The organism is Tissierella simiarum, assembly GCF_018917865.1.
Lineage (GTDB): Bacteria > Bacillota > Clostridia > Tissierellales > Tissierellaceae > Tissierella_C > Tissierella_C simiarum.
Genome location: NZ_JAHLPM010000009.1, coordinates 1 through 57671, shown reverse-complemented (window position 1 = coordinate 57671; position 57671 = coordinate 1). Strand labels below are relative to the sequence as shown.

Annotated in this window: 60 protein-coding genes, 1 pseudogene and 1 riboswitch (1 of these 62 running past the window's edge); of the genes and pseudogenes, 48 read left to right on the top strand and 13 right to left on the bottom strand. The window is 29.8% G+C overall.

Annotated elements, in window-relative coordinates; all coding sequences use genetic code 11:
- From KQI42_RS11265 to KQI42_RS11190, 17 genes and pseudogenes are all read left to right on the top strand, one after another.
- On the top strand, positions 1 to 185 hold the 3' end of the coding sequence (locus KQI42_RS11265) for a metal ABC transporter ATP-binding protein (RefSeq protein ID WP_216519825.1). The gene continues 553 nt to the left of window position 1, outside the view; only the last 185 of its 738 coding nucleotides appear in the window; its start codon lies off the left edge, out of view; its stop codon occupies positions 183 to 185.
- Entirely contained in the window at positions 186 to 1013 is an 828-nt protein-coding gene (locus KQI42_RS11260; protein ID WP_216519823.1) for a metal ABC transporter permease, read from the top strand. It abuts the gene before it with no gap.
- Between the two features lie 59 nt (positions 1014 to 1072).
- Positions 1073 to 1501: a Fur family transcriptional regulator gene (locus KQI42_RS11255; protein WP_216519821.1), complete on the top strand. Its 429-nt coding sequence runs from the start codon at positions 1073 to 1075 to the stop codon at positions 1499 to 1501.
- Positions 1502 to 1514: 13 nt separating this feature from the next.
- Positions 1515 to 2483, top strand: coding sequence for a CobW family GTP-binding protein (locus KQI42_RS11250; protein WP_216519819.1), 969 nt, complete (start codon positions 1515 to 1517; stop codon positions 2481 to 2483).
- A gap of 12 nt (positions 2484 to 2495) precedes the next feature.
- On the top strand, positions 2496 to 4100 hold the full coding sequence (locus KQI42_RS11245; RefSeq protein ID WP_216519817.1) for a permease: 1605 nt from the start codon (positions 2496 to 2498) through the stop codon (positions 4098 to 4100).
- 11 nt (positions 4101 to 4111) lie between these two features.
- Positions 4112 to 4945, top strand: coding sequence for a TIGR03943 family putative permease subunit (locus KQI42_RS11240; protein ID WP_216519815.1), 834 nt, complete (start codon positions 4112 to 4114; stop codon positions 4943 to 4945).
- Positions 4946 to 4962: 17 nt separating this feature from the next.
- A pseudogene (locus KQI42_RS20965) lies at positions 4963 to 5312 on the top strand (IS1595 family transposase); the annotation flags it as partial.
- Positions 5313 to 5346: 34 nt separating this feature from the next.
- Positions 5347 to 6126, top strand: a complete 780-nt coding sequence (locus tag KQI42_RS11235; protein WP_216519813.1) for an alpha/beta fold hydrolase — start codon at positions 5347 to 5349, stop codon at positions 6124 to 6126.
- Positions 6127 to 6364: 238 nt separating this feature from the next.
- The gene (locus KQI42_RS11230) at positions 6365 to 7357 is read left to right on the top strand and encodes a helix-turn-helix domain-containing protein (RefSeq protein WP_216519810.1); all 993 of its coding nucleotides are present in this window, start codon (positions 6365 to 6367) and stop codon (positions 7355 to 7357) included.
- A gap of 140 nt (positions 7358 to 7497) precedes the next feature.
- Positions 7498 to 7683, top strand: a riboswitch (cobalamin riboswitch).
- A 152-nt stretch (positions 7684 to 7835) separates the two neighbouring features.
- Positions 7836 to 8687: a YitT family protein gene (locus KQI42_RS11225; RefSeq protein ID WP_246566416.1), complete on the top strand. Its 852-nt coding sequence runs from the start codon at positions 7836 to 7838 to the stop codon at positions 8685 to 8687.
- Between the two features lie 12 nt (positions 8688 to 8699).
- Positions 8700 to 9527 (top strand): sigma-54 interaction domain-containing protein, encoded by an 828-nt coding sequence (locus KQI42_RS11220; RefSeq protein WP_216519807.1) that lies wholly within the window; start codon positions 8700 to 8702, stop codon positions 9525 to 9527.
- A gap of 356 nt (positions 9528 to 9883) precedes the next feature.
- Positions 9884 to 11248: an MATE family efflux transporter gene (locus tag KQI42_RS11215; RefSeq protein ID WP_216519805.1), complete on the top strand. Its 1365-nt coding sequence runs from the start codon at positions 9884 to 9886 to the stop codon at positions 11246 to 11248.
- Positions 11249 to 11460: 212 nt separating this feature from the next.
- Complete coding sequence (locus KQI42_RS11210; RefSeq protein WP_216519803.1) at positions 11461 to 12492, top strand: M42 family metallopeptidase; 1032 nt, start codon at positions 11461 to 11463, stop codon at positions 12490 to 12492.
- 35 nt (positions 12493 to 12527) lie between these two features.
- Positions 12528 to 13142 (top strand): phosphatase PAP2 family protein, encoded by a 615-nt coding sequence (locus KQI42_RS11205; protein WP_216519802.1) that lies wholly within the window; start codon positions 12528 to 12530, stop codon positions 13140 to 13142.
- A 177-nt stretch (positions 13143 to 13319) separates the two neighbouring features.
- Positions 13320 to 13784 (top strand): pyridoxamine 5'-phosphate oxidase family protein, encoded by a 465-nt coding sequence (locus tag KQI42_RS11200; protein ID WP_216519800.1) that lies wholly within the window; start codon positions 13320 to 13322, stop codon positions 13782 to 13784.
- A gap of 102 nt (positions 13785 to 13886) precedes the next feature.
- Positions 13887 to 14651: a serine hydrolase gene (locus KQI42_RS11195; RefSeq protein WP_216519798.1), complete on the top strand. Its 765-nt coding sequence runs from the start codon at positions 13887 to 13889 to the stop codon at positions 14649 to 14651.
- A 77-nt stretch (positions 14652 to 14728) separates the two neighbouring features.
- Positions 14729 to 16123, top strand: a complete 1395-nt coding sequence (locus KQI42_RS11190) for a hypothetical protein (protein WP_216519796.1) — start codon at positions 14729 to 14731, stop codon at positions 16121 to 16123.
- A 56-nt stretch (positions 16124 to 16179) separates the two neighbouring features.
- On the opposite strand, the gene KQI42_RS11185 is transcribed toward KQI42_RS11190, so the two are convergent.
- The 6 genes from KQI42_RS11185 to yedE all read right to left on the bottom strand — a co-directional run bounded on the left by KQI42_RS11185 (position 16180) and on the right by yedE (position 23292).
- Positions 16180 to 17997 carry an ABC transporter ATP-binding protein gene (locus tag KQI42_RS11185; RefSeq protein ID WP_246566414.1) on the bottom strand — a complete coding sequence of 606 codons (1818 nt, stop codon included), beginning with the start codon at positions 17995 to 17997 and terminating at the stop codon, positions 16180 to 16182.
- A 12-nt stretch (positions 17998 to 18009) separates the two neighbouring features.
- Complete coding sequence (locus KQI42_RS11180) at positions 18010 to 19815, bottom strand: ABC transporter ATP-binding protein (RefSeq protein ID WP_216519794.1); 1806 nt, start codon at positions 19813 to 19815, stop codon at positions 18010 to 18012.
- Between the two features lie 388 nt (positions 19816 to 20203).
- Positions 20204 to 21586 (bottom strand): NAD(P)/FAD-dependent oxidoreductase, encoded by a 1383-nt coding sequence (locus KQI42_RS11175; RefSeq protein ID WP_216519793.1) that lies wholly within the window; start codon positions 21584 to 21586, stop codon positions 20204 to 20206.
- Between the two features lie 128 nt (positions 21587 to 21714).
- Positions 21715 to 21984 carry a putative Se/S carrier protein gene (locus KQI42_RS11170; RefSeq protein WP_216519792.1) on the bottom strand — a complete coding sequence of 90 codons (270 nt, stop codon included), beginning with the start codon at positions 21982 to 21984 and terminating at the stop codon, positions 21715 to 21717.
- 8 nt (positions 21985 to 21992) lie between these two features.
- Positions 21993 to 22205: a sulfurtransferase TusA family protein gene (locus KQI42_RS11165; RefSeq protein ID WP_216519791.1), complete on the bottom strand. Its 213-nt coding sequence runs from the start codon at positions 22203 to 22205 to the stop codon at positions 21993 to 21995.
- Positions 22198 to 23292 carry a YedE family putative selenium transporter gene (gene yedE / locus KQI42_RS11160; RefSeq protein ID WP_216519790.1) on the bottom strand — a complete coding sequence of 365 codons (1095 nt, stop codon included), beginning with the start codon at positions 23290 to 23292 and terminating at the stop codon, positions 22198 to 22200. The genes KQI42_RS11165 and yedE overlap by 8 nt, the downstream gene beginning before the upstream one ends.
- A gap of 206 nt (positions 23293 to 23498) precedes the next feature.
- Between yedE and KQI42_RS11155 the strand changes: the two genes are divergently transcribed.
- Positions 23499 to 24185: a YetF domain-containing protein gene (locus KQI42_RS11155; protein ID WP_246566409.1), complete on the top strand. Its 687-nt coding sequence runs from the start codon at positions 23499 to 23501 to the stop codon at positions 24183 to 24185.
- Position 24186: 1 nt separating this feature from the next.
- Here KQI42_RS11155 and KQI42_RS11150 read toward each other — a convergent pair whose 3' ends face one another.
- Entirely contained in the window at positions 24187 to 24867 is a 681-nt protein-coding gene (locus KQI42_RS11150; RefSeq protein ID WP_216519787.1) for a Crp/Fnr family transcriptional regulator, read from the bottom strand.
- A 215-nt stretch (positions 24868 to 25082) separates the two neighbouring features.
- Between KQI42_RS11150 and KQI42_RS11145 the strand changes: the two genes are divergently transcribed.
- The 3 genes from KQI42_RS11145 (at position 25083) to KQI42_RS11135 (ending at position 27491) form a co-directional block, all read left to right on the top strand.
- Positions 25083 to 26339, top strand: a complete 1257-nt coding sequence (locus tag KQI42_RS11145) for a dicarboxylate/amino acid:cation symporter (protein WP_216519785.1) — start codon at positions 25083 to 25085, stop codon at positions 26337 to 26339.
- 209 nt (positions 26340 to 26548) lie between these two features.
- On the top strand, positions 26549 to 26833 hold the full coding sequence (locus tag KQI42_RS11140; RefSeq protein WP_216519783.1) for a hypothetical protein: 285 nt from the start codon (positions 26549 to 26551) through the stop codon (positions 26831 to 26833).
- A gap of 79 nt (positions 26834 to 26912) precedes the next feature.
- Positions 26913 to 27491 carry a DUF4230 domain-containing protein gene (locus KQI42_RS11135; RefSeq protein ID WP_216519780.1) on the top strand — a complete coding sequence of 193 codons (579 nt, stop codon included), beginning with the start codon at positions 26913 to 26915 and terminating at the stop codon, positions 27489 to 27491.
- Positions 27492 to 27762: 271 nt separating this feature from the next.
- Here KQI42_RS11135 and KQI42_RS11130 read toward each other — a convergent pair whose 3' ends face one another.
- Entirely contained in the window at positions 27763 to 28269 is a 507-nt protein-coding gene (locus tag KQI42_RS11130) for a flavin reductase family protein (protein WP_246566404.1), read from the bottom strand.
- 121 nt (positions 28270 to 28390) lie between these two features.
- Here KQI42_RS11130 and KQI42_RS11125 point away from each other — a divergent pair, with 121 nt between their 5' ends.
- Positions 28391 to 29116, top strand: a complete 726-nt coding sequence (locus KQI42_RS11125; protein WP_216519778.1) for a L,D-transpeptidase family protein — start codon at positions 28391 to 28393, stop codon at positions 29114 to 29116.
- A gap of 290 nt (positions 29117 to 29406) precedes the next feature.
- Positions 29407 to 29913 carry a ferritin gene (locus tag KQI42_RS11120; RefSeq protein WP_216519776.1) on the top strand — a complete coding sequence of 169 codons (507 nt, stop codon included), beginning with the start codon at positions 29407 to 29409 and terminating at the stop codon, positions 29911 to 29913.
- 43 nt (positions 29914 to 29956) lie between these two features.
- On the opposite strand, the gene KQI42_RS11115 is transcribed toward KQI42_RS11120, so the two are convergent.
- On the bottom strand, positions 29957 to 30187 hold the full coding sequence (locus KQI42_RS11115) for an alpha/beta-type small acid-soluble spore protein (protein WP_216519774.1): 231 nt from the start codon (positions 30185 to 30187) through the stop codon (positions 29957 to 29959).
- Positions 30188 to 30634: 447 nt separating this feature from the next.
- Between KQI42_RS11115 and lysA the strand changes: the two genes are divergently transcribed.
- The 4 genes from lysA to KQI42_RS11095 all read left to right on the top strand — a co-directional run bounded on the left by lysA (position 30635) and on the right by KQI42_RS11095 (position 34130).
- Positions 30635 to 31897 (top strand): diaminopimelate decarboxylase, encoded by a 1263-nt coding sequence (gene lysA / locus KQI42_RS11110; RefSeq protein ID WP_216519772.1) that lies wholly within the window; start codon positions 30635 to 30637, stop codon positions 31895 to 31897.
- A 19-nt stretch (positions 31898 to 31916) separates the two neighbouring features.
- Positions 31917 to 32753 (top strand): diaminopimelate epimerase, encoded by an 837-nt coding sequence (gene dapF, locus KQI42_RS11105; protein ID WP_216519771.1) that lies wholly within the window; start codon positions 31917 to 31919, stop codon positions 32751 to 32753.
- Positions 32754 to 32902: 149 nt separating this feature from the next.
- Positions 32903 to 34015, top strand: a complete 1113-nt coding sequence (locus KQI42_RS11100; RefSeq protein WP_216519770.1) for a sodium ion-translocating decarboxylase subunit beta — start codon at positions 32903 to 32905, stop codon at positions 34013 to 34015.
- A gap of 10 nt (positions 34016 to 34025) precedes the next feature.
- Positions 34026 to 34130, top strand: coding sequence for an OadG family protein (locus KQI42_RS11095; RefSeq protein WP_216519769.1), 105 nt, complete (start codon positions 34026 to 34028; stop codon positions 34128 to 34130).
- Positions 34131 to 34232: 102 nt separating this feature from the next.
- Here KQI42_RS11095 and feoB read toward each other — a convergent pair whose 3' ends face one another.
- A complete protein-coding gene (gene feoB / locus KQI42_RS11090) occupies positions 34233 to 36332 on the bottom strand; it encodes a ferrous iron transport protein B (protein WP_216519768.1) in 2100 nt (699 codons plus the stop codon).
- A 12-nt stretch (positions 36333 to 36344) separates the two neighbouring features.
- Positions 36345 to 36587: a FeoA family protein gene (locus tag KQI42_RS11085; protein WP_216519767.1), complete on the bottom strand. Its 243-nt coding sequence runs from the start codon at positions 36585 to 36587 to the stop codon at positions 36345 to 36347.
- 151 nt (positions 36588 to 36738) lie between these two features.
- Here KQI42_RS11085 and KQI42_RS11080 point away from each other — a divergent pair, with 151 nt between their 5' ends.
- The 21 genes from KQI42_RS11080 (at position 36739) to KQI42_RS10980 (ending at position 54921) form a co-directional block, all read left to right on the top strand.
- On the top strand, positions 36739 to 36927 hold the full coding sequence (locus KQI42_RS11080) for a spore coat associated protein CotJA (protein WP_216519765.1): 189 nt from the start codon (positions 36739 to 36741) through the stop codon (positions 36925 to 36927).
- Positions 36920 to 37180 carry a spore coat protein CotJB gene (locus KQI42_RS11075; protein ID WP_216519763.1) on the top strand — a complete coding sequence of 87 codons (261 nt, stop codon included), beginning with the start codon at positions 36920 to 36922 and terminating at the stop codon, positions 37178 to 37180. The genes KQI42_RS11080 and KQI42_RS11075 overlap by 8 nt, the downstream gene beginning before the upstream one ends.
- Before the next feature lie 12 nt (positions 37181 to 37192).
- A complete protein-coding gene (locus KQI42_RS11070; protein ID WP_216519761.1) occupies positions 37193 to 37765 on the top strand; it encodes a manganese catalase family protein in 573 nt (190 codons plus the stop codon).
- Positions 37766 to 37848: 83 nt separating this feature from the next.
- On the top strand, positions 37849 to 38124 hold the full coding sequence (locus tag KQI42_RS11065) for an ArsR/SmtB family transcription factor (RefSeq protein ID WP_343231684.1): 276 nt from the start codon (positions 37849 to 37851) through the stop codon (positions 38122 to 38124).
- 116 nt (positions 38125 to 38240) lie between these two features.
- Positions 38241 to 40733 carry an FAD-dependent oxidoreductase gene (locus KQI42_RS11060; protein WP_216519759.1) on the top strand — a complete coding sequence of 831 codons (2493 nt, stop codon included), beginning with the start codon at positions 38241 to 38243 and terminating at the stop codon, positions 40731 to 40733.
- Between the two features lie 61 nt (positions 40734 to 40794).
- Entirely contained in the window at positions 40795 to 41340 is a 546-nt protein-coding gene (locus KQI42_RS11055; protein ID WP_216519757.1) for a rubrerythrin family protein, read from the top strand.
- Between the two features lie 143 nt (positions 41341 to 41483).
- Positions 41484 to 42083, top strand: a complete 600-nt coding sequence (locus KQI42_RS11050; RefSeq protein ID WP_216519756.1) for a DUF5317 domain-containing protein — start codon at positions 41484 to 41486, stop codon at positions 42081 to 42083.
- A gap of 178 nt (positions 42084 to 42261) precedes the next feature.
- Complete coding sequence (locus tag KQI42_RS11045; RefSeq protein ID WP_216519754.1) at positions 42262 to 42525, top strand: HPr family phosphocarrier protein; 264 nt, start codon at positions 42262 to 42264, stop codon at positions 42523 to 42525.
- 11 nt (positions 42526 to 42536) lie between these two features.
- Positions 42537 to 44240, top strand: a complete 1704-nt coding sequence (gene ptsP, locus KQI42_RS11040; RefSeq protein WP_216519752.1) for a phosphoenolpyruvate--protein phosphotransferase — start codon at positions 42537 to 42539, stop codon at positions 44238 to 44240.
- Between the two features lie 81 nt (positions 44241 to 44321).
- Complete coding sequence (locus KQI42_RS11035; protein WP_216519750.1) at positions 44322 to 45026, top strand: PrsW family intramembrane metalloprotease; 705 nt, start codon at positions 44322 to 44324, stop codon at positions 45024 to 45026.
- Between the two features lie 114 nt (positions 45027 to 45140).
- On the top strand, positions 45141 to 46358 hold the full coding sequence (locus KQI42_RS11030; RefSeq protein ID WP_216519748.1) for a CapA family protein: 1218 nt from the start codon (positions 45141 to 45143) through the stop codon (positions 46356 to 46358).
- A 117-nt stretch (positions 46359 to 46475) separates the two neighbouring features.
- Positions 46476 to 47309: a diadenylate cyclase CdaA gene (cdaA, locus tag KQI42_RS11025; protein ID WP_281420411.1), complete on the top strand. Its 834-nt coding sequence runs from the start codon at positions 46476 to 46478 to the stop codon at positions 47307 to 47309.
- Positions 47290 to 48507 (top strand): CdaR family protein, encoded by a 1218-nt coding sequence (locus KQI42_RS11020; protein ID WP_216519746.1) that lies wholly within the window; start codon positions 47290 to 47292, stop codon positions 48505 to 48507. Before cdaA ends, KQI42_RS11020 begins: the two co-directional genes overlap by 20 nt.
- A 12-nt stretch (positions 48508 to 48519) precedes the next feature.
- Positions 48520 to 49611, top strand: a complete 1092-nt coding sequence (buk, locus tag KQI42_RS11015) for a butyrate kinase (RefSeq protein WP_216519744.1) — start codon at positions 48520 to 48522, stop codon at positions 49609 to 49611.
- The gene (locus KQI42_RS11010) at positions 49604 to 50506 is read left to right on the top strand and encodes a phosphate butyryltransferase (protein ID WP_216519743.1); all 903 of its coding nucleotides are present in this window, start codon (positions 49604 to 49606) and stop codon (positions 50504 to 50506) included. The genes buk (KQI42_RS11015) and KQI42_RS11010 overlap by 8 nt, the downstream gene beginning before the upstream one ends.
- Positions 50507 to 50518: 12 nt before the next feature.
- The gene (gene buk, locus KQI42_RS11005) at positions 50519 to 51592 is read left to right on the top strand and encodes a butyrate kinase (RefSeq protein WP_216519742.1); all 1074 of its coding nucleotides are present in this window, start codon (positions 50519 to 50521) and stop codon (positions 51590 to 51592) included.
- Positions 51593 to 51607: 15 nt separating this feature from the next.
- Complete coding sequence (locus KQI42_RS11000) at positions 51608 to 52282, top strand: nucleotide-binding protein (protein WP_216519741.1); 675 nt, start codon at positions 51608 to 51610, stop codon at positions 52280 to 52282.
- A gap of 24 nt (positions 52283 to 52306) precedes the next feature.
- The gene (locus KQI42_RS10995; protein WP_216519740.1) at positions 52307 to 52528 is read left to right on the top strand and encodes a 4Fe-4S binding protein; all 222 of its coding nucleotides are present in this window, start codon (positions 52307 to 52309) and stop codon (positions 52526 to 52528) included.
- A 27-nt stretch (positions 52529 to 52555) separates the two neighbouring features.
- Positions 52556 to 53617 carry a 3-methyl-2-oxobutanoate dehydrogenase subunit VorB gene (locus KQI42_RS10990; protein WP_216519739.1) on the top strand — a complete coding sequence of 354 codons (1062 nt, stop codon included), beginning with the start codon at positions 52556 to 52558 and terminating at the stop codon, positions 53615 to 53617.
- Positions 53617 to 54363, top strand: a complete 747-nt coding sequence (locus tag KQI42_RS10985; RefSeq protein ID WP_216519737.1) for a thiamine pyrophosphate-dependent enzyme — start codon at positions 53617 to 53619, stop codon at positions 54361 to 54363. The genes KQI42_RS10990 and KQI42_RS10985 overlap by 1 nt, the downstream gene beginning before the upstream one ends.
- Positions 54364 to 54921 carry a 2-oxoacid:ferredoxin oxidoreductase subunit gamma family protein gene (locus KQI42_RS10980; protein WP_216519734.1) on the top strand — a complete coding sequence of 186 codons (558 nt, stop codon included), beginning with the start codon at positions 54364 to 54366 and terminating at the stop codon, positions 54919 to 54921.
- 197 nt (positions 54922 to 55118) lie between these two features.
- Here the strand turns inward: KQI42_RS10980 and KQI42_RS10975 are convergent, their stop codons facing one another.
- Together KQI42_RS10975 and KQI42_RS10970 are read right to left on the bottom strand one after the other, a co-directional pair.
- Entirely contained in the window at positions 55119 to 56924 is a 1806-nt protein-coding gene (locus KQI42_RS10975) for a CsxC family protein (protein WP_216519733.1), read from the bottom strand.
- A 255-nt stretch (positions 56925 to 57179) separates the two neighbouring features.
- On the bottom strand, positions 57180 to 57671 hold a 492-nt coding region (locus KQI42_RS10970), incomplete at its 5' end, for a CsxC family protein (RefSeq protein ID WP_216519730.1).

Here is a 57671-nt window from a genome sequence, read left to right as displayed (position 1 = left end):
AAGATAAAGTTACAATTATGATTGTATCTCATGACCTAAAAACCATAGGGAAGTATATAAATAAAATATTATACTTAGAAGGTAAAGTAATTTTTTATGGAAGCTATGAAGAATTTATTTATTCTAAGGACATGAATAAATATTTAGATTTTTTTATAAGAGATAGATTTAATGGAGGTATATAATTGAAAAATATTATTCTTTTAACTATAGAAGCTTTACAATATGATTTTATATTGAAAGCACTTTTAGTAGGAGTACTGATTGCTATCTGTTGTTCTTTTTTAGGGATTTTTCTTGTATTAAGAAAATATTCTATGATAGGAGATGGATTGGCTCATGTAAGTTTTGCAACAATTGCTATTGCTTTGCTTTTAGATAAATCTCCATTGCTAGTATCTATACCTTTAGTTATACTTTCATCATTTATAATATTGAAACTTACTGAAAAAGGAGGTTTACATGGTGATGCGGCAATAGGTCTTATTTCATCTTCTGCCGTAGCAGTAGGAGTTTTGATTTCTAGTATATCTAAAGGATTCAATATTGATTTATTCAGCTATCTTTTTGGAAGTATATTGGTAATCAGTAATTTAGATGTAATATTTTCTGTAATATTATCTATAGTGGTCATTCTTACTATTTTGTTTTTTTACAACAGCTTATTTGCTATAACTTATGATGAAGAGTTTGCAAAAGTAATAGGATTAAATGTTAAACATATGAACTATTTAATATCAGTACTTACATCTATTACTATTGTTCTTGGAATTCGAGTAGTAGGAACTATGTTAATTTCAAGCATGATTATTTTTCCAACTATAACAGCATTGCAAATATCTAAAAGCTTTAAAAATACGATATTGATATCTCTAGTAGTATCCGTATTATCTGTAGTATTAGGTGTTTTTCTTTCATTTATATTCAATTTTCCTACAGGAGCTACAATAGTGATTTTAAATGCTATTTGTTTTATAATATGCTTATGTATGAAGAAAATAAAATCATATTAATTAAATTCATTTTCTAAATAAAAGATAGTAATTATATTATTTAAGGAGTGATGAATTAAATGAAAGAAACAGATAATAGAGAGATTTTTAATAGGTATGGAATAAAAAATACAAGACAAAGAAATATAATATTTAATATATTGAAAAAGGCTGATTCACCTTTAACAGCAGAACAAATTTTTTTAGGATGTAAAAAATTAGATGATTCTATGAGCTTTTCAACAGTATATAGAATACTTAATACTTTTATCTTGAAAGATATGGTGGTAAAAACAAGTATTACTGAGGACAATAAAAGTATGTTTGAATTGAATTACGAAGAGCATAAACATTACTTGGTATGTGTCTCTTGTAGCAAAATGATAACAATAGGACACTGTCCTATCGAAGACTATGAAAATTCACTTCAGAAAACTACTAATTTTGATATTACAGGGCATAAACTTGAGGTGTATGGTTATTGTCCCCAATGTAAAAATAAAAAATAGGGGGATATTATTTATGAAAACTAAGATTGATATTATTTCTGGTTTTTTAGGGGCAGGTAAGACTACATTAATTAAAAAACTGCTTGAGGAGAATTTTTATGATGACAAGATAGTAATTATAGAGAATGAATTTGGTGAAATAGGAATAGATGGTACTTTAATTAAAAAGTCCGGATTAGAAATTAAAGAAATAAATTCAGGATGTATATGTTGTACACTAATGGGAGATTTTGAAAAGTCTATTAAAGAAGTATTGGAGAAGTTTGTACCCAATAGAATTATAATTGAACCTTCTGGAGTAGGTAAATTGTCTGAGATTATTAAAGCTTGTAAAACAGATAATTTAAAAGAGATTACTCTGGTTAATATGATTATAACTGTAGTAGATGTAGAAAGATTTGATTTATATATTTCAAATTTTGGTCAATTTTTTGAAGATCAAATAAAAAATGCTAAGACAATTTTACTTAGTAGAACACAAAGATCCAATCAAGAAAACATTGAACTAGTGGTTAAGTCAATACAAAAATTAAATAATAAAGCTAATATAGTTACAACTCCATGGGAAAACATTAGTGGAGAGAAGATTGTGACTTTGGCAGAAGGAATTTCTGTTAAAAATCAATTAGTTTCATTAAGCGATATAAAAGGCGTATCTCATATACACAGGAAAGATTATAAAACTAATAAACATAATGCAACAGATGCTTTCCAATCCTGGAGTATTGAAACGCCTAAAGTTTTTATAGAAAGTGAATTAAAGAATATTTTAGAACGATTAAAAAACGATGAAGAGTTTGGTACTATATTGCGAGGTAAAGGAATTATACAAACAGAAAATAGTCAGTGGAGACAATTTGATTATATTCCAGAAGAAATTCAGATTAAAGAAACATTTCCTGATTATACAGGAAGACTTTGTATAATAGGCACAAATCTTAACAGAGAAAATTTATGCAACCTATTTAATCTTATGATCTAAGAGGATATGATTATGAAAACACAGATAGATATATTTACTGGTTTCTTAGGTTCAGGAAAGACATCAATGATTAATGAAATGCTAGAGGAGTATATAGTTTATGAAGAGAAAATAGTAATTATTCAATGTGAAACTGGTGAAGAAGAAATAAAAGATGATTTTATAAATAATAGGAATATTATTGTATATAAATTACCCAAGGAAAAACCTTTAGATAATTTATATATAAAAGAAATAGCTGAAAAATATTCACCTCATAGAATTATAATTGAGCAAAATGGAATGGATTCCCTTGATAAATTGTTAAATAAATTGAATCATAAAGGAATGAGAAAATATTTTGTTACTAATACAATAGTTAATGTTATTGATTGTAGGAAATTTCATATGCTAATGGGAATTGTAGGAGATAACCTTATGACTCAAATTGTATATAGTGACATAGTTATTTTAAATTATGGAGATAAGGTCACAGCTGAAGAGTTAAAAAAGATAAAAAGAAAAGTAAAGATCATAAATAAATCAGGTTCAATAATAGATTTCGAAAGTATTGGAAGCTTTAAAGAGTATATTGATGAGGATAGAAAAGAAAAATGGATTAAAAAATCTTCGGATAAATTGTCTTTGTTGATGTTAACGTGTATTGCTATCTATCTTTTTTTAAATATTTTTAAAGCTATTGACCTAGTTAACCTAAATGTAGATTTTTCTAAATTTCATATTTTGAATACAATATTTATTGGTATATTAATAGAATCATTTCCATTTCTAATTATTGGAGTGCTTATATCATCACTTATACAGATATTCGTAACCAGAGATATGATAGTTAAATATTTTCCCAAAAATAAAGTATTATCATTTTTAATGGCTATTGTAGGAGGAGTATTTTTTCCAGTTTGTGACTGTGCTATAGTTCCTGTTGTATCACGACTAGTAAAAAAAGGAGTCCCATTGTATGCAGCCGTAACTTTTATGTTAGCCGCTCCTATAGTAAACCCTATAGTTATAGCTTCTACTTATTATGCTTTTCCAGGACAACCTTCAATAGTATTGTTTAGACTATTAATAGGAATTGTTGTTGCTGTAGTTTCAGGGCTTATTTTCTTAATCTTTCCTGAGAATGAGGGTATATCTATTAAAAATTTAGACAGCCAATATAACTGTAGCTGTATTTATTGTAATGGTTATAGAATAGATAAAGGAATAAAAGGAAAAATTTCTGTAATATTTAAACATGCTGGAGAAGAATTTTTTGATGTGGGAAAATTTTTAATAATAGGAGCATTATTAGCTAGTATTTTTCAAGTTATGATTCCTAAAAGTATACTGGAGAATGTCAGTAACTTAGAAGTAACTTCTATTCTAATTATGATGATAATTGCATTTCTATTTTCAGTATGCTCATCTTCCGATGCATTCATTGCTAGAAGTTTTTCTAATCAATTTTCTATGAATTCCATAATGGGATTTATGGTACTTGGACCTATGGTGGATATAAAGAATTTACTTATGCTGTCTGAAAGTTTTAATAAAAGGTTTATTGTGAAATTACTTTTTATTGTATTTAATATAGCTTTTTCTGCTATTTGCTTTTTTACTATATTATTCTTTTAAGGTGGTTATTTATGAGATCAAAAAAACGATATGGAATTAATATAGAAGTTATATTTAGATTAATATTCTTATTAGGGTTCACTACTTTTTTTTATGTTGTAATTAAAAATAGAACCGTACAATATTATGTTCATCCCAGAATTATACCTTATATGAAGTTTGGTATCTTTAGTTTTATACTAATGTCTTTATTTTTTATAGAAGAATTATTTAAGACGAGAAGAAAAAATACTAGACTTGTAAACTATATATTCTTTTTTATTCCATTATTTACTTCATTTATTTCACCGCCAAAATCAATAAACCCAGCTTCTATATCATTAAATAATATAAATAAAAATAATATAAGCAGTAATAGTTTTGTAAAGGATTCCAACATAGGTTCGGAGGAAAACGATGATATAATTAGTGATTTGCCTTCAGATAAATCTGTTTTCTATAATAATATTGCTAATGATAAAAAAGATCAACTTGTTTTACAGGGAAATGTTATTGTTATTGATGATGATAATTTTATACCTTGGCTTGATGAACTATATATGAATATGATTGAGTATGAAGGAGAAGAAATAGAGATGATAGGGTTTGTTTTAAAAGATAGTGAATTTAAGCAAAACGAATTTGTAATCGCTAGACTTATGATGGTATGTTGTGCTGCCGATACTCAAGCTGTAGGATTTTTATGTAATTATGATAAAGCTTCTGAATTAAAAGGAGATTCTTGGATAAAAGTAAAGGGATTTTTAAAAACTATAGAGCTTAATAAAGAAAAGATTCCTATTATTGAGATTAAAGATATTGAAAACATAGATAAACCAGAAAATGAATTTATATATCCATATTAAGAAAGTGAGAGAAATAAGCTATTAGTTCTAAATTAACATCGGATAACACACTTTACACTGATGCCTAGAGGGCTCTTTTCTCTTATTCTAAAAGCAAAGGATTAGAACGTTACTGTTTTAAATCAGATGGTAAAGAACGTGTCGGAGGGTTATATCATATTCAAAGTATCAATAAATATCACAATCGATTAAAAGGCTGGATACAACAACTTAATGGTGTAGCTACAAACTCAATAATTATTCAGTTTGGTTTCAATTCTTAGATATTGTTAAACATTGAAGTAATAATTCATTAATAAGTAAAATGATAGTAGAAAGTTGTTTATTTCCAATTAATAAAACTTATTACTCGCTAAGAATGTATTAATTAATCTTGAAAGTTAAAAAAAGAGGTGAAAATTTTGGTTCTACATTATCGAGAATATGGTGATAAAAGTGTTCCTCTAATATTGTTTTTACATGGTGGCGGAGTTAGTAGTTGGATGTGGGATAAACAAATTCAATATTTTACTCATTATCATTGCATTGTTCCAGACTTACCTGAACATGGAGTAAACAATTATAGGGGTAATTTTTCTATAAAAGGTAGTGCAGAAGAATTAATTAAATTAATTGAAGAGATAGCAAATGGAAAGAAAGTAATCTTAATTGGGTTTTCTTTAGGAGCTCAAATAATTATTCAGATATTAAGTATGAAACCAGATTTAATTGATTTTGCGATAATAAATAGTGCTTTGGTCAGACCAATTTTATATGCTAAGAAATTGATTCAACCTTCTATTGGATTGACATTTCCACTAATTAAAAACAGATGGTTTTCCAAACTGCAAGCAAAAACATTATATATAAGTGAAGACTACTTTGAAAAATATTATGAAGAAAGTTGTCAAATGAAACATGATACTCTTGTTAGAGTCTTAGAAGAAAACATGTCATTTAGAATACCTAAAGATTTTAGAAAAGCAAATGGAAAGATATTAGTTACTGTCGGTGAAAGAGAAAAATCTGTTATGAAAAAATCTGCAAAAGATATTGTAGAAGCTAACTCAAATTGTATAGGTGTGATTATACCTAAAATTGGACATGGAGTTCCTTTAGCAACGCCTGAATTCTTTAATCACATGGTAGAAACATGGATACATGAAGGGAATTTACCAAAAGAATGCAAAGAGATAAATTAATATTTGTTATTTCTAATGTAAGTTTTAATTAAATGAAAAACGAAAGGTCTGTATAATGATATGCTCTCCTTAGATTAGACAGGAAAAATAAAAGTCTGTTTATGAAAGGGGAGCTATCTTTATATCTAAAAGAAGCAATCACACATCAGAAAAAAATTAAGATATTATTTTTATTACCATTTTTTATAAGATTCTGGTATAATTATATTGATAATGATTATCAATAGGGCGTGATTATATGGATAAAGAAAATAATGCAATAGATTTATTCTTTCAACAAATGGAAGAGGAATGTTTAAATAAAATATCTGATGAATTGTTGGGAACTAAATATAATATAACTAAAAAAATGGGTATTGGTACTATTTCAAGAATGATAATAGAAAAAGGACTAGAAGTTGCATATTGGAATAGTTCGTCCACTATGAAGTTAGTATACAAAAATCAAATACATGATAATAACACAATAGAAGTCTTATACTGTTATAATGGAGATGTAGAAATTAGCTCTTTTCCTAATGACAAGAGGTATAAAATTAAAAAAGGAGATATATCTTTTTATAAAATGGAAAATAGTATTGAATATTTTAGTTTCTATTATAAAGAATTTGCTGCTATTTCAATACATGTTGATTTAAATGTGGTAAAAAATTCAATAAATCCTTTATTGAGAGAAAGGGTTATAGGTGAATGGAAGAAACATCTAGATAATATTTTTGTTAATGATATTCTAATCATAGAAAAGGCTCCTTTAAATATAAAATCCATAGCAGAAGATATAAGGGAGCTGCCGTTAAATACCATAGTAGATTATATGAGGTTTAAATCTAAAATTACGGAATTCTTGCTGCTATCCCTTCAACATAAATCAGATAGAAACTATAAGATATCTAATTTTACTAAGGATGAAGTGAACACTATATATAAAATTAAAAACCTATTATTAGAAAATTCACAAAGTCCCCCATCAATACAGGAAATCTCCAAAAGGTTTAATATTAGTATTTATAAACTACAAAGAGGATTTAAGGAAATAACAGGAGACACTGTTTACGAGTATATTAGAAAAGCTAGGATAGAGAAAGCAAAGAATCTTCTAAGAAAAACAGATATGCCAATTATCTATATTGCCAATGAAGTAGGCTATGAGAACCCAAGTAAATTTTCCAATGCATTTAAAAGCTACACTCAAATGACTCCTTCAGAATATAGATATAGTCAACTAATTTAGATTAGAAACCTTTGTTTAAGATAGATAGAGATTATAAAATCTTTAAGTAGCTTTTATAAAATATGTAATCTACAGCCTAAAGTTAGTAAATATGCATGATATTGACTATATTGTTATTATGCTATATACTTAAATTGACAACTAAATATGTAGGTGAAGGTGTAGAGAGAACCATTTTCTACTTAAAAGGGAAATAGGTGAAAAGCCTATACGGTCCCGCCGCTGTAATGGGGAAGGATTTAAAATTAATGTCACTGAGTAAATTGGGAAGACCTTAAATCCTTATGAACCAAAGTCAGAAGACCTGCCTTTACTTATACACCAAAAAACTCTACGGTCGATAGGGGGGGTGTTGTAGCGGATTATTTGTTAATATATAGGCGAATTATATTATAATCCGTCTATTTTCCCGTGTCTCCCAAGACTTATGAGTTTGGGAGATTTTTTTATTATCAAAAAGTATAAAGGAGGAGTAAATTTGAAAGGAAAAATAAAAGAATTTGTATTTATAACTATTGGAATGATAATGGTGGCAGTAGGACTATATTTCTTCCTTATGCCAGAAAAATTAGCTATAGGTGGCGCCAATGGACTTGCAATTGTTATTAACCATTGGATTCCGTTTTTATCTATAGGAACTATTATGATAATTATTAATATAGTCTTGTTTATAATTGGTTTTTTAGTTGTTGGAACTAGTTTTGGAATTAAAACTATTTATGCAAGTATAGGAACTTCTGTAATAGTTTCTTTATTTGAAAAAATCCTATCTATTCAAAAGCCTTTAGTAGAAGATATTATACTGCAACTTGTTTTTGGGGTTTTCATATCAGCTATAGGTATGGGGATTGTATTTAATCAAAATGCATCTACAGGCGGAACGGATATAATAGCGAAAATAATGAACAAATTTTTTGGAATAGAGCTTGGAAAAGGAGTACTTTTCTCGGATTTTATTATAACGGTAATGGCTGGATTTGCATTTGGACCTGAACTAGGAATGTATTCCTTATTAGGAGTTATATTAAATGGTATAGTAATTGATTCAACTATGGAAGGAATAAATCTATGCAAAGAAGTAAATATAGTGAGTGAATATAGTAGTGATATTAAGGAGTATATAGTAAATAATTTGAAAAGAGGAGCGACTTTATATAATGCTAAAGGAGCTTATACTGGAGATAAAAAAGATGTGGTAGCAACTGTAATAGATAGAAGGGATTTTATTAAATTAAAAAGCTATATAAAAGCTATAGATAAAAATGCATTTATTACAGTAAGTAATGTTTATGAAGTATTAGGTGATGGATTTAAAAATATTGAAGAATAAAGGAGAACGTTTATGTCAAAATCAAATGCTAATAGGAAACTATGGGAAATAGATAAAAAAGAAATGATAGATAAATATGGAATTGTTGTTGAAGATTATTCAATGCTAGAATTGATGACTATGGTTAAAAAGATATCAAAAGTAGATTCCACAGTACTAATACTTGGTGAAACTGGAGTTGGGAAAGAAGTAGTAGCAAAATTTATTCATAAAAATAGTTCTAGAAATAAAAATAAATTTCGAGCAATAAATTGTGGTACTATTTCACAAAGTTTAATTGAATCGGAATTGTTTGGATATGAAAGTGGAGCTTTTACTGGTGCTAATAAAAATGGGAAGGAGGGATTGTTAGAGGCAGGTAATGGAGGAACGATTTTATTGGATGAAATAGGGGAATTACCATTAAATATACAGGTAAAGCTTTTAAGAGTTCTTCAAGAAAAATGTTTTGAAAGAGTAGGTGGAATAGATAGTATACAAGTAGACGTAAGAATTATTGCTATTGCAAATAGAAATTTAAGTGAACTTGTTAAAAAAGGACTTTTTAGAGAAGATCTTTATTATCGATTAAATGTAATTCCTATAATCGTCCCACCCTTAAGAGAGAGAAGGGAAGACATTATTCCATTGATAAATTATTTTTTACAAGTATTTAATAAAACGTATAATGAAAATAAAAAATTTTCTCAAGAAGCTTTAGAAGTTTTATATAATTATTCTTGGTATGGAAATGTAAGAGAAGTAAGAAACATTGTGGAACAACAGATGATAATAAATGATGAAGATATAATTCAAACAAGGAATCTTCCCCCACATATAAAAATGAGATTAAAACTTTAAATTCAGAAGACAAAGTAGCTCAAGTTATTTCTATTTAAATAAAATTTTTCATTAACAAAGTCTAGATATATATGATTTCATATATATCTTTTGTTTTTTGGATTACAAATAGTATTTTAGGAGTTGAAAGTGATAATCATTATCAATAATATAATTATAGGGGGATTAATATATGTGAAAAATCAAATTTTAAATTTTTATTGGAGGTTTCAGGGAAAGAAAAATATAAATTGTATTTATCTGCCATATCTAGTGTAATAGGTTCTATACTTGCTATTGTTCCATTTGTTTTAACGTACATATGTAATATTCATAATAGAAATATTTTACAAGAGAATAAGTAAGGAGGAATTTTTTTGAGTGAAACTAATATAAATCAGAAAGAAAAACAAAAAGAATTCATTTTATCTAGTAATCTATGGAAGGTAATGTTTGATTTATCGTGGCCAGCAGTAATTGCCATGGTTCTATATGGATTAAACTCTGTTTTCGATGCCATATTTGTAGGACAATTTGTAGGTGAAACTGCCTTAGCAGGAGTATCAGTAGCATATCCTCTAACTCAATTTAGTTTAGGAATAGGTTCTTTAATTGGGGTTGGTGCTGGCTCTATGCTAAGTATCGCCTTAGGAAGAAAGGATAAAAGGACTCAAGAACGTTTATTAGGAAATGTTAATTATATTTCTTTTATTTCAACAGTAATTTATATGATATTAGGGTTGCTATTTTCAACTCAATTAATACAGATTATGGGAGGTAAAGGAGAGGCCTTAATATTTGGAGATCGCTATTTTAGGATTACAATTTTAGGTTCCTTTTTCTGGATATACGGATTAGCTGGAAATATGATTGTACGAGCTGAAGGTAAAATGAAATCGGCAGCAGTGATGATGGGAGCAGGATTGATTGTCAACATAATTGCCAATTATATTCTAATGATAGTTTTTAAACTTGGTGTAGAAGGTGCTGCTTGGGGAACGAATATAGGGATGTTCGTATACTCACTTCTTAACTGGTTTTATTTTGGAAAGGGATATGCATCTTTTAAATCAAAGACATTTTCATTTTATCGAGATAAAGACATTATAAAATCAATTGTAGGATTGGGAATGTCTTCTCTAATTATGAATTTTATGAGTTTAGTACAAGCTGTTATTGTCTTTAATGCTCTATCTAAGTATGGCACAGTTGCAGATGTGGCTTTTTATGGTGCAGTATATCGTGTTTTCACATTTTTGCTTACTCCAATTTTTGGACTAATGCGTGCATTACAACCAGTAATAGGTATAAATTATGGAGCAAAACAAAACGAACGTGTTATAAGTGCTTTTAAAATATTTATATTGGCATCTACAGCGTTGACCTTACCATTCTGGATTGTGTCAATGATATCTCCTAACCTTATATTGGGATTGATACTCCCTGAGCAAATATTTACAGGGGTACAGCTAATGCACTTTAGAATTTTTATGGCAATACTACCTGTGATATCAACAGTTTTCATGTCTATGACCTTTTTTCCAGCAATTGATAAGGGAAAACCAGCGGTTATAATTGGAATTACAAGGCAAATAATTTTTTATATACCAGTAATGATGATTTTACCTAAATTAATAGGAGTCTCAGGTATTTATTATGGATCCTTTGCAATAGACTTAATTATTGTCTTGTTGACAGCAATTATGGTAAAGAAGGAATTTACTTTACTTCGAGCATATTAAATATTTATAAAAATTAATGATAATAAAGACAAAGATTTTGGTAAATTTGCCAGAGTCTTTGTCTTTATATACTTAAACCTCTATATTATATAAGGTAAGGTGGATATTATTGTATGTTATAATGAAATGGATTGCATAAAAGCTTTTTTTATACTCTAAGAAATATTTGTTATAATTGAATTAATAACAAAATTATTTAAGGAGGAATTGATATGGAAATTGATATTGAATTTATCTTAGAGAACATGAAAAAATATTTAGCTATACCTAGTCCAGGAGGATATACGAGGGAATCAGTATTAAAAGCAAAAGAGGATTTTGAAAAATGTGGTTTACATACAAAGATAACTAATAAAGGTGCATTAATTGCTACATTAGAAGGAAAGAACAAAGACGAAGAGGTAGTTATAACTGCTCATATAGACACTTTAGGTGGAATGGTGAAGGGGATAACAAATAATGGTAGACTAAGATATGCTAAAGTTGGTGGAGGAAGCTGGGGAGCTATTGAAGGAGAGAATTGCTACATAATAACAAGAAAAGGGAAGAAAATTCGTGGTTCTATAATTCCAAGTATGGCATCTACTCATATATATGGAGGGGAAGGAGGGAATGCTATAAGAAATGAAACAAATATGCTTGTTAGGATAGATGAAGTTATAAAAAATAAAGAGGATGTTATTAAACTAGGCATTAATGTAGGAGATTTTATAGCTTTAGATACAAGAACAGAAATAACGGAAAGTGGTTTTGTAAAAAGTAGATATTTAGATAATAAGTTAGCAGTAGCTATAGTATTAGAGATATGTAGATATTTTAAAGAAAATAATATTATACCAAAATATACAACTCATTTTTATATAAGTAATTATGAAGAAATGGGACATGGTGTATCTTATATGCCAGAAAAGGCAAAGGAAATCATAGCTATAGATGTAGGCATAGTAGGAGAAGGTCAAGAATCAAATGAGTTTAGTGTAAGTATTGCAGCTAAAGATAAGAGAAGTACTTATGATTTTGAATTTAGAAATAGACTTGTAAATATAGCAGAAGAAAATGGCATAGAATATGCGGTAGATGTATATAATTTTTATAGTTCTGATGCTACCCATGCAGTCATTCAAGGGAAGGATATAAATTTTGCTTCTTTAGGACCTGCTGTAGATGCTTCTCACCATTATGAGAGAACTCATATAAAATCTATAATAAATACAACTAAACTACTGATAAATTATTTAATTTAGTATCCATATAATTTATTTTATAGAGGAAGTGTTGAATGAGAGATAATAGATTTACCATAATTTTAAGCTTATTAGCTATAGTAATTTTTTTATCAATTGGTTTTGCTGTAAGAGGGTCAGATGAAGGAATTCTTTTTGATGTAAAGATAATAGAATATGTTCATAGTAAAACGACTTCTACTGGTGTTTCAATAATGAAAATAGTATCTTATTTTGGATCAGCCAAATTTTTTATACCTATAGGAGTTGTAATATTTTTATTTATGATAAAAGATAAAAATATTTATGGAATTAAATTATTAGTTTTATCTACATTAGGTAGCTACGCCTTTAATGAAGTTTTAAAAAGTATTTTTTTTAGAACAAGACCATTAGAATATTTTTTAATAGAACAGGGAGGATTTAGTTATCCTAGCGGTCATTCTATGGTATCTATGACTTTTTATACTACAATGGCCTATTTATTCTTGAAGAGAACAAAGGATAAAAGAATAAGAAAGATTATATGGGGATTGAATTTTATCATAATAGGTGTAATAGGTTTTAGTAGAATTTATCTAGGAGTTCATTGGCCTACAGACATATTGGCGGGATATATTATAGGATATTTATTTTATTGTATTAGTAAGAGTTTGGTCAGAAGTTCCTAAACTATGTATTGAATTCCAAAATTAGGAATGATTTAAAATTAGGAAATTTAACAGATTGAATCTAGTAAGCTTAAATTTTTTCGTAATTGTGGAAAGAGTTTAATTTGTTTTATGTAAATAAGAGATTTATATAACTGTCATATTAATTGCGTTTTAATTAAAAAAAGGAGGGATTCTATGTTTAAAGAAATGAGACGAATTGAAAAACAACTACCTATGGATAAAGTGGAAGAAATTTTAAATAAAGGTGAATATGGAATGCTATCAACAATGGGAGAAAATGGATATCCTTATGGAGTGCCTGTAAATTATGTTTATATGAAAGATTCCATATACATTCATGGAGCAGTAGAAGGACATAAAATTGACAATATAAATTTTAATCCTAAAACTTCATTTTGTGTTGTAAATTATAGTGAAGTAATACCAAACAAATTTAGTACTCATTATGAAAGTGTAATCGTTTTTGGTAGAGCAGAAGTTATAGAAGGAGAAGAAAAAGAGTTGGCATTAGAAGGTTTTATACATAAGTATTCAAAAGAATTTTTAGAGCCAGGGAAAAAATATATTAGTGGATCAAAGAATAGAACGAAGATCATAAAGATGAAAATTGAACATATGACAGGAAAAAAGGGAAGTTAATAAGTTTACTATGGTTATATTAAGGAAAGCCATATGAACGGAAAAAATAATAGTAGAATCATCTCTGTCATAGGGAAAATCATTAGAAGATAGGAGAAGGAAATGGAAACCAAGCTAATAGATATGTTGAACTCCTTGGAAGGTGAAATAGGATTTTATTATAAAGATTTAAAAACAGGAAAAGAAATTAAATATAAAGAAGATGAACCTTTAATAGCAGCTAGTATAATAAAGATTCCTATACTTATTGAGATTTTAAGACAAATAGAAGAAGGTAGACTTAAGAAGGACCAAAAGGTAAAAGTACAGAGAGAAGACAAAATGCCATCTTGTGGTGCACTAACTTATATGCATAATGGATTGGAAGTAACCATTGAGGATCTATATACCTTAATGATAATCCATAGCGATAATACAGCTACAAATATGCTAATTAAGATTAGTGGTATGGAAAACATAAATAATACCATGAAAAATTTAGGATTAAAAAAATCAAAATTAAATAGACTGTTATTTGATAGTGAAGAACAGAAAAAAGGAAAAGAAAACTATATTACTTCCTTTGAAATGGGAATTTTATTAGAAAAGATGAATAGCTATCGATTAATATCTGAAAATATAAGTAAGGAAATAGATAGAGTCTTAAAACTTCAACGATTAAACCATAAAATTCCTTATTTAATACCCAATAATATAGAAATAGGTCATAAAACAGGAGAAGATTCAGGTATTACCCATGATGTAGGAGTAGTATATTCAAAAAATCCTTTTATTTTCTGTTTTACTTCCAATAAAACCAATGTGATTCAAGCAGAAACTATATTAAGAGAAATGGCATTAATTTGCTATGAAAATTCCACTATTTAAAGTGGAATTTTTTTTAACCATTAATCTCTCTTATGCATATTTTAAGTAGTACTACAAGTTTCATTAGGAGGGATAATATGGAGGCTAATTTAAACTTACTTCATTTAATATATTTGTTATTTACTTTAATCATACTAGGAGTGATGATTAGAAAAAGAGATACTAGTTTAGTTTGTATTATTGGTATATTCTTATTAGGAATTGTTGCTACTAGTTCTTTATCCCAATCTATAATGGCTGTATTCAATAGTTTTATTTATGCTATTATCGAGTTAATGGGAACCATCTTAATTATTTCAATAATAGTAGGTATGAGTACTATTTTAACTAAAACTGGCATTAATGAAGTGATGATCTCACCTTTTTCAAAGCTAATAAAAAATCCTATCTTAGCTTATTGGGTAATAGGAATACTTATGATGATAATATCCTGGTTCTTCTGGCCTTCCCCAGCTGTAGCTTTAATAGGGGCAGTATTATTGCCTGTAGCAGTTAATGCAGGATTGCCTGCTATAGGAGTTGCCGTGGCAATGAACTTATTTGGTCATGGTATAGCATTATCAGGAGACTTTATTATTCAAGGAGCACCAAAATTAACAGCAGATGCGGCAGGAATACCTGTTGGAGAAGTAATTTCAGCCAGTATACCTTTAGTTTTTATAATGGGAGCGGTAACTACTATAATTGCTTTTATAATGATAAAAAGAGATTTAAAGAATGGTAACATTAGGGTAGAGAAAGATGAGAAAAAGTCAAAAGATAAAGAAGAGGATCTGAGCAATATATTATCACCAAGAACAAAAAAGATATTTGCTGTTTTAGTACCAGTTTTATTTGCTATAGATGTAGTAGTTATGTTTATAGAAAAATTACAAGGAGGAGATGCAACAGCTTTAATAGGTGGTACTGCTATATTTATATTGATAATAGTATCTCTTTTAACTTATAAAGAAAAAGCATTAGAAGAAATAACTGCATATTTGGTGAAAGGGTTTAAATTTGGATTTGAAGTATTTGGTCCAGTTATTCCTATAGCAGCTTTTTTCTATTTAGGAGATGAAGGATTTATTAAAGTAATAGGAGATTTTTTACCCCAAGGATCTCAAGGATTGGTTAATGATTTAGGAATAGCTTTAGCCAATGCAGTCCCATTAAATGGAGGGGTTGGAGCGGTAACTTTGACTACAGTGGGAGCTATAACCGGACTTGATGGTTCTGGATTCTCTGGAATATCCTTAGCGGGATCAGTAGCTAGACTTTTTGGTGCAGCTATAGGGAAAGGTATAGCTACTTTAACTGCCCTAGGGCAAGTAGCAGGCATATGGGTAGGAGGTGGAACATTAGTACCTTGGGGTCTTATACCAGCCGCCGCCATATGTGGAGTAGATCCCTTTGAATTATCTAGGAGAAATTTAGTACCTGTGGTTATAGGATTAATAGTTACGACTATAGCAGCAATGTTTTTGATGTAAAGAAAAAACCATATTTCTCTACAAATTATAAAAAACCTGGGATATTATCCCAGGTTTTATCCTAATAAAGATTTACTTTGTTCTTCTATAAATTGATTAGTATAAAGGTTATAATAATATCCTTTGTTTTTAATTAACTCTCTATGGTCTCCATTTTCAATTATTTTTCCATCTTTTATTACAAGGATTCTATCTGCATTTTTTATAGTAGATAATCTATGGGCTATTACAAAGCTAGTTCTACCATCTAATACTTTATTTATAGCATCTTGAATAATTTTTTCTGTTTCTGTATCTATAGAGGAAGTAGCTTCATCCAATACAAAAAGTTGTGGATTTCTAACGATGGCTCTTGCAAAGGAAATAAGTTGTTTTTGACCAGTAGAAAGCAAACTTCCGCCTTCTCCAACTTCTGTTTCATATCCTTTTTCCATTTCCATAATAAATTCATGGGCATTCACTAATTTACTAGCTTTTATTATATCTAGTTCAGTAGCATTTAAATTTCCGTACTGAATATTTTCTTTAATAGTTCCACTAAAAAGATGAGGAGTTTGTAAAACATAACCTAAATTTTCATGAATCCAGTTTTGAGGCATATCCTTATAGTTTATCCCATCTATTAGAACATTTCCTTCTGTAGGCTCATAAAACCTACAGAAAAGATTCACAATAGTGCTTTTGCCTGAACCAGTTTCTCCCACTAAGGCTATAGTTTCCCCTGGATTTACTTTTAAATTAAAGTTTTCTAAAACTTTTTCTCCATCTTTATAGGAAAAAGAAACATTTTTAAATTCTAGATGACCTTCAATTTTAGGCCATGCTTCTTTCTTTGGATTTAATAAATCTCCATATTTTTGTACGACTTCTTCACTATCTGTAATGGCTGGTACTTCATTTAATAGAGAAAAAACTCTTTCTGCAGAAGCTTGAGCAGATTGAACTTCTGCAAATATAACTGCTAATTGCCTAACAGGTTCAAAAAATTGAGCTGTATAAGATATAAAAGCTACTAAAGTACCATAACTTATAAGGCCTAACATAACACTTTTACCTCCATAGTTTACAGCAAAGGCAGTACCGATGCTGCCTAAGGTTAAAACTATAGGAAGATATAATGAAGAAAGTATAGTGGCCCTTATGGAGCTGACCTTCATACTACTAGTTAGTTCAGAAAACTCTTCTAAATTTATTTCTTCTCTTACTAAAGTTTTAGTAGTCTTAGCACCTTGGATATCTTCATTATAAGCAGCCGTAATCTTTGAGTTGATTTTTCTTACATCTCTTTGAGCCTTTAATATTCTTTTTTGGAAATAGGCACTTACTAAGGCTAAGAATGGAACTACAGACAAAGTAATTAAAGCTAATTTAAAATTTAATCTTAACATAGCGATAGTAACAGCTGTCATCATAGTTATTCCCCAGGCAAAGTCCACTAATCCCCAAGATATAGTTTCACTAAGTCTATTTATATCAGAAGTCATCCTGGCCATCAGCCACCCTACAGCTTTTTCATCATAGTAGGATAAAGGTAAAACTTGAAGCTTTTCAAAGCCTAACCTACGAATATCATATGCCATTTGAGTTTCAATTCTTCCTGCAATAGATAAAAACAAATATACTGTAACGGCTAATAAAATAACAGCTCCAAAGAATAAAAAAGCAAACCGTTCTATTCCTAATGTAGTATTCTTATTTACAAAGTTATCAATAGCATGTTTGGTAAGTAGTGGAAATATGGAATCTAAAACCCCAACTATGATCATTAAGCCAATTAAAATTATAAACTGTTTTTTATAAGGTTTTAAATACTTAAAAAAGTCTTTCCAAACATTAAACTGTAGTTTCTCTTTTTTTTCATTTTCTTGTTCCAATATTATCACCCCTTATGCATTTAATCGTAAATCCTTGTCTGAATCGTCTAAGGAATTTTGAATTTCATAAACTCTCTTATATAAACCTTCTTCTTTTATTAAACTATTATGGTTTCCTCTTTGGATTATCCGTCCTTTATCTAAAACAAGAATTAAATCTGCTTCAGCTACTGTCGAAATTCTATGAGATATAATAATAGTAGTAGATTTATTTTTTCTTTTTCTTAAAGCAGTTCTTATTGAAATATCTGTTTCCGTATCTACAGCGGATAAAGAGTCATCAAAAATTACTATGGGACACTGATTTATTATGGTCCTAGCGATTGCCATTCTTTGCTTCTGACCTCCAGATAAAGATACTCCTCTTTCACCGACAAAAGTCTCATATCCTTTTTCAAAAGAAATAATATCTTCGTGAATAGATGCAATTTTTGAAGCTTCAAATACCTTATTATCAATCATAGTAGGATCAGACAATCTTATATTTTCTTTTATAGTTTTAGCATAAAGGAAGGGTTCCTGTAATACTAAACCTACATTTCTTCTTATCCACTTTTTATCTATATTTTTTAGTTCAATATTGTCAATTTTAATAGACCCCTTATTATAATCATAAAGTCTAGGCAATAAGTGGACTAAAGAACTTTTACCAGAACCCGTAGGTCCTATTAAAGCAATAGTTTGCCCAGGTTTTACTTTAAAAGAAACATCTTTTAATACTGGCTTATTTTGCTCATATTCAAAATATACATTCTCAAAAGTAATACTTCCCTTGATATTGGGCTTTTTATGATTTTCTTCAAGAATCTCAATAGGTTCATTAAATATTTCTTCAATTCTTTTAACAGAAACGAATGCTTTCCCCATATCTGTTAAAGTTCTACCCATCTGTCTAATTGGCCAAATAAGCATATTTATATAGCTGGTAAAGGCTACCAATGTACCTAAAGAAATATCACCTTTTACAGTCCAATAGCTGCCCATTGTTATAACCAACCCTACTTGAGACATACTTAAAAAATCTGAAAAAGACCAATATGTAGATAAATTTTTAATTAGTTTGTAGGTTAAATCTCTATACTCTCTATTCTTTTCATCAAATTTATCTACTTCAAATTTTTGTCTTGAAAAAGCTTTTACTACTCTAACTCCTGTCAGATTTTCTTGTAAGGTAGTAGATAATCGAGCCTCAGCTTCGTCTGAAGCCTCAAAATCTTTCTTTACCCTGTTGAAAAATACTACTGAAAATGTAAAGGTAATTGGTAAAATTACCATGGAGATTAATGCCATTTTTACATTTAAATTAAACATTACATAAGATATAAAAATAAGCATAGATATAGAACCAGCTACTTCTACTAGTTGTATTGCTAAAAATCTTTTTATGGTTTCTACATCAGAAGTACATTTTTGAATCAATTCTCCAGTTTCAGATTTAACATGATATTCATAAGGAAGCCTTTGAATATGATCATAAAGATTATCCCTTATATTTTTTGTTGTATTTTCTGCGGATTTACTAGATAAAGTATTTTTTAGATATAAAAATATTCCTCTAAGTAAAGCAACTAAAATTAAGGTTAATCCAATAATCCAAAGATTGTTTTTTAAATACTCCTTACCTCCTAATAAATTTACTCCAGACTGAATTATAGAAGAAGTAATAGGTTCTTCACCGATAATAGAGTCTATAGTGGTTCTAATGAGTAGAGGGGTTACCGTGGTTATTATTTGGGAAATAATAATTGATATCATTCCAAATAAATAAATAATTTTGTACCCTTCCATAAATTTTAACAGTTTTTTAAATTCTTTCACTTCTTTCCCTCCTTTTTGAAACAAAAAAAACCATAGTATTAGACAAAGAGTCTATATAACTATGGTTTCATTTCATAATGACACAGTTAGATTTAAAAGGCTTATGAATAAAAGCATATCTAACTGGTATATTAAAAAACCATAGGCGAACACGCCTATGGCAATTTTTAATCAAGATAAAATGCTACATGACAAGCCTAGGTCGTGCTTTAGATTCTATAGAAATTTGTTTGTTTTGTAGTAATTCTATTATCAATATCATCAGTAATCTTATTGTTAACATCATCTTCACGACCTCCTTCTCTAAATATTTCAATTAATTCTATTATATATGAATTATTATAAAATGCAACTACTATTTTACATTATTATTTTAATATGGTAAAAGTTATTTGCTTAATATTCTTCCAAGAACTACACCATTAACGCTAGCTTGCATTAATCCTCTTGTAATTCCGGCACCATCTCCACCTACATAAAGTCCATCAATATTAGTCTTAAAGTCCTTATTTATTGTTACTTTGTTAGAATAGAATTTTACCTCAACTCCATATAACAAAGTTTCGTCACTGGCAAGACCAGGGGCTACATTATCCAAAGCAATAATCATATCATCAATACTTTTCATAATTCTATGAGGCAACACAAGACTTAAATCTCCTGGAACAGCATCTTTTAAAGTTGGTATAATATTGTTTCTATATAGTCTTTCTTCGGTAGTTCTTCTGCCATGTTTATAGTCACCATATCTTTGAACTAAAACTTTATTTCCAGAAAGCATATTGCCTAGTTTTGCTATATGCATACCGTATTCAATTGGAGAATTAAAAGGTTTAGTAAAATGTTTTGTAACTAAGAGAGCAAAATTAGTGTTATTAGATTTTAAGTTTTCAGATTTATAACTATGTCCATTTACCACAGCTAGATTTCCCTCATAGTATTCAGTAGAAACTTCACCGCCAGGGTTAGCACAAAAAGTCCTAACCTTATCATCAAAAGTTGGAGCATAATAGATTAATTTACTTTCATACATAGCTTCATTTAATTCTTCCATAACTTCATTTCTTGTTTCAACTCTTACACCTATATCTACATCTCCAGTTTCTGTATCTATATTATGTTTTAAGCAAAGGTTTCTTAACCAGTCAGATCCTTCTCTACCTACAGACATAACTACAGTATCGGAGTAATATTCCTTATCTGCAACTACTCCTTTAATATGCTTATTTTCATCTAAGATAATATCTTTAACAGGGTTTCTAAAACTTAAGTCTATACCTATATTTTCTAAATGATCTTCTATTTTAGCATATATTGCATAGCCTTCTTCTGTTCCCATATGTCTAATAGGACACTCTACTAATTTTAAATTACTTCTTATGGCTTTTTTTCTTATTTCATGAATTTCTTTTTCTTTATCGATGCCATAAATCTTTTTATCAGCACCAAAGTCTATATAAATTTTGTCAACATAATCAATTAGTTTTTGAGTTTGCTCATAGCCTAAAAACTCTGGTAAATTTCCTCCTACATCAGGGGATAAAGATAGTTTACCATCAGAATAAGCACCAGCTCCTGCAAAACCTGTGGTTATGTTACATGGTTTACAGTTTATACAATTACCAGTTTTTCTCTTAGGGCAAACCCTCTTTTTTATTGAGTTACCTTTTTCAAGAATTAATATACTCTTATTGGGACTATTTTTTTTCAGTTCCAAAGCTGTAAATATACCGCAAGGGCCAGCCCCAACAATAATTACATCGTAATTCATACTTTTACCTCCTTAGGTAGTCTCCTTTTTTCCATTGTATATGATACACTATTTGAAGAAAAAATACTACTATATTTATTTTAACAATAAAAAGAGTCACCTAAACATTATCTAGGTGACTAAAATATTTATTTTTTTAAATGTTTTAAAAACCAATTATTTCCTTTAGGGTTCTCAACCCTATGAAAGGAATCAACAGGTATGTTTTTATCTTTACAAAGTTGAATAATTTCAGATTTTTTGTTGCAAGAAACTTTAGCTGCTGTGCCGCAACTAGAACTAACTTGCCTTGGTACAGGCATTAGTTTAACATCAAGTCCCTTGTCTATCAATGTTTTTTCAAATATTAGTGCGTGTTGAGTAACGTGAAATGTGATTACACAATAAAAATCTTCCATTAAATCACCTATTTTTTAATATTTAGTGTAAACTCCTCATTAACTTGCTCTACATTTACATTATACCCTTTTCCAGTAACAAATCTAGTTATATTTTCAACAGCTACATGGCTATCGACTAAAACTTGAAGAGAACCCTTAGGATTAGATTCAATAGCAGCTTTTGTCATAATAACAGGTTCAGGGCAAGATCTACCTCTAGCATCTAATATATTAGGCATTCTTTATAACCTCCTTATTTTGACTTTTTATTTTATTATTATTTTTTATGATTCCATAAGCCAGTATTAAGACGAATACTATACCTATAATAACAGCAATTTTGCCATTTGGAGTAGCCCCTTTAGGGCTAGAAGCTAAATCGAAATTGTGAGAAAAGGCAGCGCCAACAATTACTCCTAAAATAGTAACTCCAGCATCAGTATCTCCTTCACTAGCAAGAATGGTTTGTCTAACTGGACAGCCTCCTAAAAGAACAGAGCAAAGACCAGCTAAGGTCATACTTAAGAAGTTCCATAAATGATTACTATGGGCTACAGGTTGATCTGCAAATCCTATATGGAAACTGTCAAAATTTAAGATAAGATTAGCTATTAAATTCACAATGAAAATACCTATAATACCCCATAAGAAATGGTAATCTTTAATGAGCATAGCATCTCTAAACCCACCAGCAGTACAAATTCTACTTCTTTGTAGAACAGCACCAACTACCATACCAAGAACTAAAGATAAAATAACAGGAGCCTTCATTGAACCAGGACCTTCAGTACTGAAGAAGATAAATGCAGGTTTAATAACTAAGAATATTAAAAGAACAACAGCCATAGTGGGAACAATGTATCCTGAAATTTTATTTTGTTCTATACTACGGCCAAGAGTATATCCTTTTTTTAAGAACTGAATTCCTATAAAGATACCTACTAAATATCCAACTAGTCCAATAATAGCATTTAAGTCACCATTAGCTAACCTTAAAATCATTCTTAAAGGACAGCCTAAAAAGACCAATGCACCAATAACTAAAAAGAAACCGAGGAAAAATCTAATTAAGGTTGAAGAACCTCCTCGAGATTTAAAATCTCTCTTAACAATAGAAATAATAAAGGCACCAAAAATAAATCCAATGATTTCAGGTCTTATGTATTGAACAACTTCTGCCCTATGAAGACCTACAGCACCAGCAATATCTCTGTAGAAGCAAGCAACACATATGCCCATATTACCAGGGTTGCCCATTTTCATAAGAATAGCAGCAATAAGACCTATAATTCCTCCATAGATAAACATTTTACGTTTACCACCCATTTGTATAACCCCCTTGTAATTTTTTTATCAATCTCATATATAATTATATAAAATTTGTAAATAGGAATAAAATAGAAAATACTTATAAGAAAAACGTTTTCATAGATAAATTCTATAGAATAGAATAATTTAATTCAAAATATGAATACTATGTTTTAAATTAGGGAAACTAAAAAGAATCATAGCAATGAGAGGGGAAAGTAATTTTGGTCAAAATCCTACAGACAATAATTAGAACCACATTAATTTTTACGGTTTTACTCTTATTGACAAGACTGCTAGGGAAAAAACAGTTAAGCCAGCTTACATATTTTAATTATATAACAGGAACAACTATCGGCTCTATAGCAGCTAATATATCTGATAAAGTAGGAGAACCATTTCTTTATGAACTGATAAATTTAGCTTGGTGGATAGGACTAACATTTTTAATAAGTTTTATAAGCTTGAAGTGGTCTAAAGGTAGAGTAATAATAGACGGGGAACCTACCATAGTAATTAAAAAGGGAAAAATATCTGAGAAGGCTCTTTCTTCTTTAAAGTTAAACATTGATGATTTAATGGTATTACTAAGAAGTAAAAATGTATTTTCTATTAAAGAAGTGGAATATGCTATATTAGAGCCAAATGGAGAAATAAGCATCCTAAAGAATCCTGACGACCAAAATTTAATGAGAAAAGACTTAAATATACAAAATCATAAGCCCAAATATATACCTATGGAAATTATTACTGATGGATATTTAATAGAAAAAAACCTGCAAGAATTAAACCTAAGTAAAGATTGGGTAATACAGCAATTAGCTCAACGAGGAATCTACTCTTTTAAGGATGTATTATTTGCTGAAATTCAAGAAGATGGCACTTTATATATTGAGAAAAAAATTAACTAATTTATTCTAATAGACAGTTTTCAATATAATCTATATCAACTATTTTAATTAAATTTTTATCAAAGTCTATAATACCTTCATCTTTCATATTAACAAGTTCCCTTGAAAGAGAAGGTCTAGGAATATTTAAAAGCTCAGCCATCTTTTTTCTACTATAAGGAAATGTTAGAAAAAGACTTTTCTGTTTTTTATACTCATTTAATAGTAAATTGGCTATTTTTTTTCTTACTGTATCATAAGATAGATTAGTAATTCTTTCATTAAGCATTAAAATTCTATTAGAAAGAACAGAAACAAAATTATTTAAGACGTCATCATTTAATCTCATCATATTAATAATATTCTTTTTATGAATATACATTATTTCTGTATTGTTAGAAGAAATAATAGTAGCGGGGTATATGTGTCTGCCGGAGAATACCAATGCTTCCCCAAATATATTTCCCTCATCAAAGTTATTTATAGTTACTATCTTTCCAGAAGGAAAGGATTTATGAATTTCAACACTTCCTTTTAGTATAATTCCTAAATCATTACATTCATCTTCTTCTATAGCTACCACATCTCCTTTATTATAAAAGCTTATATCATAAGATACTGAGCTTAGTAAAAGTTTTATTTCTTCTTTATTTAATCCTTTAAATAGCACACATTTAGATAAACTAGTTAAATATTTTTCCATAAGAGCCTCCTTACCATAAAATTGTCTATGTCTATAATCTAATATTAACACAATTTATTTATTAAATTAGAAGTTTTTTATATAAATTCGAACAATATAATATAAAGTATATTGTAATTGTATAATTATTTGCTAGAATAAAATAAAAGAATTTTATTTTCTAATAATTATGCGATTAGGATATAAAATGGGAGTATAATTAAGGAGGTTGAAAGATGGATAAAAAGAAAACAAATTTATGGAATTATTATAGGTTTCCTATAATACTATTGTCTTCAATAATTTTGGGAAGTGTTATAGGTTTGATTCTGAAAGAAAAAGCAGTTGTTTTAAAACCCTTTGGTGATATTTTTTTAAACCTTATGTTTACTATAGTAGTTCCCTTAGTGTTTGTTACCATTGCTAGTGCAGTTTCTAGTATGGTGGATATGAAAAGACTAGGAAAGATTATAGGAAATATGCTATTGGTATTTATAGTAACAGGGCTTATAGCTTCTATTATTATGATTGTCGTTGTAAACATATTTCCTCCGGCACAAGGAGTACGTATAGATTTACCTCAAGCTGAAGAGGTAAAACCTTTAAGTACTGGAGATCAAATAGTAGCAGCTCTAACAGTAACGGATTTTCCATTGTTAATTTCAAGAAAAAACATGCTTCCTCTTATAATATTTTCTATATTTTTTGGATTATGCGTTAGTTTAATAGGTGAGAAGGGGCAGAAAATTTCTGAAGGACTTAATCTTTTATCGGAAGTATTTCTAAAAATGGTTTCAATAATAATGTACTATGCACCAATTGGATTAGGGGCTTATTTTGCAGCTTTAATAGGGGATTTTGGGCCTGAACTTCTAGGGTCTTATGCAAGAGCTATGGTAGTTTATTATCCAATTTGTTTTATATATTTCTTTATAGCATTTTTCTCATATTCTTATTTTGCAGGAGGAATAGAGGGTGTAAAGACTTATTTTAAGAATGTATTTCCAGTAGCTATAACATCTTTAGCGACTCAAAGTAGTATTGCCACTTTACCTGTTAATTTAGATGCAACAGAAAAGATGGGAGTACCCAAAGATGTAAGAGACATTGTATTGCCAATAGGGGCTACAGCTCATATGGATGGCTCGTGTTTAAGTGCTATTTTAAAGATATCTTTTATGTTCGGAATATTTAATATGCCTTTCAAAGGAATAGGGACTTATGTCAGTGCTATAATTATTTCTGTACTTAGTGGTGTTGTGATGTCAGGTGTTCCTGGTGGAGGATTAATAGGAGAAATGCTTATAGTTAATTTATACGGATTTCCAGCAGAAGCCTTTCCTATTATTGCAACTATAGGTTACCTGGTAGATCCTCCAGCAACTATGATCAACGTTACAGGAGATACAGTAGCATCTATGATGGTAACGAGAATAATTGAAGGAAAGGGCTGGATGAAGAAAAAAATATATCAAAAATCAAAGGTAGAGTAATAGGAAAGGTAATTACTCTACCTTTTCTTATAGATAAAGATAATAGTAGAAAAATTATTTATAAAATAAATGTGAGTTTTTAAAAAAAGTGGGTAAGTAAGTATATGGTATAATATTTTTGAGGGGGGCGGCATATGACTTAACAAATTTAGATATTTTGTAGTAGTTATAGAATCTATTATACAAAAAATACAAAGGGAGTTTTTAGGATGAACAAAATTTTGTTAATAAATAGATTAAACCCTCAAGACTATTCTGGCGATAAAGTCAAAGTTTTTTTCTTAATAGGTGGGATGAATTTACCATCTGTAGAAAATAGACTTATAGATTTGTTAAACAAATTGGGCATAGATACAGCTAAAAATGCAATTTTAAAATATAATGGTGTTGAGTTAGATATTAATGTACAGCAAATCCCTAGTATAGTTAACATTTTAAGTAGTGAGAAAATTGCCATTTATGGTATATATCAACCATACAATCCGGACTTATAGTTTTAAAGAATTAATTATTTACATAAAAAAATAAGTATGATAGTATTTTTAGTAGTTTTTAATGTAGAGGTGATATAGCATGAAAAAATGGAAAAGATATTTAATACTAGTTTTAGTAACTGTAATATCAGGAGTATTTTTATACTCAAAGCTCTCTATTAAAAAAAATGTAAGTTTACTTTCTAATACCGTCGAAGAAAAGGTATTAAAACTACTAGAAATGTCTACAGTAAAATATAATTATACTAATGTAGTGGCCTATAAGGATAACAAACAGTTAAATGGATTTAATGTGCCTTTTTCTAATAAAAGTTTTTTAATAAAATATAGCGGTTATATAAAAGCTGGAGTAGATCTAAATACTGTTGAAATAAATGTAAAAGATAAAAAAACAGTCGAGCTAATTCTGGACAAGCCTACTGTATTTGATAATGTAATAGTTGAAGAAGACGTCTATATTTATGATGAACGGGATTCGGTTTTTAATAAACTAAGTTTTAAAGATTTATATGAAGTATTGATAGAAGAAAAGAAAAATATGGAGAAAGAAGTAATAGAAAAAGGGCTTTTGAATGATGCGGAAAAAAATGCCCGGGAAATATTGGATTCTTTACTTGAAGGAATGGGTTTTGAAAATATTGAGATAAAATTTAGATAGAATAAAAAGAGATAAGAATATAACCTTAGGTTATATTCTTATCTCTTTTTATTTGAATACTTATTTACAATATATCTTTGATAATTTGAATACATGCTAGCATAATTAATTAAGTAAATATATTTACATTATAAATAAAACATGATATAGTAGAATATGATGAATGTAACTTCTACTTACAATGGGGATTGGGTGGTTATAAAAAATAAGTTAATGAAGAAAGAATATAGCCGAGGCTATATTCTTTCTTTTGTTTAAAAGATTTTAAACTCTATTCTGTCAAATAACAATCTACTATTTCACCAAAATACAATACATGATAGTCGTTATTTACGTAGTATCTATTTTTTATATCTTCATCTAAAGTAGCAGGTTCCATAGCCTGTTTGTATACTATTTTACACTCATAATGAAGCTCACAATCAGAAACTATAGGAGAAACTACTTTTCTTCCTTTTTTAGGAGTTAAGTTACATTCTTTAAATTTGTCAACATCTCTTCCAGAATAAGAGCCACAGTAAGCTAATGCTTTCTTTAAATCCTTTTTTATAGGAATACTAACAGTAAAATCTTTAGCCTTTTCTAAAACTCCATAAGTATATCTAGAATATCTTACAGCTACCATGAACATAGGTCGACTCCAAACAACTCCCACATTACCCCAGCCAATAGTCATAGTATTAGTTCTTTCTCCATCGGTTACTGTTAAAAATGCACCTTTATTGATTTGATCTAGCATTTCCTTCAATTTTTCATTGTAGCCAATTTCTTGTATCATACTAATACCCCCTTTAACTTTTAATAATATTATATCATCAAATCTTATTAATTTTTAATATTTGTATAAGTTTTATTTATTTTTAACCTGCATATAAATATTAGAAGAAGGAGGGAATCGAATGGATAGACGGGCTAATGTAATTTTTTTATTATTTTTTCTTGTGCTTGTTTTGATTATTACAGGAAATTATATACATATTTTTTCTACTAAGAGAGGAATTGATTATGAAAATAAAGATACTTATTCTAAAAATAAAGGCACTAATGTGGCCATATTAATTGAAGTTGATAAAAAGCAACTTCATGTAGTTGATAAAGAAAATGAAAAAATAATAAAGACTTATCCTGTTGCTACTGGAAAACCAGACACACCTACTCCTTTAGGTAGTTTTAAAATCGTAGAAAAAGGTCATTGGGGAGAAGGATTTGGATCTAGATGGATGGGTCTAAATGTACCTTGGGGTAAATATGGAATTCATGGTACCAATAAACCAGGTTCCATTGGATATAATGCTTCAGCAGGCTGTATAAGAATGAGAAACAAAGATGTAGAAGAAGTATACAGTATGGTTAAACATGATACTACCGTAGTAATAATAAATGGATCATACGGACCTTTTGGTAATGGTTTCAGGAATTTGAGGCCTGGTGACAGAGGTGCTGATGTAGCGGAGGTTCAAAAAAGACTTCTTCAAAAAGGGTATTATAATGGGTCTATTGATGGAATTTATGGAGAAGGTATGAAATATTCTTTATTAAAATATTTAAAGGATAATAATATGATTTTATCTGATACAATAGGATATGAAATTTACGAAAAACTTGGTATAATACTAATGGATTAATAATTAGTAGGAGATGTTATATATGGTTAAAAAGAAGTTTGAGATACAACGAGGAAATATTTTTTATAGAGAAGAAATTAAATTTAAATCTAAAATTCATTTTATATATTGGAAATTTTATATGAGAGCTAAGGGATGCTGTGTAAAGGAATTATCAGTTAAATTCAAATAAATGTCGGTTATGATTAGAAATATTTATAATGGGTATATTTAAAAAAGAGTGATTAGTAGTTTGACTGTATATTATGTCGGATATAAATATAAATAATATTATATTTAGGAGGGAAAATATGGCATCAGAAAAATTGTTACAAGAGTTAAATAATCAATTTAATTTTGAGTTATTATCAGGTCATTATTATATGGCAATGGCTGCATATTGTGCTAGTGAAGATTTAGAAGGTTTTGAGAACTTTTTTATAGTTCAAGGGCAAGAAGAGTATCAACATGCTATGAAGTTTTTCCATTTTATTAATGAAATGGATGGAAGAGTTAAAATGCAAGCTATTGAGGAACCAAATAATGATTATAAATCATTAATAGATGTATTTGAGCAAGCTCTACATCATGAAAAATTAGTGACAAGTAAAATCAATAATTTAATGTCTATAGCTAAAGAAGAAAATTGTTATGCAACAATTAACTTTTTACAATGGTTTATTGCTGAACAATTAGAAGAAGAAAGTAGCATGAAGACTATAATAACTTCATTAAAGAGAATTGGTGAAAATTATGCAGGTATTTATATGCTTGATAAGGAACTAAGCACAAGGACTTTACCACCAGTACAAGAATAAAAAAGATAGGTCATTTGACCTATCTTTTTTATTTGGGACTACCTTATCTAGTAGTAGTTCCTCCCATGCTTTGTTGAGCCATTTGAACTAATTTTTTAGTCATGTTTCCACCAACATATCCATTTTGTCTTGATGGTAGATTTCCTTTATCCATTGAATCATAATTTGCCATACCTAATTCGGAAGCAGTTTCTAATTTCATTTGATTAAGTGCTTGTCGTGCTGCAGGTACTAATATTCTGTTACTTCCACTATTATTGTTATTTGTAGTCATTTTTTTATCTCCTTTCAAAGTTAAATTTGTATTTATAAGGTTGTGTAGTAGTATTATGTGTAGAAGTACAGATTATAAACCATGTAAAATTATGTACCATTGCCCATTACTACTAAAATATCCATTAATATCAAAATTCTTTACAAGAAAATTGAATTAAATAAATACTATTATTACGGAAAAACGGAAAAAAGTTCGAAATTACGAAATAAGATATTTTCAATTGTTATAGATAATTAAATATGATTAGTACGGAAAATAGGAAAAACTATTTTCTTTTTTTTTTCAAATTATGTAAATCACATAAAAAATTTATGGCATGATTGTTGCTTGTATATTTATTATTAACATATTAATTTATCTTAAATACTAAGAATTTTAAGTTTTTAGATAAGATAATAATAAATTTAGATAAAGTTTTATTTTATGTGAAAGGGTGAGATCACTATGTCGAACTATATATTTGCACAATGTGATACAGTAGAATTAGTAAAAAAATATGATACACCGTTATATGTTGTATCTGAAGATTACATTGTAGATAGGATTGCTGAAATCAAAGAAGATTTTATAGAAAAATATGATAATGTATGGGCAGTATATGCTAGCAAAGCATTTTTAACAAAAGAAATGGCAAGGATAGTTAATAGAGAAGGAATAGGAATAGATGTAGTTTCTGGTGGAGAATTATATACAGCTATTAAAGCTGATTTTCCTATGGATAAAATAATTTTTCATGGCAACAGTAAAACTTATGAAGAATTAGAAATGGCCATAATCAATGAAGTTGGAAGGATTGTTGTAGATAATTTAGATGAACTGCATCAATTAAATGAATTGGCTAAAAAATACGACAAAGTTATTAATATTCTTTATAGAATTACACCAGGAGTAAGCATTGATACTCATAAGTATATACAAACTGGACAAGTAGATTCAAAGTTTGGAGTTCCTTTAGGAGAAGATAGGATATATGAGGCTATAGAAAAGGCTATAAATTCATCTAACATCAATCTTTTAGGTTTCCATTTTCATGTAGGCTCTCAGCTTCATAAAAATAATACCCATTTAGAAGCCATAGAAATTGGTATAAATGTTATGAGAGAAGCAAAAGAAAAGTTTGATTTTGAAACTAAGGAACTTAACGTTGGTGGTGGATTTGGAATTAAGTATGCTGACAGTGAAAATAGAAAACCTATAGCTTTTTTTACAGAACCTATAATGGAAAAAATTATTTCTACATGTAGTAAATTCAAATTAAATATGCCTAAAATCATTATTGAACCAGGAAGATGGATAGTAGGAGAAGCTGGGATAACTCTTTATAATATAAATTCAGTAAAAGAAATACCTAATATAAGAACTTACGTTGGGATTGATGGTGGTATGCCTGATAATCCAAGACCAAGTTTATATAATGCAAAGTATGAGGCAATTATAGCAAATAAAGTAGATGAAAAACCAACGGAATTAGTAACTATAGCCGGAAAATGTTGTGAAACTGGAGATATTTTAATTTGGGATTTAAAAGTGCCTAAAATACAATCGGGAGATATATTAGCTGTATTATCGACAGGTGCATATAATTATTCTATGGCTAGCAACTATAATAAAATACCTAAGCCAGCAGTAGTTATGATAAAAGATGGAGTAGATAGAATAATAGTGAAAAGAGAAACCTATGATGATATACTTAGAAATGAAGTATAAAAATAGGGGTGAAATTTAAGTGAAATTTGATAAGTTGGTAGCTGCTGGTAATGATTTTCTATTATTCAATGGAATAGAAAATCATATTGAAGATTATAGTAAGTTAGCTTTAAATACTTGTAATAGACATTTTGGTATCGGTGCTGATGGAATTATGATATGTGAAGAAAGTAGCATAGCAGATATTAAAATGATTTATTATAACTCTGATGGAAGTCAAGGTGAAATGTGTGGAAATGGTATCAGATGTTTTGCGAAGTATATTTATGATTATGGTATAGTAAATAGAAGTAGTATATCAGTAGAAACTTTGGCTGGAGTAAAATATGTTGATATTCAAGTTAATAATTTTAATAAAGCAGAAAAAATTAAAGTAGACATGGGATATCCTATATTTGAAGCAGAAAAAATCCCAATGAATTTAAATAAAGATAGGGTCGTTAATGAAAAAATTAATATTGATAGTAGGGAATATGAATATTCGGCATTACTAGTAGGTGTTCCACATGTTGTGATATTTGTAGAAGATATTAAAGAAATAGATATAAACTACATAGGTAAGAAAATCGAAAATCATCCTACTTTTCCCAGGAAAACAAATGTAAATTTTATTGAGATAAATAGCAGAAAAAACATTAATATATATACTTGGGAAAGGGGAGCTGGAAGAACCTTAGGATGTGGAACGGGATCTTGTGCTAGTGTAGTAATAGGCAACATATTGAATAAGTTAGATAATACTGTAGAAGTGACTACAGAGGGAGGGAATATTACTGTAGAATTGGATGAAAATTTTAAAATATATATGTTAGGTGGTGCAAACCACATTGCTAGTGGAATCCTCCAAATTTCTTAATTATAAATAACTAAAAACTCTCTAATTCTAGAGGATTTTTAGTTATTTTTTTAATTATTCTATAAAAGTCTTATAGACTAGTTTAATTTGACTGGTTTAAATGATATAATTTATTGAAGAAAGTACATATGAACAGGGGGGAAAATATATTGGAACAACTTTTAGTTGGTGTAAAAAATCTTCACTTAAATCAAATACTAATGTTTATCATTGGTGGGATTCTGATTTATCTAGCTATTAAGAAGGATTACGAGCCTATGCTATTGCTGCCAATAGGATTTGGAGCAATTTTAACCAATATTCCCGTAGTGCCGGGGATTCCGGGAATCGCCAGTGATGAAGGAATACTAGGAATATTGAAAAATGCTGGCATATTAAATGAATTGTTTCCAGCTCTTATATTTATTGCTGTTGGAGCTATGATTGATTTCACACCTTTACTACAGATGCCATCTATGCTTTTTTTTGGAGCAGCAGCCCAATTTGGAATCTTCATGACTATTATTTTTGCGTATTTTCTTGGATTCGATTTAAAAGAAGCAGCTTCTATTGGAATAATTGGTGCTGCTGATGGGCCAACTTCTATATTTGTAGCTTCCAAATTTGCAGAACATCTTTTGGGTCCAATATCCGTAGCTGCTTATTCTTATATGTCTTTGGTACCAATAATACAGCCTGCAGTTATAAAGTTACTTACAACTAAAGAAGAAAGAAAAATAAGAATGGATTATAAAGAAGTAAAAATATCAAAGACAGTAAAAATTTTATTTCCGATAATTGTTACTATAATAGCAGGAATTATTGCACCTATAAGTGTTACTTTGATAGGATTTTTAATGTTTGGCAATCTTATTAGAGAAAGTGGTGTATTAGAAAGATTGTCTCAATCAGCACAAAATGAATTAGCTAATTTAGTTACCTTATTATTAGGTATAACTATTGGCTCAACTATGACAGCAGAAGCGTTTATAAATATAAAAACGGCTATGATAATGGGATTAGGTTTGGTAGCTTTTATATTCGATACTGCCGGTGGAGTATTGTTTGCTAAATTTTTAAACTTATTTGTTAAGAAAAAGTATAACCCAATGATTGGAGCAGCAGGCATATCTGCTTTTCCCATGTCAGCTAGAGTTATACAAAGATTAGCTAAAGAAGAAGATCCTATGAATTTTGTACTTATGCAAGCTGTTAGTGCCAATGTAGCAGGTCAAATAGGATCTATTATTGCTGGTAGCATAGTTCTAGCATTATTATCTTAGGAGGTATATTATGCTATTTAAACTTTTAGTATATGGAATGGGAACTACTTTTTTTGTTCTTATATTATTTTATTTTGTGATTAGAGGATTGGTTAAGTTGTTTCCCGAAAATTGAAAAATATTTCCAGTTATTTAAATTTCCTCCTTGATTAGGAGGCTTTTTTATAATGTAGAAATGTATAAAGTTAATACAAGATATATTTCAAGAAAGAAGTTTCTATATAAGTATAGTTACTATCAAATTTATTAAAAAGGTAACTAGAATAGCTACGACAGAAGTTAATAAAAAAGCAAAGATCGACCATTTATAGCTTCCAGTTTCTTCTTTAATAGTAAGAAGAGTGGTTCCACAAGGAAAGTGTAATAATGAAAATAACATAAAATTTAATCCAGTGACGAATGTCCAGCCATTGTTTAAAAGAAGAGATCTAAGAGCATCTATATTTTCAAGATCTAATAAAGCTCCTTTTGACATATAACTCATAATAAGAACTGGTAAAACTATTTCATTTGCAGGCAAACCTAATAAAAATGCCATAATAATAAATCCATCTAAACCTAATAATTTTCCAAAGGGATTAAGAAAGTTTGCACATATATTGAGAATACTAGTACCATCTACTGTAACATTAGCAAATATCCAAGTTACAGCACCAGCAGGAATAGCTACCATAACAGCTTTACCCAATACAAACAAAGTTCTATCAAAAATACTCCTAACTATAACCTTTCTCACTTGGGGTCTTCTATAAGGAGGTAATTCCAAAGTAAAGGTAGATGGTATTCCTTTAAGGAAAGTACTAGATAGAAACTTAGATATAATTAAAGTTATTCCTACACCTATTAGTACCATAGCTAGAACTGATAATGCAGCAATTAAAGAGCTGTATTTTTCATTAAATAAACTTCCGATAAATATAGTAGATACGACTATTATTAAAGGAAATCTTCCATTACAGGGTACAAAATTGTTGGTAAGTATTGCTATCAACTTTTCACGAGGTGAATCGATTATTCTACAGGCTATAACTCCAGCAGCATTACAACCAAAGCCCATACTCATAGTTAATGCCTGTTTTCCTTGGGTTCCTGCTTTGTTAAAAAGGTGATCTAAATTAAAAGCAATTCTTGGAAGATAGCCTAAGTCTTCTAATAAAGTAAACATAGGAAAGAAAATTGCCATAGGAGGCAGCATGACAGAAATGACCCAAGCTAAAGTTCTATAAACTCCAAGAATTAGAATACCATAGAGCCAATCAGGTGAATTTATTGAATACATAAAACTACTAAGAGTATCTTCAAATCTAAATAAGATTTTTGCTAAAAGTTCTGAAGGATAATTAGCACCAATTATTGTTATCCAGAATATTAATCCTAGTAGAAGGATCATTATAGGATATCCTGTAACTTTACTAGTTAAAATATCATCTAATTTCTTGTCCCAATGTCTACTATTTTCCTTATCTATTGATACTACTTGTTTAGCAATTTTTTCTGCTTCTTCATATATATTGGAGACTATAGAGTAGTTTACTTCCTTATGTGATTGAGTCAGCTCTTCTACTTCTCTTAATACTTCAAGGCTTTTATTATTAGAAATTATTTTTTTAATTTCTTCTTTCATAGATAAGTCTCCATCTAAAAGTCTAAGGGCTACCCATCTAGAATTATATTTATTTTCTAAGTAAGGACCTAGTAATTTTTCTATTTTAGAAATAACTTCTTCAATTTCTTCATTATATATAACTTTTTTAGGTTTAGGATTTAGCTGTCCTTCAGATATTTTATGAATTATTTCTAATAACTTATCTACACCTTTACCATCTCTTGCTACAGTAGAAACTACAGGAACTTGAAGAATCTCTTCTAATTTTTCTATATCAATATGAATTCCTTTTTTTTCAGCCTCATCTACTAAGTTTATACATAATATAACATTATTGGTAATTTCCATTACTTGAAGAGCTAGGTTTAAATTTCTTTCTATATTGGTTCCATCTAGAACAACTATGGTCATTTCAGGGTTTTCAAAACAAATAAAATCTCTTGCTATTTCCTCCTCTTGAGAATTTATAAATAAAGAGTAGGTGCCAGGTAAGTCTACAAGCAAATAAGAACTATTCTTATAATCAAAATAACCTTTAGCATTGGATACAGTTTTTCCTGGCCAATTACCTGTATGCTGCCTTAATCCAGTTAAATAGTTAAATAAGGTACTTTTCCCAGTGTTAGGATTGCCAGCTAAACCGATTACAAGATCTTTAGGATTTTCACTTATTAAAGTTTTTCCGTATTCTTTACTTACATTTGATATCATAATAAATCTCTCCTATAAAATTTTAACTAAAATATTTTTTGCTTCTTCTTTCCTTATAGCAATAATAGTCCCTCGAATATTATAAGCTATTGGATTGCCAGCAGGATTAAGTCTTTCCGTTTTAATAACTGTATGAGGGGTTATGCCTAGATCTAAAAATCTCCTTTTTAGATCATTATCATCTAAGTATATTACTTGACCAAATTGACCAACAGGTAAATTAGATAGGGGTAAATTACTATCCTTCCCTTTCATGGACATCCTCCTTTCATAAACAGATTTATCACCTTATGTTAATTTTAGTATATGGATTTTTACTCAATAATGTTCATTAATATTAAGTGGAACATTTAATAAAAAATTACGTAATATGTAGAGACAAGAAAATTAGTAGGAGGTCGAATTTATGAACACAGAACATGGATATGACAGAAGAGCAAATAATGAATTAGCAAGAGCCTATATACCTTTTCAAACTATGAATCAAGTATATGATCCAAGAGAAGCTTTGAAAAGAGGGACCTTATTTCCAGAGTTATATAGACCTTATATAGTGGATGAAAGCAAAGATAGGGGAGGTAGATATTATGGATAGAGAGCAAATGGATTCTCTAGTAGAATTAATGGAAACTTCTTTTGTTATAACAGAAACAGCCCTTTATTTAGACACTCATCCTAATGACGAGAGAGCCCTACAACTTCATAATACCTATTCTCAAAGATATTCTGAATTAAAATCTATATACCAAGCAAAATATGGTCCTCTAAAAAATACAGAAATGAGCAGATACCCTTGGGGTTATATTGATGGACCTTGGCCTTGGGAAATTAACTTTACTAATTTTTAGAGGAGGATATTTATGTGGATATATGAAAAAAAATTACAGTATCCTGTAAGGGTTGATACTACTAATCCAACTCTTGCTGCCATGATAATAGAACAATTTGGAGGACCCGATGGAGAACTTTCAGCAGGAATTAGATATTTAACTCAAAGATGGACTATGCCTACAAATCAGGCAAAAGCAGTTTTAACAGACATAGGTACAGAAGAACTAGCTCACTGGGAGATAATTGGTACCTTAGTTTGGAGACTAGTAAAAGATGCACCTGTGGATAAAATTAAAGGTACACCTTTTGAAGCTCACTATGTAAACCATGGAAAGAGTCCTTTTCCTCATAATGCAGCAGGAGCAAACTGGACAGCATCATATATTCAATCAAAAGCTGATCCAGTAGCAGATTTACATGAAGATATGGCAGCAGAAGAAAAAGCCAGAAGTACCTATGAATATTTAATAAGAGTTAGCGATGATCCAGGAGTTACTGATGCCTTAAGATTTTTAAGACAAAGAGAAATAGTACATTTTCAGAGATTTGGAGAAGCATTAAGAATTGTACAGGAAGATATGGATTGTAGAAAATATTATTAAGAGAAGATATTCTTCTCTTAATAATTGACATATAAATTGTAATATCGTAATATATAGATAAAAGGAAATTAAGGAGGATTACAGTGAAAGTCGATATGAATATATTAGAAGAGAAAGCAGAAATATTAAAGGCAATAGCTCATCCTTTAAGACTTTGTATAGTAAAGGGTCTGATTGAGAAAGGTGAGAATAATGTATCTTATATGCAAAACTGTTTAGAAACTCCTCAATCCACTATATCTCAGCATCTGGCAAAACTAAAGGCTGCTGGAATTATTGATGGTGAACGAAAAGGAACAGAAGTCTATTATAAGGTAATAAATGAAGATGTTAAAAAAATTGTAAGAGATTTGTTTTAAGAATAATGATATAGAAAAAAATTATGTAAGCAAAGATTTTAAATTTATTTTATATATCATAAATCGTATTATTACTATATATAAATATAAAGATTAAAATTAAGGGGGAATGTAAAATGAATAAAAGAGTTTTAATTATTGGAGGTGTAGCAGGAGGTGCTAGTTCATTAGCAAGGCTTAGAAGGCTTGATGAAGATTTAGATATAGTATTATTTGAAAGAGGAGAGCATATATCTTTTGCTAATTGTGGCTTACCTTATTATATTGGAGAGACTATAGAAAATAGGGATTCACTTTTAGTTCAGACGCCAGAAGGAATGAAAAACAGATTTAATGTTGATATTAGAACTAATAATGAGGTTACTAAGATATTAAGAGATGAAAAAAAGATAGAAATTAAAGATTTAAAAAATGGCAATGTCTATACTGAAAGCTATGATTATTTGATTATTTCTACAGGATCTACTCCTATTAAACCACCTATTCCTGGAATAGATGCTCCTAATATTTTTAGTTTATGGAATATTCCAGACACAGATAGAATAAAAACATATATAGAAACAAATAAACCAGAGAAAGCTATTGTTGTTGGTGGTGGATTTATTGGTTTGGAAATGGCTGAAAATCTTCATAATTTAGGAATAAAGGTATCTATTGTAGAAATGCTGGATCAAGTAATGGCTCCTATGGATTATGAAATGGCTCAAATAGTCCATGAACATATAAAATCTAAGGGTGTAGATCTTCATTTAAAAGATGGGGTTAGTACTTTTGAGTATAAGGATGGAGTTACAGTTGTTACCTTACAAAGTGGTATAAAAATAGAAGGAGATATGGTTATTCTATCTATAGGTATAAGACCTAATGGAGAATTGGCAAAAGAAGCAGGTTTAGAAGTGAATCAAAAGGGTGGAATTATAGTTGATAAATATTTGAGAACTTCTGATGAATATATATATGCTATAGGAGATGTTATAGAAGTAGAAGATTTTATAAATAAAACAAAAGTCATGGTTCCTTTAGCAGGACCAGCCAATAAACAAGGCAGAATAGTAGCCAATAATATAGCTGGGAAGAAAGAAGAATATAGAGGAACTCAAGGAACTAGTATAGCCAAAGTATTTGATTTGACTGTAGCTAACACAGGAAACAATGAAAAAACTTTAAATAGGTTAGGAAAAGAATATAAAAAAGATTATCTAATATCTTTTATACATGCCAATTCTAATGCAGGATATTATCCAGGAGCATTACCTCTGACTATTAAACTTATATTTGACATGAGAGGAAATATTTTAGGTTCTCAAATAGTAGGCTATGATGGAGTGGATAAAAGAATAGATGTTATTGCAACCGCTATAAGGTTCAAGGGAACTGTTTCAGACTTGAAGGAACTAGAACTAGCTTATGCACCACCTTATTCTTCGGCTAAAGACCCAATAAATATGGTAGCATTTGTAGCAGATAATCAATTGACAGGCATGGTAGATATAATTCTTTGGAATGAGATTGAAAAATTAGATAAAGAAAATACTATATTTCTGGATATAAGAGAGCCGATTGAAAGGGAGTTAGGGTATATAGAAGGTTCAATTAATATTCCTTTGGGAGAATTGAGAAGTAGATTAAAGGAAATAGATAAAAGCAAATTAATAGTTCCCTATTGTGCCATTGGATTGAGAGGATATATTGGAACAAGAGTCCTTAAACAAAATGGGTTCAATGTTAAAAATTTAGCTGGTGGATATACAACTTACAAGACTATGTTCCACCAAAATAAGGATTTTAATATATACAATGATCAAAATGGAAGCTTTAAAGGAAAATTTAGTGACTCTGGTGAATACAAATTAGTAGAAAAAAAAACTAAAGAAATAGAAACTTTTAAATTAAATGCTTGTGGATTATCCTGTCCTGGTCCAATAATTCAAGTTTATGAAAAGATGAAATTATTGAAAGATGGTGATATGCTAGAAGTAACAGCTACAGATCCTGGATTTATTAACGATATTGAAAACTGGTGTAAGAATACTGGAAATATACTTATAAAGACAGAAAAGGTAGATAAGGGTTTTCTTGCAGTAATAAAAAAAGGCTTAAATGAAGAAAAAGTATCTATACCCGGAGTCATAGAAGAAAAGGATGAAAAAACTATTGTAGTTTTTAGCGGAGATTTAGATAAGGCTATAGCCTCTTTTATTATTGCTAATGGAGCTAAAGCTATGGGTAGTGAAGTAACAATGTTCTTTACATTTTGGGGATTGAATATTCTAAGGAAAGACAGTAATATTAAGGTAGAAAAAGGATTTATGGATAAGATGTTTTCTAAAATGATGCCGAAGGGAAGCAAAAAATTAGGTTTATCCAAAATGAATATGGCAGGAATGGGATCTAAAATGATACGAAAGGTTATGAATGATAAAAATATTTATTCTTTAGAAGAGCTGATAGATCAGGCTATTGAATCTGGAATTAGATTTGTTGCATGTAATATGTCTATGGATGTAATGGGAATTTCTAGAGAAGAACTGATTGAAGAAATCGAAATAGGGGGAGTTGCTACCTATTTGTCTTCAGCAAATAAATCTAATGTAAATCTATTTATATAGACAACATTATATAAATAGGTTACAATAGGAATGTAAATATTTTTTATAAGGGGGGATTTTCATGAATGCAATGACGGCAGAAAATTTACGATCAGCTTTTGGTGGAGAAAGTCAGGCACATATGAGATATAGAATTTGGGCAGATAAAGCCAATAAAGATGGTTTTCCAACTGTAGGAAGATTATTTATGGCAACTTCTGATGCTGAAGAAGTTCATGCTACTCTTCACTTTAAAGCTTTAAAAGATGAAAAAGGTGATTTTTCTGTAACCGCAGGGGCTGGATTTGGCCTTGGAACAACATCAGAAAACCTTCAAGGAGCAATTAATGGAGAAATTTTTGAAGTTGAGCAAATGTATCCTGCATATATAGCTGTAGCAGAAATGCAAAATGAAAAGGCAGCTATATCTGCTATGAAATTTGCTATTGCAGCAGAAAAGGTTCATGCAGAGTTATTTACAAAAGCTAAGGAAGCTGTAGATGGAGGAAAAGATTTAGAAGCAGAAAAAATATTGTTATGTCCAATATGCGGATTTATAGCCTTAGCTGATGAACATGATAATTGTCCACTATGTAAAGCTAAAAGAGAATTATTTGTAGAATACTAATAAGACACCGAAAGGTGTCTTAATTTTTTAGGCAAACCTTTTCACGAAGATGTAAGAATGTGAGTAAAATATTAAGTTTGGAGTCAACATTAATTAATGATAAAATATAAGTAGCAGATAACTATAGAAGGAGTGCTTTTAAAATGTTGATTGAAACCCTTACCTTGTCTTTATTAATAGGAAAGCTTAGAGGTGGAAAGATAAGGAACTTAGAATGGTTAAATATAAAAGGGTGGTATTTGTTTGTAATTAGTTTCATATTGGAAATGATAAGTTTATTAATAGTTTCTAGGAGTAATGGTAAACTAAGTGGTATTATAGAAAATAATTTTTTTTATATTCATATTATAGTATATTTATTTTTAATACTAGGTTTATCTATGAATATAAGAGAAAAGGGTCTATTGATTACCCTGTTAGGATCAATATTAAACTTCATTCCGTTATTGGGAAATGAAGGAAGAATGCCGGTTTCTATTAAGGGACTTAAAAGTTCCCATTTATATGAGCAATTGACTTTATTGGAAGAAGGAAAGATATTAACTCATACTTTATCACATAAGGGGACGAAACTTTATTATCTATCAGACATTATACCAATATCTCGACCCTATCCTTTTCCAAAGATTATAAGTATAGGAGATTTACTAATAGCTATAGGATTATTTGTTTTAATCCAGTATTATATGACGAATAATTCTAGAAGAGGCAAGATGATAACTATTTCTTATGGTGGAAAATAAGTAGATAGGTTTTTATAATAGAAGGTAATTTTTAATAGAGAAGTTTTTGTTAAAACGTTGTTTAAATCAAGTTTATACTAGGAAAATTCATATTTTCCTGTGAATTATAAAAGGGTGGATACTAAAGAGCTGCCCATGGGAAACTAAAAATATTAATAAAATCTAGGAGGTAAATATAATGTTTAAACAAGAAGTTATATTACAAAATGAGACAGGTTTACATGCAAGACCAGCTAGTTTGTTTGTGAAGGAAGCATCAAAATATACTGCTGATATTAAGGTTACAAAAGATGGTAAAGATTATAATGCAAAAAGCATTATGGGAATACTTAGTATGGGAGCAGCAAAAGGTGATAAGATTATAATTCAAGCTGAAGGTGATGACGCTGAAACAGCTGTAAAAGAATTAATAAGCTTAGTAAACAATAAGTTTAACGAATAGGAGGCATTTTTATGAAAGGATCAGGAACTTCACCTGGAATTGCAATAGGGAAAATATTTTTATACAAAGAGCCTGAAATTAAGGTTGTAAAAACTCAAACTGAAGATCCTCAATTGGAAATTGATAGATTAAATAAAGCTATTGAAAAAAGTACTAACCAAATAGAAGAACTTTATGAAAGAACTTTAAAAACTGTGGGAGAAAAAGAAGCTGAAATTTTCACTGCCCATAAAATGATGTTAGAAGATCCTGAGTTCATTGGTGGAGTTAGGGAAAAAATTGTTAATGATAAGGTAAATAGTGAATGGGCTGTTAAAGAAACTGCTGATTACTATATATCCTTATTTGAAAATATAGATGATGAATATTTAAAGGAAAGAGCATTAGACTTAAAAGATGTATCTAAGAGATTATTAAAAGCATTACTAAATATTGAAAGTGGAGATTTACAGTCTTTAAGTGAAAAATGTATAGTTATTGCAGAAGACTTGACTCCTTCTGATACTGCTCAAATGAACAAAGAAATGGTTGTTGGGTTTGTTACAGAATTAGGAGGAAAAACATCTCATACAGCAATTATGGCTAGAACTTTAGAAATACCTTCAATAGCTGGAGTAAAAGATATAACTAACTTAGTAAAAAATGAGGATTTTATCATAATTGATGGTAAGAAAGGTGATATAATAATAAACCCTTCTGAAGAAGAAATAAAAATCTATGAGGCAGCAAAAAAAGAATATGAAGATTTTAAAACAAAATTAGAGGAAATGAAGGGTAAAGAAAGTGTTTCTAGGGATGGCTTTAAAGTAGAGATTGCAGGTAATATAGGGACACCAAAAGATATAGATAAAGTGCTAGAAAATGACGGAGAAGGTGTAGGTTTATTCAGAACTGAGTTCTTATATATGGATAGAGATAGATTACCTTCTGAGGAAGAGCAATTTGAGGCCTATAAAATAGTAGCTGAAAAATTGAAAAATAAACCTTTAGTTATAAGGACTTTAGATGTAGGTGGAGATAAGGACTTACCTTATTTAAACTTACCAAAAGAAATGAATCCATTCTTAGGTTATAGAGCTATTAGATTATGTTTAGATAGAACAGATATATTTAGAACCCAATTAAGAGCTATTCTAAGAGCTAGTGCCTTTGGAAATATAAAAATCATGTTTCCAATGATATCTAATTTACAAGAAGTTAGAGATGCAAAAGCTATATTAGAAGAAGTTAAAGAAGAATTAAGAAAAGAAAATATTTCTTTCGATAATGAAGTAGAGATTGGTATAATGGTTGAAATTCCAGCTGTAGCAGTACATTCTGACATATTTGCAAAGGAAGTAGATTTCTTCAGTATTGGAACTAATGACTTAATCCAATATACTACAGCAGTAGATAGAGGAAATCAAGATATTTCCCACTTATACAATCAATATCATCCAGCTGTTCTAAAGCTTATTAAAATGACTATAGAAAATGGACATAAGGAAGGTATTTGGGTAGGTATGTGTGGTGAAGCAGCTGGAGATGAAAAATTAATCCCTCTATTATTAGCTATGGGATTAGATGAGTTCAGTATGAGTGCTTCATCGATATTAAAGGCAAGATGGTTAATTAAAAATACTTCTAAAAAAGAAGTAGCTGATATGATAGATACAATCCTTACATTGCCTACAGCAGAAGATGTAGAAAGTTTTATAGATGAAAAGATATTATAAAAATAATCCTAAGGTTTCCCTTAGGGTTATTTTTTTATTTTTTTGGAATAATAAACTCAAAGAAATTAAGGAGGGAATATTTTGAGTTTAAGACTTTTTATAATAGCTGTAACACCAGCAGCAGCTATTATATTTGGAATTTACCTAAGTGATAGATATGATAGAGAACCTTTAAAGCTTTTAATTGGAACTTTTTTACTAGGAGCTTTAGCAGTCATACCTTCCATTATAGTAGAAGAATTTTTGATAAAATTTAATGTTTTTCCGTCAGCTTTCGGAGCTTTTTATAACGCTTTTATAGTAGCTGGGTTAACAGAAGAATATTTTAAAAGATTGGCGATATTAAAATATCCTTATAAAACAAAGTATTTTAACGAAAAGTTAGATGGTATAGTATATGGGGTATTCTCAGCTATGGGTTTTGCTACAGTAGAAAATATAATCTATGTAGTTTTTACTTATACCAATAATCCATATATTGGACTATATAGAGGAATTTTTTCAGTACCAGCTCATGGAGTTTTTGGTATAACTATGGGATATTACTTATCTTTAGCTAAGTTTGACGCAGATAAAAAGAGAAGCAGAAAGAATTTGTTAAGATCTCTTTATATGCCTGTAATATTACATGGATTATTTGACTTTATATTAATGGCAGAAATTCCTCAGCTTACAATATTATTTGTTCCTTACGTAGTCTATATTTGGTGGTTGAATGAAAGAAAATTATCTACTTTTATGTATGACTCAAAGAATAGATTTATAGACACAAAAAGAGAAGAATAGTATTTAATTGAATAAACTGAGTTTAAGGTGTAGAATAAAAGGGATAGAGGATTTTTTCTCTATCCCTTTATACATTGTAATACGTTAATGAGAGTTTTCTGAAAGGGGTCAATTATGAAAAAAAGATACATTTCATTAATCACAGTTTTAATAGCTACATTAGGATTTCTATCATTTAATGCTATAAAGCATGGAGTTGTATTTAAAAGTAGTACAACTTCTAAGGAATATGTTAAAGAAGAAACAAATATAGTTGATAAAGAAGGGGATATAAAAGAAGAAGTAAAAGAACAAAGAATATCTAATATAACACTTTTAAGCGTAGGAGATATTATGTTTCATTCTCCTCAATTTAAAGCTGCTTACGATTCTACAAGGGGAGTTTATGATTTTACTCCGACGTTTAAATATGTAAAAAAATATATAAGTGGTGCAGATATTGCACTAGGAAACTTTGAAACCGTTACAGCTGGAAAAGAAGTAGGCTTTAAAGGATACCCAAATTTTAATTCTCCTAGAGAAACTTTATATGCTTTAAAGGATACTGGGTTTGATATTCTTTCTACTGCTAATAATCATAGTTTAGATCAAGGAAAAAATGGACTAATATCAACTATTGATGCTATAGAAGAATATGGATTAAAAAATATTGGAACCTATAAAGAACCAAATACACCTATTTTAGTTGAAGAAGTTGAGGGTATTAAATTAGGTTTTTTATGTTATACTTATGGAATGAATGGAATGGATTTTACTTTAACTGAACAAGAACTAAGCTATATGATAAATAAAATAGATGAAAATAAGATAAAAGAAGATATAGAAAGTGTGAAATCCTTGGGAGTAGATGTAATCGTAGTATTTATCCATTGGGGTAATGAGTATCAAAGAGAGCCATCTACATACCAAATGGACTTAGGGAGGAAAATGGTCGAATGGGGGGCTAATATAATTTTGGGAAGTCACCCTCATGTAATTCAAAAAACAGAAATTATAAGTTATAATGGAAAGGATAATTTTATAATTTATTCCATGGGTAATTTTTTATCAAACCAAAGAAAAGAAACTATGGATAATGTATATACAGAAGATGGGATAATGGTACAATTAGAATTAGAAAAAGATTTCTCTAAAGCAGAAACTACTATTAAAAATATAACTTATATACCGACTTGGGTACACAAATATAGAAAAAACAACCAATTATTTTATGAAATACTTCCAATTCAAGAGTTGTTACAAGGAGGATTAGAAGTTCCTGTAACTAAGGAGGTTCTAGGTAGAATAGAGAGGTCTTATAAAGATACAATGGACAAGATAACTCAAAATTAACTGTTTTCTGAATTTAATTACATTAGAGCTAAGTAATATATTTAGTTCAAATAAATAACTATTTGTTATATAATAGAATTAATGGATTAAAAAATATAATAAGAGGTGTGGTCGACCTTGCAATATTTTAGAGAATTATTCTTAAATGTTAGAATGCGTGATGTTATTGATATTTTAATCGTAGCTGCTGTTTTTTATAAATTGTTTAAACTTATTAGAGAGACGAGAGCTGAGCAGCTTACTAAAGGAATATTGGCATTATTTGTATTTGCTAAAATTAGTGGATGGTTAGAATTTTATACTATTAATTGGATATTAGAAAAAACCATGACAGTAGGAGTTATTGCTATTTTAATTGTATTTCAGCCAGAACTTAGAAGAGGACTAGAGTATATTGGTAGAAGTAGATTTTTTACAAAAACTTTTCTTGAAATAAAAGGTGAAAGCTTAACAAAAGTTGTAGATGAAATAGTAGAAGCTGTAGCCTCCTTATCTAGACAGAAAATTGGTGCTTTAATTGTTATAGAAAGGCAAACAGGATTGAATGAAGTTGTGGAAACAGGAACTAAAATTGACGGTAGAGTTTCAAGTGATCTTTTAATAAATATTTTTATTCCAAATACACCACTTCATGATGGAGCGGTAATAATTAAGGAAGACATTATAAAAGCAGCAGCTTGCTTTTTACCGTTGACAGATAATATGGGAATTAGTAAGGAGTTAGGTACTAGACATAGAGCTGCATTAGGCATTTCAGAAAGATCAGATAGTTTAGCCATAATAGTGTCCGAAGAAACAGGAGCTATATCTATTGCTGAGAATGGAAGTATAGCCAGGTATATAGATGCTAAAACATTAAAGCAAATTCTAGTAGATATGTATAAACCTAAAGATCAAAAGCAAACATTTATAACAAAATGGAGGCGTAAAGATGAGCAAGGAGAAGAATGATTTAACTATAAAAATCTTTGCTTTAATAATAGCTATCATTTTGTGGAGCTATGTTATGAGTGAAGTTAATCCTGACAAAACAGTAGAATATAAAAACATCAACATTACCTTTAGTAATATTGATGCTTTGGAAAGACAAGGTCTTGTAGTTATGGAGCCTAAAGAGGCAAATATTAGTGTAAAAGTGACAGGGAAAACCAATGATATAAATAAATTTACTTCCCAGGGAATCAATGCACGAGTTGATTTAAGCGGCTATAGTGAAGGTGAGATTAAAGTGCCTGTACATGTGAGTTTAGATCAGTTTACTAATATAAAAATAACTAATTATGAACCAAAAGAAATACTGTTTAAGTTCGATAAACTGATAACTAAGGAAAAAAATGTAACTATAAAGACGACAGGTAAACTGGAACAAGGGTATGTTTCAGGAAGTCCAGAAGTAAAATCCCAATCTATACTGCTAAAGGGACCAAGAAGTTGGGTAAATTCAGTTTCAGAAGCTGTTGCTATAGTAGATTTAAGTGGTAGAAAGGAAACTACTAACGTTACAGTCCCAATTAAGTTGATAGATGATAAAGGTAATGATGTACGAGGTGTTGAAAAAGAGCCAAATGTTATAGATGTATCTATACCTATTTTTAGATCTGTTAAATTACCAATTGAATTACAAACAGAAAACCAATTACCTGAGAACTATGAAATTACAAATATAACTATAAATCCTAGTAGTATAAATTTAAAGGGAGATAAAAAAGCTTTGGGAACTATTACTTCTATAAAAACAGTTCCAATTGATATTAATTCTTTAATAGAAAATAAAAATGTTGAAGTAGAACTAGAATTACCTCAAAATGTAGAATTGTTAAATCCAGATCAAAAAGTAACGGTAACTTTAAACATAGAAGAAGTTTCTACTAAGACTTTTGATTTAAGTTTGAAAAATGTTAACATTAAAAATTTAGATTCCACTCTAGTTATAGATGAAAATGATTATGATAAAACAGTGCAAGTCACTGTTAAAGGGGCCGTGGATGTTATTAAAGATTTGACCGAAGAAGATTTAGGTCTAGAAATTGATTTAGCTGAATTAAAAGAAGGTATTCATATGGTCAATATTAATATGAAAGAAATAGAGGGAGTTAAAATCCAACAAGTAACACCGCCATATATTGAAATCACTCTAAAAAAACACTAAGGAGGATGGAGTATGGAAAGAAAATTTGTTCTTGCAATAAACCCAGGTTCTACTTCTACTAAGGTATCTTTATTTGAAGATGAAAAGGAGATAAAATCCTTTAAAATTCAACATAAGAAAGAAGACTTAGAAAAGTACAAAAAGGTAGCAGACCAATATGAATATAGACTATGTCTTATATTAGATTGGCTAGAGAAAGAAAGTATACAGACAAATTGCTTAAAAGCTATAGTAGGAAGGGGTGGGCTCTTAAGATCTATGCCAGGAGGCACCTATTTGGTTACAGACAAAATGATTGAAGATTTGAGGATAGGAGTTAAAGGAGAACATGCTGCGAATTTAGGAGGCATGTTAGCTAAAGGAATTGGGGACAGAGAAGGCATAGATTCTTATATAGTGGATCCTGTAGCAGTAGATGAGTTCAATGAAGTTGCGAGAGTATCAGGATTAAAGGAAATACCAAGAAGATCACAAGTTCATGCATTAAACATCAAAGCAGTTTCTTATAGAAGAGCTAAAGAAATAAGCAAGAATTTAGAAGATATTAATTTAATAGTAGCTCACTTAGGAGGAGGAATATCTGTTGCACCAATGGAGAGTGGAAAAATAATTGATGTTAATAATGCATCAGAAATGGGACCTTTTTCACCAGAAAGATCTGGTGGACTACCTGTTGGGGATATTGTAAAGATGTGTTTTTCTTCTAAGTATACTCATGAAGAAATGAAAGAAATGATTAAAGGGAAAGGCGGATTAAATTCTTATTTAGGAACTATAGATGCTAGAGAAGTAGAGGAAAGAATAAGTAAAGGAGATAAAGAAGCTAAGCTTGTATATGATGCTATGATTTATCAAATAGGAAAAGAAATAGGTGCTTGTGCCACAGTCTTAAAAGGTAAAGTAGATAATATTATACTTACTGGTGGACTAGCCTATTCTCACTATTTAATAGATAAAATAAAGGAAATGGTTAGCTTTATATCAGAAGTAATAGTATATCCAGGTGAAGATGAAATGGATGCACTAAATAAAGGAACCTTAAGAGTATTAAAGGGCTTAGAAAAGCCTAAAATTTATGAAGATGAGGTGAACTTAAATGGCTAAAACTTTTAAGGATTTACTTGTCCTAGCACAAAATAAGGGACCAAAGAAAATTGCAGTAGCTGTAGCTCAGGATAAGGAAGTGTTAGCAGCTGTTAAGGAAGCTGAAGAGCTTAAAATAATAAAACCTATATTAGTAGGAGATAAAGAAAAGATAATAGCTATAGCAAAAGAAGTAAATGTTGATTTGAATAATGTAGAGATAATTCATGAAGAAGATGGAGAAAAGGCATGTAGAATTGCTACTGAATTGGTTAGTAGTGGAAAAGCCAATGTATTGATGAAAGGACTCATTGATACATCTGTTATTATGAAACAAGTTTTAGATAGTGAAATTGGTTTAAGAACAGGAAAGGTTATAAGTCATGTGGCTGTATTTGATGTAGAAACCTATCATAAAATATTTTTAGTTACAGATGCAGCTATGAATATATCACCAGATTTAAATCAAAAGAAGGAAATTATAGAAAATGCTGTAGGACTTGCTCGCTCTTTAGATATTGAAAATCCTAAAGTAGCAATTTTAGCTGCAAAAGAAAAAGTATCTCCTAAAATGGAAGCTACAGTTCATGCTAAGGAATTGGTTGATATGAATAAAAAGGGAGAAATTACTGACTGTATTATTGGTGGTCCTTTTGCTTTAGATAATGCTATTTCTAAGGAAGCAGCACTACATAAAGGAATAGATAGTGAAATCGCAGGAGATGCCGATATATTATTAGCTCCTGATATTGATGCTGGTAATGTTTTATATAAATCTTTAACTTATTTAGCAAAAGCTAAAAATGCAGGTATTATCGTAGGAACAAAGTCTCCAATAGTTCTAACATCTAGAGCAGATAATGAAGAGGCTAAATTATATTCTATTGCTTTAGGAGTACTAATGGCAACAAAATAAGGAGGGGATGATATGGAAGATATCAGGTTACTAGTAATTAATCCAGGATCTACATCTACTAAAATAGCAGTATTTGATAATGAAAATATTATATTTGAAGAAACACTACGTCATTCTGTAGATGAATTATCCAAGTATGAAAAAATATATGATCAATATGAATTTAGAAAAGATATTATTTTAAAATCCTTAGATAAAAACAATATAGATATAAAGTCCCTTAAAGCTGTAGTGGGAAGGGGAGGATTGTTAAAACCTATAGAAGGTGGGACATATGAAGTAAATGAAGAAATGCTTAAAGATTTAGAAAGAGGATTTCTAGGGGAGCATGCTTCTAATTTAGGTGGAATACTTGCGTATGAAATATCTAAGGAAATAGGTGGAAAATCATTTATTGTAGACCCAGTAGTAGTTGATGAAATGCAAGACGTAGCTAGAATCTCTGGAATAAAGGCAATTGAAAGAAAAAGTATATTTCATGCTTTAAATCAAAAAGCTGTTGCAAGACGCCATGCCAGAACCTTAGGAAAAAAGTATGAAAATTTGAACTTAATAGTCGTTCACTTAGGAGGAGGAATTTCAGTAGGTGCTCATAGAAAGGGCAAGGTCATAGATGTATCCAATGCTTTAGATGGGGAAGGACCATTCTCGCCAGAAAGAACTGGTGGACTACCTGTTGGTGACTTAATTAAGTTATGTTATTCGGGTAAGTATACTCACGAAGAAGTTAAAAAGATGATAAAAGGCAATGGCGGGTTGGTTTCATATTTAAATACTAATGATGCTAGAGAAGTTTGTGAAAGAATCAGTAATGGAGATAAATATGCAGAACTTGTTTACTATGCTATGGCTTATCAAGTTGCCAAAGAAGTTGGAGCTTGTGCCGCAGTGTTAAAAGGACAGGTAGATGGAATTCTTTTAACAGGAGGAATTGCTCATGATAAGCTATTTACTTCTTGGATAGAAGATAGAGTTAATTTTATAAGTCAAGTATATATTTATCCTGGAGAAGATGAACTAACAGCTTTGGCTGAAGGTGGTCTTCGTGTTTTAAGAGAAGAAGAAGCAGCCAAACAATATATTTAGAACATAGGTGAGATTATGATTAATGATAAAAGAATCAGGATTATAACAGGTCATTATGGAAGTGGTAAAACTGAATTTAGCGTTAATTATGCAGTTAAGTTAGCTAGTATGGGCAAAAAAGTAGCCTTAGCAGATTTAGATGTAGTTAATCTTTACTTCAGAAGTAGAGAAAGGGCTGAAACCTTGAAGGAATTAGGTATAAAAGTAATTGGTAGTTCAATAAATACTCCAGCAGTAGATGTACCTGCTATATCTCCTGAGGTAGCTACTCCACTTCAAGATGAAAGTTATGAAGCTATTTTAGATGTAGGAGGAGATCCTGCTGGTGCTAGGGCTTTAGGAAGGTATGTAGAGTATTTTAAAGAAGGCAATTATGATATGTTTTTTGTATTAAATGCCAATAGACCAGAAACTCAAAGTGCCGTTAAGGCTATTGAGTATATAAGAAAAATTGAAGATGTATCAAGAACTAAAGTTACAGGAATTATTAACAACACCCACTTATTAAAGAGTACTACTGTAGAAGATGTATTAAAAGGTCAAGAATTAGCTTTAGAAGTTTCTAATAAAATAAATATTCCAATAAAATATATATCTACATTAGAGTCTGTAGCAGAAAACCTTCCCAATAATCTGGAAGGAGAAATATTCCCGATTAAATTATTCATGAGGGAAGAGTGGATGTTATAAAATTCTAGTTAAGGAGGGGTTTAGATGGCAAAAGTAAAAGGAAAGGTTAGCTTTCAGGAAAACCTTTGCAAAGGATGTGGATTGTGTACCACTGTTTGTCCTGTAAAAATAATTACATTAGATACTTCAAAGATTAATGTAAAAGGGTATCATCCAGCGACAGTAAATGATCCAAATAGGTGTATTGGTTGTGCAAACTGTGCAACAATTTGTCCTGATGTAGTTATTGCAGTTGAAAGAGAATAGCTAAAACTAATAAAGGAGGGTTTATTTATGGCAAAAGTTCTCATGAAAGGGAATGAAGCTATAGGAGCTGCTGCCATTAAAGCAGGCTGTAAATACTTTTTTGGATATCCTATAACTCCCCAAAGTGAATTACCAGAATATATGTCTAGAGAATTACCAAAGGTTGGTGGAATATTTTTACAAGCAGAATCTGAAGTAGCTGCTATAAACATGGTTTATGGTGCAGCAGGAGCTGGAGAAAGAGTTATGACTTCTTCATCAAGTCCAGGAATATCTTTGAAACAGGAAGGTATAACTTATATTGCAGGGGCAGAATTACCTTGTCTTATAGTTAATATAATGAGAGGTGGTCCAGGACTTGGAAGTATCCAGCCTTCTCAAACTGATTATTTCCAAGCTACTCGTGGTGGTGGTAATGGAGATTATAGATTAGTAGTACTAGCTCCGGCAGATGTTCAAGAATTAGTAGATTTAATTATTGAGGGTTTTGATATAGCTGATCAATATAGAAATCCTGTAATGATTCTTGGAGATGGTATGATTGGTCAAATGATGGAACCAGTTGAATTTACCACACCAAAACAAAGAGAGTTATCAGAAAAAGATTGGGCAACAGTAGGAACTGGAGGAAAGAGAAATCCAAATATTATTAATTCTCTTTATATTGACCCAGAGAGTTTAGAGAAACATAATATCAAATTACAAGAAAAATATAAAATTATAAAGGAAAATGAAGTTAAAGTAGAATCCTATAATATAGAAGATGCAGATGTAGTTATAGCAGCTTATGGAACTACAGCTAGAATTGCAAAAACTGCTATATCAAAGTTAGAAAAAGAAGGATATAAGGTTGGATTAATAAGACCAATATCTTTATGGCCTTATCCATATGATGAATTTAATAAGATAAGTGATAGATGTAAAGGCATACTTACTGTTGAAATGAATAGCGGACAAATGGTAGACGATGTTAAAATTGCAGTAGATGGACGTTTTCCAGTATCTTTTTATGGTAGAACTGGAGGAATGGTGCCAACTCCTGATGCGATAATTGAGAGGGTAAAAGAAATCTATGGAGGTGAAAAATAATGACTGTAGTATTTCAAAAAACTAAAGGATTAACAGATAATCCTACTCATTATTGTCCTGGATGTACTCATGGGATTATCCATAGATTAGTAGGTGAAGTTTTAGAAGAATTAGGAGTATTAGACAATGCTATAGGTGTTGCACCAGTAGGTTGTTCAGTATTTGCTTATAATTACTTTAATTGTGATATGCAGCAAGCAGCTCATGGGAGAGCTCCTGCAGTTGCTACAGGAATTAAAAGAGTTCGTCCAGATAATTTCGTATTTACTTATCAAGGAGACGGAGATTTAGCTTCTATAGGTACGGCTGAAATAGTTCATGCCGCTCATAGAGGAGAAAAAATATCTACAGTATTTGTAAATAATGCTATATATGGTATGACAGGCGGTCAAATGGCACCAACTACCTTAATTGGTCAAAAAGCTACAACAGCACCTTATGGAAGAGATGAAGCCCATAGTGGTAGACCAATAAGAATATCAGAGATGCTTTCAACAATCCATGGAGCTAAATTTGTAGAGAGAGTAGCAGTAAATACTCCTGCTAATATTAGAAAAGCAAAAAAAGCTATAAAAGAATGTTTCCAAATACAGTTAGAAGGAAAAGGTTTTGGAATAGTAGAAGTATTATCAACTTGTCCTACTAACTGGGGTTTAACACCTGAAGAGGCTATGAAATGGTTAGAAGATAATATGATTCCTTATTATCCACTAGGTAATTTTAGAAGACCAGAGGAGGTGGAATAAATGGAAGAAAGAATAATAATAGCTGGTTTTGGCGGGCAAGGAGTAATGGCTATGGGTCAGTTACTTACTTATGCTGGAATGATAGAAGATAAGAAAGTTTCTTGGTTACCTTCCTATGGACCAGAGATGAGAGGAGGAACAGCTAATTGTAGTGTTATTATATCAGATGAAGCTGTTGGCTCTCCAGTAGTAATTGATTCCACAGCAGCAATAGTGATGAACAGACCATCTTTAGATAAGTTTGAGAACCTTGTAATTCCAAATGGAAGATTACTTATTAATTCTTCACTAATTGACAGAGAAGCAACAAGAGATGATATTGAGATCTACTATATACCTGCTAATGAAATTGCAGATAGTATAGGAAACAGTAGAGTAGCTAATATGGTAATGTTAGGAGCATATTTAGAGGCAGTAGAACCTGTTAAAGTAGAATCTATATTAGAAGCTTTTACAAAAGTATTTGGAGAAAATAGAGCTCATTTACTTCCAATAAATAAAGAAGCCTTAGAAAAAGGTGCAGAAGCAGCAAGAAAACAGAAAGAAGCAATAGTTTAAATAATAAAAGCTAGTCTCAGAAGAGACTAGCTTTTATACTTTCTGTAATAAATGAATAATAAGTAAGAACTGTCATAGTATAAAGTTAATCTTAAATATATACTATCTTTTAATTATTAGTACAATATATAGAAGAAAAATATTTTATTATAAAATAAAGCTAAGGTATGTATACCACATACCTTATTAATAGAATATTATTCTTCAACTACAGTGCAAGCTTCGGATCCAGGTGTAGGAACTGGAGGAATTGTAACTTGTCGGTTTTGTAAAATCTTAAGTCTAAGTTCGATAACTGTTTTTTCTTCGATTTGTCTGAAAAATCTTTCTTCAAATGGAAGGTCTATATTATCTGGGCGACTACGATTTATAAGTTCATCAAATTCAATAATTCTGCTAGAGAGTAATTCACAGAATGGAAGTTCATTGAAAAATTCTTCACTTATTTGATTGAACTCTGATAAGTCTCCTGACATTAATTTATCTTTTTCAGCAAACTCATTTCTTGGTAAATCTTCTTCTTTAAGAAATTCAAATTCTTGTCTAGAGTTTGTACGAAGTGTTTCTGGTTGTCTAAAGAAAGTAACAGGTGTAGTACATTCAAAAGGAACATCTACAGTACAATGATGAATTTCTCCACATACTCCTTCAAAATTTGAACATGTTCTTGTAGAAAAGTCAATATTTTTACGAACAAACCCTTTGATAAATAAAACGTTAGTAGGTTGTAAAAGCAGACATTGAGTTATTTTTAGTCTTTTCTTAATATCTTTAATTTCAAGAGCTGGTTCAGGTAAATTAATGATAGAACTAACATCGAATCGAATCCTTAATTGAGCTAAGACCACAGGTATCTTTGCTACAACACCATTTGTAATTCCAACTGGTGTTTCTGGGGTATTTGGACAATCACCTAAGTTTCTACTCTCAACATCAACACAAGATGGTGGGCAATTCCCAAGTTTATTATCAAAAGATTGTATACTAATTTCAGTGTTATCCTCACTACTATCCAAGTGTTCTATATAGCTTGTATTGTCATCTTGGCTACTATCTAAAGGTTCTATATAGATTGTATTGTCATCTTGGCTACTATCTAAGTGTTCTATATAGCTTGTATTGTCATCTTGGCTACTATCCAAGTGTTCTATATAACTTGGATTGTTATCTTGGCTACTATCCAAGTGTTGTTCTATATAGATTGTATTGTCATCTTGGTTACTATCCAAGTGTTGTTCTATATAACTTATATTGTTATCTTGGTTACTATCCAAATGTTTTATATAATTTGCATCATTAAATTGACTACTATCAAAAGATTTTATATAACTTGTATCGTAATCTTGGCTACTATCCAAATGTTCTATATAACTTGTATTGTCATCCTCACTACTATCCAAATGTTCTATATAACTTGTATTGTCATCTTGGCTACTATCCAAATGTTCTATATAACTTGTATTGTCATCCTCACTACTATCCAAATGTTCTATATAACTTGTATTGTCATCTTGGCTACTATCCAAATGTTCTATATAGCTTGTATTGTTATCCTCACTACTATCCAAATGTTCTATATAACTTGTATTGTCATCTTGACTACTATCCAAAGGCTTTATATCATTTGGATAATTATCCTGACTACTATCAAAATGTTTTATATAATTTGCATCATTAAATTTACTACTATCAAAAGATTTTATATGACTTGTATCATAATCTTGGCTACTATCAAAAGATTTTATATGACTTGTATCGTAATCTTGACTCCTATCAAAAGGTTTTATATAATTTGCATCATTAAATTCACTACTATCAAAAGATTTTATATAACTTATATCATTATCTTGGCTATTATCAAAAGGCTTTATATAACTTGTATCATTAAATTGACTATTGTCAAAATACTGACTATCATCAAACCATTGATCATCATCAAGACATTGACTATTATCAAAACATTGCACGTTACTAACGTTAACCATTTCTACCGGTTTATTCAATTTTGTTACCTCCTTTAACATTAATAGTTTTGGCTGCCGATAGCTCTTTTTTCTTTTTTACTACATGATATTCGTGTTATCTAATTAGGTGATGATATTTTTTATATTAAACTAAAAAACATAAAAATATTTTTTGAAAATTATCTTATAAATCCTACACAAATTTAACTTATCAGCATAATATAAAAATAAAAAATATTATTTTACAGTAAAATAAAACTAGGGTATGCAGCACACATACCCTAGCTATAAACATTATTTTTTAACTTTATTATTTTCAATTGCACCTGGTCCAGATGTAGGAGTTGGAGGAATTGTAACTTGTCGTTTTTGTAAAATCTTAAGTCTAAGCTCTATAACCATTTTTTCTTCAATTTTTCTGAAGAATCGTTCTTCAAACGGAAGGTCAATATCAGATGGACGCCTACGATTTATAAGTTCATCAAATTCAATAATTCTGCTAGAAAGTAATTCACAGAATGGAAGTTCATTGAAAAATTCTTCACTTACTTGATTGAACTCTGACAAGTCTCCTGACAGCAATTTATCTTTTTCAGCAAAATCTTTTCTTGGTAAATCTTCTTCTTTAAGAAATTCAAATTCTTGTCTAGAATTTGTACGAAGTACTTCTGGTTGTCTAAAGAAAGTAACAGGTGTCGTACATTCAAAAGGAACATCTACAGTACAATGATGAATTTCTCCACATACTCCTTCAAAATTTGAACATGTTCTTGTAGAAAAGTCAAT

Excerpts from the sequence above, each read along its gene's own strand:
- KQI42_RS11255 (WP_216519821.1), top strand. The coding sequence starts at position 1,073 with ATGAAAGAAACAGATAATAGAGAGATTTTTAATAGGTATGGAATAAAA.
- KQI42_RS11250 (WP_216519819.1), top strand. The coding sequence starts at position 1,515 with ATGAAAACTAAGATTGATATTATTTCTGGTTTTTTAGGGGCAGGTAAG.
- KQI42_RS11245 (WP_216519817.1), top strand. The coding sequence starts at position 2,496 with ATGAAAACACAGATAGATATATTTACTGGTTTCTTAGGTTCAGGAAAG.
- KQI42_RS11240 (WP_216519815.1), top strand. The coding sequence starts at position 4,112 with ATGAGATCAAAAAAACGATATGGAATTAATATAGAAGTTATATTTAGA.
- KQI42_RS11230 (WP_216519810.1), top strand. The coding sequence starts at position 6,365 with ATGGATAAAGAAAATAATGCAATAGATTTATTCTTTCAACAAATGGAA.
- KQI42_RS11220 (WP_216519807.1), top strand. The coding sequence starts at position 8,700 with ATGTCAAAATCAAATGCTAATAGGAAACTATGGGAAATAGATAAAAAA.
- KQI42_RS11210 (WP_216519803.1), top strand. The coding sequence starts at position 11,461 with ATGGAAATTGATATTGAATTTATCTTAGAGAACATGAAAAAATATTTA.
- KQI42_RS11205 (WP_216519802.1), top strand. The coding sequence starts at position 12,528 with ATGAGAGATAATAGATTTACCATAATTTTAAGCTTATTAGCTATAGTA.
- KQI42_RS11200 (WP_216519800.1), top strand. The coding sequence starts at position 13,320 with ATGTTTAAAGAAATGAGACGAATTGAAAAACAACTACCTATGGATAAA.
- KQI42_RS11195 (WP_216519798.1), top strand. The coding sequence starts at position 13,887 with ATGGAAACCAAGCTAATAGATATGTTGAACTCCTTGGAAGGTGAAATA.
- KQI42_RS11190 (WP_216519796.1), top strand. The coding sequence starts at position 14,729 with ATGGAGGCTAATTTAAACTTACTTCATTTAATATATTTGTTATTTACT.
- KQI42_RS11175 (WP_216519793.1), bottom strand. The coding sequence starts at position 21,586 with ATGAATTACGATGTAATTATTGTTGGGGCTGGCCCTTGCGGTATATTT.
- KQI42_RS11170 (WP_216519792.1), bottom strand. The coding sequence starts at position 21,984 with ATGGAAGATTTTTATTGTGTAATCACATTTCACGTTACTCAACACGCA.
- KQI42_RS11165 (WP_216519791.1), bottom strand. The coding sequence starts at position 22,205 with ATGCCTAATATATTAGATGCTAGAGGTAGATCTTGCCCTGAACCTGTT.
- yedE (WP_216519790.1), bottom strand. The coding sequence starts at position 23,292 with ATGGGTGGTAAACGTAAAATGTTTATCTATGGAGGAATTATAGGTCTT.
- KQI42_RS11150 (WP_216519787.1), bottom strand. The coding sequence starts at position 24,867 with ATGGAAAAATATTTAACTAGTTTATCTAAATGTGTGCTATTTAAAGGA.
- KQI42_RS11145 (WP_216519785.1), top strand. The coding sequence starts at position 25,083 with ATGGATAAAAAGAAAACAAATTTATGGAATTATTATAGGTTTCCTATA.
- KQI42_RS11140 (WP_216519783.1), top strand. The coding sequence starts at position 26,549 with ATGAACAAAATTTTGTTAATAAATAGATTAAACCCTCAAGACTATTCT.
- KQI42_RS11135 (WP_216519780.1), top strand. The coding sequence starts at position 26,913 with ATGAAAAAATGGAAAAGATATTTAATACTAGTTTTAGTAACTGTAATA.
- KQI42_RS11130 (WP_246566404.1), bottom strand. The coding sequence starts at position 28,269 with ATGATACAAGAAATTGGCTACAATGAAAAATTGAAGGAAATGCTAGAT.
- KQI42_RS11125 (WP_216519778.1), top strand. The coding sequence starts at position 28,391 with ATGGATAGACGGGCTAATGTAATTTTTTTATTATTTTTTCTTGTGCTT.
- KQI42_RS11120 (WP_216519776.1), top strand. The coding sequence starts at position 29,407 with ATGGCATCAGAAAAATTGTTACAAGAGTTAAATAATCAATTTAATTTT.
- KQI42_RS11115 (WP_216519774.1), bottom strand. The coding sequence starts at position 30,187 with ATGACTACAAATAACAATAATAGTGGAAGTAACAGAATATTAGTACCT.
- lysA (WP_216519772.1), top strand. The coding sequence starts at position 30,635 with ATGTCGAACTATATATTTGCACAATGTGATACAGTAGAATTAGTAAAA.
- KQI42_RS11095 (WP_216519769.1), top strand. The coding sequence starts at position 34,026 with ATGCTATTTAAACTTTTAGTATATGGAATGGGAACTACTTTTTTTGTT.
- feoB (WP_216519768.1), bottom strand. The coding sequence starts at position 36,332 with ATGATATCAAATGTAAGTAAAGAATACGGAAAAACTTTAATAAGTGAA.
- KQI42_RS11085 (WP_216519767.1), bottom strand. The coding sequence starts at position 36,587 with ATGAAAGGGAAGGATAGTAATTTACCCCTATCTAATTTACCTGTTGGT.
- KQI42_RS11080 (WP_216519765.1), top strand. The coding sequence starts at position 36,739 with ATGAACACAGAACATGGATATGACAGAAGAGCAAATAATGAATTAGCA.
- KQI42_RS11075 (WP_216519763.1), top strand. The coding sequence starts at position 36,920 with ATGGATAGAGAGCAAATGGATTCTCTAGTAGAATTAATGGAAACTTCT.
- KQI42_RS11070 (WP_216519761.1), top strand. The coding sequence starts at position 37,193 with ATGTGGATATATGAAAAAAAATTACAGTATCCTGTAAGGGTTGATACT.
- KQI42_RS11060 (WP_216519759.1), top strand. The coding sequence starts at position 38,241 with ATGAATAAAAGAGTTTTAATTATTGGAGGTGTAGCAGGAGGTGCTAGT.
- KQI42_RS11055 (WP_216519757.1), top strand. The coding sequence starts at position 40,795 with ATGAATGCAATGACGGCAGAAAATTTACGATCAGCTTTTGGTGGAGAA.
- KQI42_RS11050 (WP_216519756.1), top strand. The coding sequence starts at position 41,484 with ATGTTGATTGAAACCCTTACCTTGTCTTTATTAATAGGAAAGCTTAGA.
- KQI42_RS11045 (WP_216519754.1), top strand. The coding sequence starts at position 42,262 with ATGTTTAAACAAGAAGTTATATTACAAAATGAGACAGGTTTACATGCA.
- ptsP (WP_216519752.1), top strand. The coding sequence starts at position 42,537 with ATGAAAGGATCAGGAACTTCACCTGGAATTGCAATAGGGAAAATATTT.
- KQI42_RS11030 (WP_216519748.1), top strand. The coding sequence starts at position 45,141 with ATGAAAAAAAGATACATTTCATTAATCACAGTTTTAATAGCTACATTA.
- KQI42_RS11020 (WP_216519746.1), top strand. The coding sequence starts at position 47,290 with ATGAGCAAGGAGAAGAATGATTTAACTATAAAAATCTTTGCTTTAATA.
- buk (WP_216519744.1), top strand. The coding sequence starts at position 48,520 with ATGGAAAGAAAATTTGTTCTTGCAATAAACCCAGGTTCTACTTCTACT.
- KQI42_RS11010 (WP_216519743.1), top strand. The coding sequence starts at position 49,604 with ATGGCTAAAACTTTTAAGGATTTACTTGTCCTAGCACAAAATAAGGGA.
- buk (WP_216519742.1), top strand. The coding sequence starts at position 50,519 with ATGGAAGATATCAGGTTACTAGTAATTAATCCAGGATCTACATCTACT.
- KQI42_RS11000 (WP_216519741.1), top strand. The coding sequence starts at position 51,608 with ATGATTAATGATAAAAGAATCAGGATTATAACAGGTCATTATGGAAGT.
- KQI42_RS10995 (WP_216519740.1), top strand. The coding sequence starts at position 52,307 with ATGGCAAAAGTAAAAGGAAAGGTTAGCTTTCAGGAAAACCTTTGCAAA.
- KQI42_RS10990 (WP_216519739.1), top strand. The coding sequence starts at position 52,556 with ATGGCAAAAGTTCTCATGAAAGGGAATGAAGCTATAGGAGCTGCTGCC.
- KQI42_RS10985 (WP_216519737.1), top strand. The coding sequence starts at position 53,617 with ATGACTGTAGTATTTCAAAAAACTAAAGGATTAACAGATAATCCTACT.
- KQI42_RS10980 (WP_216519734.1), top strand. The coding sequence starts at position 54,364 with ATGGAAGAAAGAATAATAATAGCTGGTTTTGGCGGGCAAGGAGTAATG.